Source organism: Cryobacterium sp. MP_3.1, from assembly GCF_035984795.1.
Lineage (GTDB): Bacteria > Actinomycetota > Actinomycetes > Actinomycetales > Microbacteriaceae > Cryobacterium > Cryobacterium zongtaii.
In genome coordinates, this window is sequence record NZ_JAXCHV010000028.1 from 1 (window position 1) to 44,916 (window position 44,916).

Here is a 44,916-nt window from a genome sequence, read left to right on the forward strand (position 1 = left end):
CACGCTCAACATGGCTACCCCAACCCAACGCCTCGCCGAACTGCTCACCGCAGCCTAGAAACCCGACCCGTTGCATCCACCACTTGACTTTGCCGCCTCTGTGGGGGCGTCAACTGGCAACTCAGCTCAGCGACGGCCGCATCGTGGCTCCCGATTTGCCGCAAAGTACCCCTTCAGCGCCCGCTAAGGGTGCATGCGGCGCAAGTCGGGGGGCGGGTTCTGCGCGATTTGCCGCAAAGCGCCCCTTCCGGGCCCGCTACGGGTGCTTGTGGCACAAGTCGGCGCACGGATGCGCGGGGCTGTCAGACTGGGGGGATGAGCAGGGGCGAGCACGAACATCCGACGATCACACTGAAACTGAGCGGGCACCAGGCCGTCATCGAGCCGGACCGGTTCACGCCGGGCAGCTACCAGCTGGTGGTGGACGGCACCCCGCAGTCGCACGTGAACATCGACAACCCCGACGAGTTGTTCTTCGAGTACATCCAGCGCATCGGGCACGTCATCGACCTGATCGGCGACCCTGGCGAGGCCATCACGGCCGTGCACCTCGGCGCCGGCGCGCTCACCCTGCCCCGCTATGTGGAGGCGACCCGGCCCGGCTCCCGCCAGCAGGTGGTGGAGATCGAGAGCGACCTCATCGACTTCGTACGCGCCGAACTGCCCTGGGACAAGCGCGCCAACCTGCGGGTGCGGCACGGTGACGCCCGCGAGGTGCTGGGCAAGTTGCCCGCTGGGCTGCACGGCTCGGTGGACCTCGTGGTCGTCGACATCTTCTCGGGCGCCCGCACCCCGGCGCACGTGACCAGCAGGGAGTTCTACGAGCTGGCCGCTCCGCTGCTGTCGCCGCGCGGTGTGCTCGCGGTGAACGTGGCGGATGGGCCGGGCCTCGCGTTCGCCCGCAGCCAGGCCGCCACGCTGTCGGCCGTGTTCGGGCACGTCATCGGCCTCGCCGAGACGCAGGTGCTCAAGGGGCGCCGGTTCGGCAACATCGTCTTCGTGGCCGCGCACACCCCGCTCGACCTGCACTGGGTGCCGCGGCTGCTGGCCGGCGGCCCGCATCCGGCCAAGGTCGTCGAGGGCGCCGAGCTGGCCCAGTTCATGTCGGCCGCGTCGGTGTCCACGGATGCTACCGCCACGCCGTCGCCGCTGCCCGGCCGCACCGTGTTCCAGATCGGCAACTGAGCGCCCTCGCTCACGGTTCTCAGGACCAGGCCAGCGCGCTAGCGGCTGAGCCGGATGGTGTCCCCCAGCGTTGCCGTGCCCTCCGCATCGGGCCGGTAGTACTGGAGCACGAACTCATCGGCCGTCGCCTCGATCACGCTCGCCCCGGTCCCCTCCAGGCAGAGCCGACTTCCCTCTCGCAGTTCGACGGGACACACCCGGGTGTTGGCCGTACCCCCGATGCCGGCTGTGAGGTAGTGCAGACCATCGACCACGACGTCCTCATAGATGTGCTGATGGCCCGCGATGACAATATCGGCCCCCCACCCGGCGTAGTCCCAGCCAGCGGTGGGCCGCATCTCCCGGTTGTCTTCGTGGACGCCGGAGGTGTAGGCGGGGCGGTGGAACAGCACCACGTTCCAGGCATCCGGTCGCTCGGCACGCTGGTCAGTGAGTGTTTCCTTCAACCAGCCCCGCTGGATCTCCAACTCCTCTGGGGTGGTCTCGCTGTCCAGCACGATCAGGGTGACGTCGCCGATATCCTGTGTGTACCAGCGCTGCTGCTCGTCGGCGGCCGTGCTGAGGTACGGGAAGGCCGCACGATAGGCGTCGAGGCCGGCACCCACATCGGAGTAGTCGTGGTTGCCGAGCGTGGGCCACAGAGGTGGCGCGCCCCGCCCGCCCTCGCCTTGCTCGAAGTAGCCCCAGACCGATTCGGCATACGGAGTGCAGTCGACTTCGTTCTGGGTGTTGTCTCCGGCGGTCACGATGGCGTCAACGCCCCAGGAGGCGACCTGATCCGCCGTCCATTGTTCTCCGGCGTCGCACGTCCCGAAGTCGGAGATCAGCGCCAACCGGGTCGGCGGTGGCGGAGACGGTTCGATGCTTTCGGAGGGTCTCGGGTCGGAATTGGCCGGGGGAACGAATACGCATCCGGCCAGGACGAGAACAGCAGCCGCGGAGGCGACCACGCCCGCCACTGTGCGGCGGGCGCTTCGGCCATCCACTGCTCTCGTCTTCCGAGTCCTCACGTGTGACAGACCCCAATTCGGCTCAACACTTCGTCGCTCCCTAGGGCAGCGCCGGAAGGGTGGGCGTTGCCTTGGCCAGCAGGCGCACCTGGATCGCCTCGATTTGCTTGGACTGACCGGTCGTGCCCGCAGAGGCACCATTGCTCACCCACGGCTGCCAGCCGATGTCCTGCACGTGGGTGCGGTACGAGATGTCGTACTGGGAGGCCAGCTCCCCGGTCAGGCGGAACTGGATTCCCTCCATCTGCAGGGCTCGCCCGGTCGTCCCGATGTTGGAGGTAGGACGCCAACCCATCCAGCCGATGTTCTGAACGTGGGCGTTGGCCTCGATGTTCGCGACCGCAGGGGATCCCGGCGTCTCGACGACGAGCGATTCCATCTGCCTGAACTGGCCAAGGGTGCCCCCTACCTGGCCGGTGTTCACTTTGCGCTGCCAGCCGACATCCTGCAGGTGGGCCTTGTACCGGAGCATCGGTGTGGCGCCCTGTTCCTTGATCAGCATCGTGGCGCGCGTGGCGAGCCAGTCGCGGAGGTAGCCGACCTCGCCGGCGTAGGTGCTGTGGTAGTTCTTGCCGAAACCGGCGATCAGTAGCGTCGGCGTGCCCAGAATGGGCCACACGGCGAAGTTCGCAGCGGCGGAGGCCGCGATTTCGCTCTCCCAGCGGGTGATCTTGGCAGGCATCAGACCGACCTCGTGGGAGATACCCGCTTGCCACAGCTCGTTGGCGCGCTGGACGAATTCCTTGGAACGGAACAGGTCGAAGTAGAAGCCGTTGCCCTGCTGCCGCAGAATCTGCGCATTCTTCGCGTAGTCGGCCTGCGGATCCGAGCCGAGATGCAGCGCGCGGTCGTAGTTGCCCAACGCGCTATCGAAGTCCCACACCGGTCCGGCGAACAGCTTGCTGGCAGGTCCGTTTTTGTAGAAGTAGACGCTTGACTGCGTGATCTCAGGATTGGCTGTCTGTTCGAACACGTAATAGAACTTGACGAACGAGTCAACGTCGATCAGGGCGCTCAGCGCCACCCAGTCGACCTGCGGCGCCGCCAGGATCGCGTCCACCCTGTTCAGGGTGTTCTGGATGTCGTTCCAGCCGGCCTGGGTCTCGGCTGGAAGCGGACCCCCGTCCGGAACGCCGGCCTTCGAGTCCTTCAGGACGAACAGTGACCTACTGGTCGCGGTTCGGAAGTTGTAGGGCTCGGCCAGGCCATAGTTGTTGTCCAACTCGACCATCACGCCCGTCGGGTCAGTGAGGTCCACGCGGTTCGTCTTGACCTCGGTCTTCTCGCTGATCAAATAGTTGCCGAGGTAGGCGCCGTTGACCCGGAGGTCGACCCATCTGGACTCGGGCGAGTAGGCCAGCCCGATTGACGTGGCCAGCTCGAAGGCGGCCTTGTTGCGCATCAGCGACGCATCGGCGGCGTTCGCGAGAAGAATCCACGTCTTCGACGGGGCCATGCCCAGAACAGCGGTGTTCTGCTCGAACTTGATCTGGTACGGCTTTGTGGCCAGGTTCCAGGTGTAGTTGCCACGGCCCTTGATCTCGCCGAGAGCCGGCACCGAGATGCTGTTCACCCCGGCAGGGTCCTCGACAGTCATCGTTGTCGCGACCTTATTGTCTTTGGATGCGTGCACGTAGCTCAGCGTGTTGCGCGAGGCGTCTGGGTCGCTGAGGGTGATGTTCAGGGTAGGCAGGTTCGGTGTCTGTGGTGCTGCGGTGGCGTGTGTCGGGTCACCGACATTGACGAGGGTGATGGTGAGGGCGGCGGTCATGATGACGACCAACGCTCGCAGGGCTAGGCCCTCGCGAGACTGTATCTGCATTGGAGAGGCCTTTCGTGTGGTCCCCTCAACACGGGGACATAAGCCGGATAGCGAGTCGGCGTCGGCGTTGACGACGATGCCCGTCTGGTGGCACACCATACGCCTAACCTGAGGATCTCTCATGCCTCTTGCGCAGATGAAAGCTCGGGACATACCCCCGATCGGGCGTCAGCGCCTCGCCACCGGGGTTACTCTGGAGGGGAACCCGACCTCCCCGCGGCACCCCACGGCCGCCCTGTCAAGGACATCATCCTGACCATCATCACTGGCTACGACGCCGTCACCCTCCGGGAAAAAGTCGACCTTCCTGCCGCCGCAGAACGTCTCGACGACCTCGGCCAACTCCGCAGCCTCTCGGCGCTGAACGAGAAGGTCACCCTGCTGCGCTTGCTCGATCGCCTCGACGAGGCGTTCGAGATCGCCAACCAGGCGTTGCGCCAGGCCCGGTTCACCGGTGACCGGCAGGACTTCGTGCTGTGCCGCATCCGCCGTGCCCAGGTGATGCAGTTTCAGGCCAAGCTCGAGGAGGCCGCGTCCGAACTGACCCAGTGCGTGCTCGAGTCGGAGACTCACGAGTGGAACCTCACCGCCGCGTTCGCCCGGGAGACTCGCGGCAAGGTGCACTTCGAACAGGACGACCTCGACGGCGCCCTGGCCGACTTCACCGCCGCCGTGTTCCTGCGCGACAAGTCCGGGGCCTCGCCCGATGAGCTGGAGAGCGCCCTGATCGCCGTGGCCGTCGTGGAGTCCTTCATCGGCGAGCGCCGCGCCCTGCGCTGACGTCCCACCGCGCATCGCTCCCGGTGCCCGGGCACGGATCTGACCAATTCCAAGAGTTTCGTGGCATTCTGCAGGAGATATGCATCACAGACGGGTTTGGGCCGGCGTGGTCGCCGCGGGCATGGCGACGTTGCTGTGCGCCTGCACGGCGAGCGCTCCCCGGCCCAGCGCCAGCACCAGCACGCCGGCGCGGCCCACTCCGGCGGCGACCGGCCCGGCGGCGGATGCGACGCCCGTGCCGGTGCGTCCGCTGGGTGAGCCCGTCGTGATCGCGGAGGGGTTGGACGCTCCGTGGTCGATCCTGCGCCTGCCCAACGGCGCCACCCTGATCAGCGAACGTGACACGGCCCTCGTGCGCGAGCTGCTGCCGGACGGTGGCCTGCGGGACGCCGGGACCGTCGCCCGGGTCGAACCGGTGGGCGAGGGCGGGCTGCTCGGGCTGGCGTTCCTGGCCGCGGGCGACGGCGCGGCCGACCCGGCCACCCCCGATGCCGGTTGGGTCTACGCGTACTTCACCGCCGCATCCGACAACCGCATCGTGCGGATGCCGCTGACCGGCACCGCGGGCGGCCTCGGTCTCGGCGAGCCGGAGACGGTGCTCAGCGGCATCCCCGCGGCAAGCAACCACAACGGCGGGCGCATCGGGTTCGGCCCGGACGGCCTGCTCTACGCCACCGTCGGCGACGCGGGCGAGTCCGGCAACGCGCAGGACCTCGGGTCGCTGGGCGGCAAGATCCTGCGCATGACCCCTACCGGGCAGGCCCCGGCCGACAACCCGTTCGGCAGCCTGGTCTACTCGTACGGCCACCGTAACCCGCAGGGCCTCGCCTGGGACTCGTCCGGGCAGCTCTGGGCCAGCGAATTCGGTCAGAACACCTGGGACGAGCTCAACCTGATCACCGCCGGCGGCAACTACGGTTGGCCCGAGGCGGAGGGTGCAGGCGGCGGCGCCGGCTTCATCGACCCCGTGCAGCAGTGGTCCACCGATGAGGCCAGCCCGAGCGGCCTAGCCGTGGTGAACGACACCCTGTTTCTGGCCGCGCTCCGCGGCGAACGGCTGTGGCGCGTCGATCCCTCCACAGGCACCGTCGACGGGTGGTTTGTCAACAGCTTCGGGCGCCTGCGCGATGTGGTGTCCGGGCCGGATGGCACACTGTGGTTCGTGAGCAACAATACGGATGGCCGCGGCGCCCCCTCCCCCGGCGACGACCGTCTTTACCAGGTGCAGGTGGGGCCCTGATGGCCGACCTGGTTCGGGTGCGCCACTGGGCGGACGCGCTGATAGCCCTGCACCTTGACCCCAGCTGGTCCTTCGACTTCGACAACGCCAAGAAGCGCGCCGGGCTGTGCAACTTCACCGCCAAGAAGATCACCGTGTCCCGATACCTGGCCGCCCGGTACGGCGACGACGAGATCCACCAAATCCTGCTGCACGAGGTGGCGCACGCCCTGGCCGGCGCCCGGGCCGGGCACGGCCCCGTCTGGCGGAGCGTGGCCTTCGGGTTCGGCTACGACGGCAAGCGCACCCACGACGGCGAGATCGCCGACGACCTGGCGCCGTGGGTGGGCACCTGCTCCGCCGGCCACACTCACTACCGGTACCGCCAACCCACCCGTCCGCTGGCCTGCGGGCTGTGCGGCCGCGGCTTCACCGCCGCGCACGTGATCACCTGGACCCGGCGCGAGATCACCCCGGCCACCCGACGCCGGGCCGCCGCCGCCGCCCGCTGACCCGCTGGTCGGGGCGCGGGCTCCGGGCGCCACGCGGTGGCATGTGGTGTTGGGCGCTGGCGTGCGGTGCACATTCACGCACCGCGGCATCCCGAACGCCCGGCGACCCAGTGCATCCGCCGTAACGGCGCGACGAAGCAACCGAACTGTTACCGAAGCGGACAAATGTTACCGGCACACCGGGCGCGATTGTCCGCACCGGTAACAGTTAGGAGCGGGACGTGGACAGCGCGCCACGGATACGCCGCGTGCTGCGGGCGGGCGCTACTCGACGACCTTGAGATCCTTCCAGAACGCGACGTAGCCGCTGTAGTCCTGGCCGACCCGGTCGAACGAGCTCGGGGTGGGGGTGGGGTAGCTGAAGGCCCCGTCGGTGACGCTGGACGTGCCGTCGCTCACGGTGAAGTACTGGCACTCGCCCTTCCACGAGCACGTGTACGCGGTGTCCGTTTCGGTGAGGAGGCCCGCGGTGATGCTCGACGGCGGGAAGTACCAGTTGCCCTCGATCTTGATCAGGTCTTCCTGCGCGGCCTCGGCCACGATCGTGCCGTTGAGTACTGCCTTCATTGCGGGCTCCTTAAGCGGGTGGTGCGGATGGGCGGGGCCGCGCAGTCAGATACGCGTGACCGGTGAAACGCCGGTCGGCGCATCCGCATTCCCGGCGGTCTTCGCCGGAATGCTCCGAACGGACCGGTCAGGCGGGGAAGATGAACTCGGTGACGACCGTAAGGCCCTCGGGTCCAGCCCCCGCGACCGGAGCCGGGCCATCCGGTGCGATGGGTACCTGGCCGGCGGCGGCGAGGGCCTGGCCGGTTTCGGAGGCCTTGACCAGGTGCTTCACGGCGCGCTTGAGGCCCACGAAGCTCGCGGCCGCTGCGGCGGCTTCGGGTGAGCAGTGGTCGATGCCCCGTTCGGCGAGGGCGTCGATCACGGCGCCGGCCACGAGCAGGTCTTCCATGGCGAAGCGGGTGGTGCCGTCGGCACGGCGCTCCCCCACCGCGACGACCGCCACCGAGAAGCGGTCACCCTTCTCGGTCTGGCGGGCGAGCGCCCAGTCGGCCACGAGGGTGCTGGTGCTGAGATCGGCGACGATCACGGTGTGGGCGGCGAGCCGGGTGGGGAAGCCGCGCGCGACATCCACCGTGGGCAGGGCATCGGCGAGCACTATGACGTCGGCATCGGCCGCGAGGGCCTGGAAGCCGGCGAGGCCCCAGTCGAATCGGACCTGGTACTTGATCTGGGGCTCGGCGTCGCTCACCGGTTCAGAATACCGGGCGGGGTGCACTCACCGGGCGACGCGTTCCGGCCGCTACCGCCCGAGTTGCCCCGGTGCGGACGAGGTGCCCCCGCGCACTGGGGCATCTCGACCGCAGGTGGGCAACTCGGCGAGCTAGCGGGCGTCGTAGTGCGCGAGGGCGTCGGCGTCGGTGGCGTGGGTCATGGCCCGGCGGGCGGCGTCGAGCGCGGCCACCGGGTCGGCCTCGGCCTCGGCGAGGGCGAGCTGGCGTTCGGCCTCGGCCAGACGGGTGCGGGCGCCGGCGCCGACCCGGGCGCGGTTGGCGGTGATGAAGTCGCGGGTGATGCCGATTTGACTGCGAGCGGCCAGCCGGGCGCCCACGTAGGCCTCGCGGGCGTTGTCGCGGCGCAGCTGCCGGTTGCGGGCCTCGGAGCGGGTGACGTCGAGGCCGTCGAGGGCCTCGCGCAGCCGGGCGAGGTCGGCGGACGGGTCGCTCACCCGGCCGGGACGGCGCAGCTCAGCCACGACCGCATCCGCGGCGGCGATCACCCGGTTGAGGTCGGCGCTGGCGTCGGACTCCTCGTGCCGGTCGCGCAGGGCGCGCGCCTCGGCGAGTTCGGTCTCGGCCACGGCAAGGGCCGTGCCCAGGCTGGCGAAACCCACGTGCAGCTCGTCCTCACCGGTTTCAATGGCGTCCAGCAGCGCCGAGGCGGTGAACAGGGCGTGCTCGGCGGCGCTGACCTGCTCGCCGACCGGTTCCGTGGCCCCGGCCGCCAGGCGCGCGTCGGCGGCATCCGCGGCCCTGAGGCCCACATCAATGGCGGTACGGGCGCGCTCGACGTTGCCGCTGATCGAGGCGAGCGCCGACGCGGAGTAGCTGGTGGCGAGCCGGTTGAGGGTGGCGGCGCCGCCGGCCAGCCGGTCGTTCGCGCGGTCGAGGCGGCGTCGCAGCCGCTCGAGTTGCAGCGGAGCGTTCTGCTCGACGACCCGTTTGGTATCAAAATTGCGCGTCTGCGCGTCGAGGCGGGCGGTGGCCTCGTCGGCGAGACGGGTGATCTTCTCGGTCCACTGGCGGACCTGCGCGTCGGTGTCCGGGTCGCTGTCATCGAGCTGGTGTTTCAGCGCGAAGGCCTCGCGCAGCTGGCGCCTGGACGCGGTGAGGGCGTCGGCGAAGTCGGCTGTGGCTCGTTCACCGAACTGGGCGATCGCGAAACCGAGCTCATCGGTGGCGGCCTCGATGAGGTCATCCGCCCGCACCAGGCTGATCGCCGCGGCGCGCTCTCGTTCGGCGATCTCGGCGATCTCGGCCGCACGGATGCCGCGGGCCTTGCGCCGGGACGCCGACACGAACAGCCAGATGACGCCCACGACCACGCCGAGGACGATGACGGACGGGAGCCACCACAAAGCATCAGTCATGCGGCCATCCTATTGAGCGAAGCTGGTGGAATGGCTGGTGGCAGGCCGGTCCCGGGCGCGTTTCGGACGGCGCCCGGAGGGCGCGGGACCGCCCCGAGACCACCCCGAGCTGCTCACTGCACCTCCTGCGGCCCAGCGCGCCCGCTATAGCGGGCGCGGCCAGCCATACGAGGTGCAACGAAGCCTCACGGGCGCGAGGCACGGGCGGGCGGCGAGGCCGCGCGGCTAGCGGCGGCGGTCGTCGGCGCTGGGCCGGCGCATCTGCGCCCGGATCAGCTCGAAGTCGTGCCGGCTGATCTCCAGCAGCCCTCGGCGCAACTGCCGGCCCCAGTCGGGGTCGTCGCGGGTGAGGTCGAGCACCTTCAGCAGCGGCCGGATCGACGCGGGCTCGGCGGCCGGGTCGTACTGCACCCGTCGCCGCCAGGGCCGGTACTCGCTGCCGGAGTCACCCACCTGCACCACCACGTTGTCGCTGACATAGCCGATCGCCGTGAACTGCCGCAGTCGCTCCCCCTCGAATTCGGTCTTGGGCGAGTAGTAGACCAGCCCATCGGATTCGTTCATGCTTTCGAGGATCTCGCGGGCGGCGAAGTTCATCTGGGCCAGGCCCATGGCGACGCTCCGCAGCACATACTCCTGCTGCACCACCCCGAGCCAGTACCGAATCGCCACGTACCAGTTGTACTGCATCGCTCTGACAGCACAGACTGAGAGCATGCGCGTACTGCTGAAAGAGATCCTCGACTGCACCCCGGATGCCGCCTGGCGGGCTCTGGCGAGCCCCACGGTGTTCCGCGAGGTCAGCGGCCCGCTGATGAGCATCGCCTCCCTCGAAACGGAAGGCTTCCCCACCCGCTGGACGCCGGGAGAGCACCCGGTGACCATGAGCGGTCTGGGCCTGGTGCCGCTGGGCGAGCAGATGATCCGGCTGGAGATGCGCACCACCCCGGACGGCGTGCGCATCGTGCACGACACCGGCAACGGCGTCTCCGGCGCGATGAAGACGCTCACGCACTGGGACCACCGCATGGCCATCTCCCCCGACCCGGCCGGCACCGGCAAGACCCTCTACCGCGACCAGCTGATCTTCTCCGCCGGTCCGGCCACTCTGGCGGTGTGGCCCGGCCTCTGGGCGTTCTGGCAGCTGCGGATGCGTCGACTCAAGGCCCTGGCGCCCACCTGGCAGTACGACCTGGGCGCCGACGATCCCGCATTCGTGGCCGCGGGCGCGGCCGAGGGCCCTGACGGGAACGACGGGTTAGCCTGACGGTATGAGCACAAGCATCGGAGCCCTGCAGATCGCCGACTGGCGCCGCCGCGTGTTCGGGCTTTACGGCGGGGTGCGGCAGCTGAGCGCGCGCAAGCCGGCCGCCGGCCACGAACTCTGGCGCTCCGGGCGCGATGAACTCTTCGCCGGGCATCCGGCGTCGCCGCTGCTGCCGGACGACAGGGCCGCGTTCACCGGGCTCACCGTCGCAGCTTACGACCCGGACTGGCGCTTCGAGGTGGAGGTGCACCGGGCAGCGGAGCCGCTGCGCATCACGGTGGAGACCGGCACCGACGGTGTCGTGCCGTTCGACCTGGTCGGCTCCGTGCGGCTGCCCTACATCGGCTCCCTCGACCTCTGGCGGCTCGCCAGCTACGGCGGCGGCCTGTTCCTGCCGCTCAAGGACGCCCTCGCGGGTAAGTCCGGCGGCACCTACGGCGGCGGCCGCTACCTGCTGGACACCATCAAGGGCGCCGACCTCGGCCCGGGCACCGGCGACGACAGCCTGATCCTGGACTTCAACTTCGCGTACAACCCGTCCTGCGCGTACGACCCGATGTGGGCCTGCCCGTTGCCGCAGGCCGGCAACATCGTCACCGCCGAGGTGCCGGTCGGCGAACTGTACCTGCCCAGAGACTAGAGTCGAAAGTCCCGGCCAGCCCCTGATACGGCTGGATTCTGGCTGCGCGCTTGACAGCATCCGCTAGAGTAGGGGTACTTGTGAGTGCGTAGTTGCGCTCACTGCGTCGTAGAACGCCCTCTTCTTATCGACGGCCGCCTCGCCCGAGTATGACTCGTTGCTGGCGGCCCTCTCGATTTCCGAATGAAACTTTCTTACGGCGAACGGATGTGCCCATCGGCACCTTCGCCATGTGAATCCTCCTGGCTCCGGCCGTCGCTCTGTGCGTCACCGGTTCGAGCGAGGAGACTGATGCCCCGAAAGGCACCACTTTGTCTGAAACTTCCTTTGGCGCGCTTGGCGTGCCCGCTCCCCTCGTTGCCGTGCTCACCTCGCAGGGCATCGACAGCCCGTTCCCGATCCAGGTCGACACCCTGCCCGACACCCTCAAGGGCCGCGACGTCCTCGGCCGCGGTAAGACCGGCTCCGGCAAGACCCTGGCCTTCTCCATCCCGATGGTGTCCCGCCTCGGCGGCAAGCTCGCCGGCGGCAAGCGCCGCCCGGGCCGCCCGCTCGGCCTGATCCTCGCGCCGACCCGCGAGCTGGCCACCCAGATCACCGCGGCGCTCACCCCCCTCGCCGAGGCCTACGGCCTGAACACCACCACCATCTTCGGCGGCGTCTCGCAGAACCGTCAGGTCGCCGCGCTCAAGGCCGGCGTCGACATCGTCGTGGCCTGCCCCGGCCGCCTCGAGGACCTCATGAAGCAGGGCTTCGTGAACCTCGACTCCGTTGAGATCACCGTGCTCGACGAGGCCGACCACATGGCCGACCTGGGCTTCCTGCCCGTCGTCACGCGCATCCTGGACAAGACCCCGTCCAGCGGCCAGCGCCTGCTGTTCTCGGCCACGCTCGACAACGGCGTGGACAAGATCGTGCGCCGGTTCCTGCACAACGAGGTTCTGCACTCCGTCGACGAGGCCACCAGCCACGTCTCCGCGATGACCCACCACGTGTTCGAGGTCGATGGCGCCGACAGCAAGAAGGAGCTCATCGAGAAGCTCGCTTCGGGCAGCGGTCGCCGCATCCTCTTCATGCGCACCAAGCACCACGCCAAGAAGCTGGCCAAGGCGCTGACGGATGCGGGCATCCCCTCCGTCGACCTGCACGGCAACCTGTCGCAGGTGGCCCGTGACCGCAACCTCGCCGCGTTCAGCGCCGGCGACGTGAAGGTTCTCGTCGCCACCGACGTGGCCGCCCGAGGCGTGCACGTTGACGACATCGAACTCGTCATCCACGTCGACCCGCCTGCAGAGCACAAGGCGTACCTGCACCGCTCGGGCCGTACCGCCCGCGCCGGCAGCGCCGGTGACGTCGTCACCATCGTGCTGCCCGCGCAGAAGCGCGACACCGACCAGCTGCTGCGCAAGGCCGCCATCACGGTGACCCCGCAGCGCGTGAACGCGTCGTCGCCCGCCGTTGTCGCCCTCACCGGTGACGTGGCCGCGTACGTCAAGCCGGTGCCGCGTGTCGAGCAGCCGCACGGCCAGTCGCAGGGCGGCCGCTCGCAGGGCGCCAACGCCCAGCGCAAGCGCGTCAACCGTGACGAGCGCGACAACGGCGGCCGCGGTTCACGCGACGCCGGTGGCCGTGGCGGCCGCAGCGGCGATGCCGTCGCCGCCGGTGGCGCCCGTCGCGACCGCACCGAGCGTCCGGCCTCCTCCGGCCGCAGCCACGCTCCCCGCACGGGTGGTTCAGGTTCGGGCACCGGCGGCTCCGGCCGCTCCGGTGGCCTTCAGGTCTGCGGACTGGTGCGCGGCTCCGGTTCCACCGGCGGCGGCGCCCGTCGCTCGGCTCCGCGCCGCGCGCAGGGCTAGTCAGCCCGTACTGCTTGTACGACCCGAACGGGCCGGCCCCTCACGGGGCCGGCCCGTTCGTCGTTCCCCGGCCCTGGCTGCATAACTCCTGCAGAGCTCTGCCCGGCCGGGGTTCCGCCGCGTGATTCTGGGGTGCCACCGGCGCATCCCTTGAAAGTGCAGGAGTAGCGCTCGGGCCGGGCCGGCGAGGGGCAGGGCGGGGCCGGCGGCTGGATGGTTCGGCGGGGTCGGTGGCCGGGGTTAGGGTCGAAGTATGAACACCACCGTTGTTGTTCGGCCCGTCACCGAGACGGATGCCGACAGCCTGGGCCGCGTCCACGCGGCTTGCTGGCACGAATCCTATGACCACATCCTCAGCCAGGCTGCACTGTCGCAGCTGCACCCGGAACGCCTTGCCCAAATGTGGCGCCGCTTCTCGGTGCAGGGCCCCGGATACCGCCACGTCGTGGCTGAACTCGACGGCGAGATCGTCGGTTTCGCCGGCAGCGGCCCTGGCCGCGACGCCGGCAAGCCCACCGAGCACGAGCTCTACTTCGTCTACCTGCTGCAGGCCCACCAGGGCACCGGCATCGGCCAGGCCCTCTTCGACGCCGTCGTCGATCCCGGCCCCACCTACCTCTGGGTCGCCGCGGACAACCCCCGCGCGCACCGCTTCTACGCCCGTAACGGCTACCTGCCCGACGGCCAGGAGCGCACCGAAGAGGTGCTGGGCGAACCATTCCGCGAGGTGCGCCTCGAGCGTTAGCAGCCGGCCACCCAGGCCCTGAGCCGAGCCCGATCCCGCCCAGCGGGGTCGGGCTTTCGCGCGCCCACCAGCCACGCCCGGCACCGTAAAATCAGGGGATGCCTACGATTCCTGTGATCCTCGACGTCGACACCGGCGTCGATGATGCCCTCGCCATCCTCTTCGCCGTCGCCCACCCCGACATCGAGGTGCTCGGCATCAGCTGTGTCGCCGGCAACGCCTCACTCGAGCGGGTCGTGGAGAACACCCTGCGGATCCTCGATGTCGCCGGAGCTCCCGACATCCCGGTCGCGGCCGGCGCCCGCCGTCCGTTGATCTCGCCGGCCCGCAGCGCGTCGCACGTGCACGGCGAGGGCGGTCTGGGCACCGTGCACCTGCCGCCGGGCGAGCGCACGCCGGCGCCGGTCAACGCCGTCGAGCTGATGCGCCGGCTCATCACCGACAGCCCCCGCCCGGTGACCGTGGTGGCACTGGCCCCGCAGACCAACCTCGCGCTGCTGCTGCGCCAGTACCCCGACCTGGCCGAGAACATCGAACGGATCGTGTTCATGGGCGGCTCGGCCAGCGTGGGCAACGCCACTGCCGTGGCCGAGTTCAACGTGTGGCACGACCCCGAGGCGGCGGCGATCGTACTCGACGCGGGCATCCCCACCTTCATGTACGGGCTGGACGTCTTCAACCAGGTGAGCGTTGACCGCGACCTGGCCACCGCGCTGGAGAGCGGCGACTCCGGCTACGGGCGGGTGGTCGGAGCGCTGCTGGCGAACCGGGTCGCCCGCAGCGAGAACAGCGCGGCCGAGTACACCGGGCTGATCGGTGACGCCGGGGCGCTTTGCGCGCTCGTCGACCCGGATGCGCTGACCACCCGACTGTTGCCCGTGCGGGTGGAGCTCACCGGGTACGGTCGCGGCCAGACCATCGTGGACCAGCGTCGCCGGGTGGGCGAAGACATCCTGCACGGCACCGCGGGCACCTGGGAGGTCGTGGAGGTCGCCCTGGACGTGGACGCCCCACGCTTTGCCCGCCTGTTCCTCGACACCCTGGGCCTCTCCCCCCTCGCGAACTGAGAGAAAAGCCCAAAAACTCGCCCGCGAAGGTGCTTAGGTCACAGTTCGCGGATGCGGGGGTCAGCGCAGGGCGCCGACCGAGGCCAGGGCCATGCGCAGGAGGCCACCGCGGCCGCCTTCCATCTCGGCCGAGACGGCGTCGGTGGCCGCCTCCTCCGGGGTCATCCAGGTGAGCTCGAGGGCATCCTGGCGGGGGTCGCAGGTGCCGGTGACGGGCACGACGTAGGCCAGCGACACGGCGTGCTGGCGGTCATCCGTGAACGCGGTGATGCCGGGCATCGGGAAGTACTCGGCAACCGAGTACGGCACCGGGCTCGGCGGCAGCTGCGGGAACGCCATCGGGCCGAGGTCCTTCTCGAGGTGCCGGAACAGGGCGTCGCGCAGGGTCTCGCCGTAGAGCACCCGGCCGGAGACCAGGGTGCGGGTCATTTTGCCCTCGGGGGTGGCGCGCAGCAGCACACCGACCTCGACGACCTGGCCCAGACCGTCGACGCGCACGGGCACGGCCTCGACGTACAGCAGCGGCAGCCGCTGGCGGATCTCGGCGAGCTCGACATCGCTCAGCCAACCCGGGTTCGAGTTGGGCGGCGGTGCGTCATCCCCGCCAGGCGTCCAGTCCGGATCGGGGTCAGGGGTGCGCACGCTCATAGTTCATTCTCACTCACGAGAGCCGCGGATGCACCACCGGGGTCCGCGAGTCCGCCCGCCCCGACCCCGCGAGCTGTGAGAAAAGGCACTTTCGTGGGCCTTAGGTCTTAGTTCGCGAGACCCCGCGGGTCTCGGGCGGGCGTGGAAGGATTGAGGGAGTCGGCGCTTTACCTGCGTCGACACCGACGTGAGGAACCGACACATGGCCACCAGCATCCGCCCCGAGCCGATCGATCCGGCCGCCGTGCTGTGGTCGGCCGCCGCACCCGACCGGGTGGGGCGCCCGCTGCTGCTGGTGCTGCACGGCTATGGGTCGACCGAGGGCGACCTGTTCGCGCTGGCCCCGCACCTGCCGCTGCAGCCGACGATCGCGGCGCTGCGGGCGCCACTGCCGGCCGGTCAGGGTTGGTCGTGGTTTCCCATCGGGGTGCCCGGCGATCCCGTCGGTGACGCTCTCGACGCGGCAGCGCTCGGCATCATCGAGTGGCTCGACGCCCTCCCCGAGCAGCCCACGTCCATCGGCCTGCTCGGCTTCTCGCAGGGCGGCGCCATGACGCTGCAGCTGATGCGGCACGCGCCGGAACGGTTCGCGTTCGCGGTGCAGTTGTCCGGGTTCATCGGCAGCGGCACGCATCCGGGCGACGCACGGCTCAAAGAGCTCGCGCCGCCGGTGTTCTGGGGCCGCGGCACTCTGGACCCGGTGATCCCCGAGGGCGCTGTCGCCCGCACCCAAGCCTGGCTGCCGGCGCACTCCACACTCACCGAGGGCATCTACGAGGGAATGGGCCATTCCATCTCGCAGGCCGAACTCGGCGAGATCGTCGCGTTCCTGCGCGAGCAGTACGCGGCTCCGGCGACGCCGGCGGTGCCGACCGCCTGACGGCGCACCCCAGCACGGATGCCCCGACGTGCCCCCGAACGGACGAATTGCCCCGTCCCAATGGAGCAACTCGTCCGGGGCGGGGCAACTCGGTGAAACCAGAGAGCTAGGAGTTCTTGCGGGCGGCCTTCTCGTTCTGTGCGGCGAAACGCTCGGCGTGCGCCTTCTTGCGGGCCTTCTCAGCATCGCGGTCCTTCACGCGGATCTGCTCCTCGCGCACCTCGAACTGGGTGGCGCGCTCTGTGACGAGCCAGGCCGGCGGCTGCTGCAGCAGTGCCTGGATCTCGGCGCTGGTCAGCGGCTCGGTGACCTCACCGCGCACCAGGCCTGAGATCGACACGCCGAGCTTGGCGGCGACGACCTGCTTGGGGTGCGGGCCGTTGGCGCGCAGCTGGGTGAGCCACTCCGGCGGGTTCGCCTCGAGGGCGGCCAGCTCGGTGCGGGACACCGGCGTGGACTGGAACTCCTCGGGTGCTGCTTCGAGCAGAATCCCGAGCTTCTGGGCAGCCGTGGCCGGCTTCATGGTCTGGGGCTTCTTCTCGCTCATGGTTCCAGCGTATAGCCTGAGAGCACTATGGTTTCGGTGTCCTGCGCCCGGACACCACCAAAACGGCCCGCCGCCGGCACGTCGCACGCGCCCGCGGAGCCACCACCCACACTGATTTTGCACACGAGAGGATGCCGGTGACCTTTTCCATTGCCTTCGTCGCCGGGGTCACCCCCACCAAATGGACCCGCATCTGGGCCGAGCGGCGCCCGGAGGTCGAGCTCTCGGTCTTCCGCACCAGCATCGCCGATCAGGAGCTCGTTCTGCGCGACGGCCGCGCCGACGTGAGCCTGGTGCGCCTGCCCATCGATGAAGACGGCCTGAGCCTGATCAACCTGTACAACGAGATCCCCGTGCTGGTGATGGCGAAGGATCACTTCCTGGCCGACGCCGACAGCGTGGTCGTGGCCGACCTGGTCGACGAGCACTTGCTGCAGGATCCCGACGACGTCCCCGAGTGGCGCGACGCGGCCGTTGAGGTGCGCGACGGCAGCCGCCGCCCGCTGCCGCCGATGCGCGACATGGACGAGACCATGGAACTGGTCGCCGCCGGCGTGGGCATCGTCATCCTGCCGCACTCGGTGGCCCGCCTGCACAGCCGCAAGGATGTCGTCTCCAAGCCGGTGGAGGACACCGCCGAGAGCCGCATCGCACTGGCCTGGCGCACGGTTGACACCACGCCCGACGTGGAGGAGTTCATCGGCATCGTGCGCGGCCGCACCCCGGACAGCTCACGCACCAACGCGGTCGCGGCCGGCGACGAGCCCGTGAAGAAGGAAAAGAAGACCGCCAAGGCCAAGGCCGCCGCCAAAGCAGTGCGCGCCGCGGCTGCGGCGGCCAAACCGGCCACCGCGCGCAAGACGCAGAGCGCCGGCCGCACCCGCAACTCCCCCAGCCCGCAGGCCGGCAAGCGCCGCGGCGGTCGCTGACCCGCCTCCCGCACGTCCCCGCGGGGAACACCACCCCCGAGATGCCCCGCTGCGGACGAGTTGCCCCGGCGCACCGGGGCAACTCGTCCGCAGGTGGGCAACTCGCGGAAGTGGGTCGCGCAATTACGCGAGCGACACCGGCTGCCGCACCACCGTGCGCAGCTTCTCCGGCGCGACGCGGCGCGGGTCGCCCAGGTAGACCTCGTGGTGCCGGCCGCGCTCGCGGAGGCCCGCCTGCGGGAGAACCTCGCCGTGCAGCCGGGCCAGCGCCGGCGCCTCGTCGTCGTAGGAGCCCACGTGCAGCAGCTGCGCGCAGAGTCCCTCGTCGAGCCGCTCTATGCGCACCCGGTCGAGGGCGGGCAGCGTCTTCTTCTTGCCGCGGGCCGCCGTGATGGCCTCCTCGATCGCCCCGTCGCTCACCCAGTCCGGTTGGCTGATCAGCATGGTCCAGCTCCACGCGGCCTTGTCGCGGGCACTGAACACGGATGCGTCGTCGGCGTACCAGAGCCCCTCCAGCGGGCCCACCACCAGGTCGCGGCCGCCACCGCGCTTGCTGGTGAACTTCACCGTGTACGACACCGCGTAGAGCGCCTCGACGGCCTCGACGTAGGCCGGCGCCGTGTTCGGATTCCCCGACCCGTCCACGGCGAGGAAGCTTTGCGGCGGCACCACCAGCGTCTCCCAGTCCCGGTTCTTCGGGGCGTACACTGCGCGCAGTTCTCGCTTCACGTCGTACGGCGCGGTCGCGACCTCGGTCACCAAAATCAGGCTTCCATCACTGCGATGACGTTGCCGGCCGGGTCGGCGAACCAGCCGCCGGTTGGCATCCCGCCGCCGCGTACGATTCCCCGCTCGTCCTGCTCGAAGCCGTCGTAGCGCAGCATTTCCACACCACGTTCCACCAGGGCATCCACCGACAGCTCGATGTCGGCCACTGCGAGGTTGAGGATGGTGAACACCGCGGGTTCGTGGTCCTCTTTGGGGTAGACGATCACCATCGCGCCGCCCGGCAGGGTGATTTCCAGCAGGCCCATCGGGTTGTCCACGACGTCGAGTCCGAGCACATCCCGGTAGAAGCCGCGGGCTGCCTCCAGGTCCGGCACGGCGAACCCGCTGAAGCCACGCAGGTAGGTCAGTTCTGATGTTGTCATGATCAGCTCCCTCTGGTTGAGTTTCCGAACCCGGTCAGCGGGAGCTGATCGAGGCGAACTTACGGATGCACAATGGCACAAACACCACGAGCAGCACAACAACCCCGATGAGCACGGTCAGCACTGGATTCTGCAGCGTCCAGACATCCGGCACCGGAGCACTGCCCTCGTTGCCGAAGAGTTCGCGGGCGGCCTGCACGAGCGCTGACACCGGGTTGAGTTCCGCGAAGACCCGCAACGGGTCGGGCAGGGTCTCGATCGGCACGAACGCGTTGGAGATGAAGGTGATCGGGAACAGGATGATGAACGAGGCGTTGTTGATCACCTCGGGTGAGCGCACGCTCATGCCCAGCAGCGCCATGACCCAGCTGAACGCATAGCTGAACAGCAGCAATAGCCCGAGTCCGGCGAAGAACTCGCCCATCGACGAGTTCACCCGCCAGCCGACCAGGAAGCCGGTTGCCATCATGATGATCATCGAGATGGTGTTGAGCACCAGGTCACCGTTGGTGCGGCCGACCAGCACCGCCGACGAGCTCATCGGCAGGCTGCGGAACCTGTCGATGATGCCGTCCTTGAGGTCCTGGGCCATGGCCGACCCGGAGAAGGTGGAGCCGAACACCACCGTCTGGGCGAAAATGCCGGCCATCAGGAACTGCACGTAGTCGGTACCCTGCACCGCGATGGCGCCGGCGTACACCTGGCTGAACAGCAGCACGAACATGATCGGCTGGATGACGGCGAACACCAGCATGTCCGGGGTGCGCTTGATCTTGATGAGGTTGCGCTTGGTGGTCGTCCAGCCGTCCGAGTACCACAGCGACAGCGGGTTCCAGGTGGGCGGCGCCGGGGCGGGCCGGGTGGCGGTGGCGGTCATTTCACCTTCTCCATCTTGTCGTCTTCGTTTTCGCCCGCCGCCATGTCGGCCTTGTGCCCGGTGAGCTTGAGGAACACGTCATCGAGAGTGGGCCGGCGCATGCCGGCGTCGTGCAGTTGGATGCCGGCGGTACGCAGGTCGGCGAGCACCTGTTGCAGCGCCGGCGGGCCGTCGGTCACGGCCACGTCGAGGCCGCGTCTGTCGCTGGAAACCTGCGGTTCACCCGCTCCGTACCGGGCGAGCACCTCGCGGGCGGCGGGGGCGTCGGCCGCGTCGACCAGGGCGATCACCACCCGGTGGCCGCCGATCTGCGCCTTGAGCTCGTCGGAGGTGCCCTCGGCGATGACCTTGCCATAGTCGATGACCGCGATACTGTCGGCCAGCTGGTCGGCCTCCTCGAGGTACTGGGTGGTGAGCAGCACCGTGGTGCCGTTGTCGACGAGCTTGTTGATCACGCCCCACAGCGCAATCCGGCTGCGCGGGTCGAGCCCGGTGGTCGGTTCGTCGAGGAAGAGGATCTTGGGGTTGAACACCAGGGCGCCGGCCAGGTCGATGCGTCGCCGCATGCCGCCGGAGAAGCCCTTCACCGGCCGGTTACCGGCCGCGGTGAGCTCGAACAGGTCGATCAGCTCCTGCGCCCGCCGCCGGGAGGCCGCGCCGCCGAGGTGGTAGAGCCGGCCCACCATTTCGAGGTTCTCGAAGCCGGTGAGGTTCTCGTCGACGGCCGCGTACTGGCCGGAAACCCCGATGATGCTGCGCACCGCCTTCGGGTCCTCGAGCACGTTGATGCCGTCCACGACAGCGGTGCCGGTGTCGGGCCGGATGAGGGTGGTCAGGATTTTGACCACCGTGGTCTTGCCGGCGCCGTTGGGACCGAGGATCGCCTTGACGGTGCCGCGCGGCACGGTCAGGTCGAGTCCGGCGAGCGCGTGCACCGGTCCGGACTTGGATTTGTAGGTCTTGGTAAGCCCGAAGGCTTCGATGATTGTCATGCCATACCCCTGCCGTCGGATGGCTACACTGATATGTGTACGTTGTGCACATGTGAGCTTTTATCGTAACGAAACGGATGCGCGTTGACAACGGGTCTCGGCAATTCTCCGGCGCGAACTTCATACCGGCATGGCGACCTGCGCCGCGCCCTCATCGAGGCCGGCGTCGACCTGGCCGGCGAGGGCGGGCCGTCCGCTGTGGTGCTGCGTGAGGCCACCCGGCGGGTCGGGGTCACCCCCAGCGCGGCGTACCGGCATTTCGCTGACCGGCAAGCGCTGTTGGATGCCGTGTGCTCGAGCTGCCAGGCGCTGGTGGCGGGGGCCATCGAGGCCGATCAGGCGCGCATCCCCGCGACGGACGCGACAGAGTCGGCCCGGCTGCGCTTTCGCGCCGTGGGCACCGGGTACCTGCGTTTCGCCCTTGAGGAGCCCGGCCGATTCAAGACCGCGTTCTCGGCGTCGTCGGACCTGGAGAGCGCCACCAGCTCCGCGCGCGCCGGCGAGCGCGGCCTCACCCCGTTCCAGCTGCTCACCGTCGCGCTCGATGATCTGATGACCGAGGGTCTACTGCCGGCCGAGCGCCGGCCGGCGGCGGAGTTCCTGGCCTGGTCTGCCGTGCACGGGCTGGCGGAACTGTTCATCGACGGGCCGCTGCGGGCCCTGCCGGACCCTGTGAAGCAGACCCTGATCACCCGGGTGATCGACATGGTGGAGCAGGGGCTGTAGCCGCCTCAGCCGACCGCTGCCTCTGAGCCCACCTCCACGCTCCCGTCGGGTCGCCAGGTGAGGTAGGTATTCAGCGGGCCCGTCAGGGAGCCGTCGACCGGCGACGAGAAGATCCCCTCCGCCCGCCAGTACAGCCGCAACCCCGTCGCCGGGAACTCCTGCTCCAGGGTGCACGTCGACAAATAGTCCAGGGTCTGGGGCACCACGATCAGGCAGACCATGTTCGAGGTCGTGCGGGCGACGTAGTAGACCAGCTGCGGCACGGATCCCGCCTCGACCGAGCCCATCGAACCCAGTTGCCGCAGGGTCGGCGGGTCAAACACCTCGGGGAGCGGGATCGCGGGCAGGTCCTCCGGCGTCTGCTCCCGCCGGAAGGCCGACAGCGCGAGGGGTGGTGAAGTGCTGGCATCCGTGGTCGAGGGCGCCGGCGCGGGCGCGCCGCCCGGCACGGTGCCGGCGGAAAACTGTCCGCCGACGATCACGCCCACCAGCACCGCGGCGGTGAGGCCGCCGATGAGCAACAACCGCCGTCGCGCCGGGGCGTGACGAGGCGCATCCGCCGCCGGCCAGTCATCCGCTTCGCCGACCGCGTCGGGTTCGGCGGTGTCTCCGGGGCCACCCAGGTTGTCGGCTCCGGCGAGCGCCGCGCCGACACCCGTCTGCGCAGCGATCACGGCCGCATCGATGGCGCCGGTCTCCCGAATGATCTCGGCCTCGAGCCTGCGCAGGTCCTCGTGCACCCGATGATCGCCCGCGGCGTCGGCGTCCGCCGCGAACACCCGGTGTTGCAGAGCACGCACTCGGGCCAGCGGCGCGAGCAAGCCGCCCGGCGACGTGTCGAGCGGATGCGACGCCCACCACAGCGCGTCGAGAACGTCCCAGCTCCCGGCGTGGTGAGAGCGCACCGCCTCGAGGAATTCGGGGTCGTTCAGCGCCAGGTCGTACAGGTCGTCGTAGTGCTGTGCCACTGGGTCCCCCTCATCGCTGGGCACAGCCTGACACACGGACCGGCGGTGCGCTCACCCCGGTGGGGGGCTACGGGCCGGTGGGCGAGCGGAGCGTCATTTCCGAGGTGACCTCACCCGTGCGGCCCCAGATCACGGTGACATCACCGATCATGTCGCCCATCTCGTCCTCCACGTAGAAGTCCGGCGGCAACTGCGCGAGGTAGTCAGCGCTCTCCCAGGACAGGCGCAACCCGATCGACGGATATTCGGACTCGAGGGCGCAGGTCGACAGGTAGCCGCTGCCCTCCGGAATCGCAACGAGGCAGATCAGGCTGCCGCTCGCCCGCACCGCGTAGAACGGTGACCGCCCCACCAGGTTCGGGTCCTCCGCCCACCCCGCCGAGCCCAGGTATCTGAAGGAGTCCGGCTCGAAGGTGGCGGACATCGCCTGCGCGGGGATGTCCTCCGGACGCTGCGCCTGCGCGAACAGCGCCGCCGGGTTGCCGGGTGTCTCGGCGGTGGCGCTCGCGGACGGCGCCGGCGACAAGGCCGCCTCGGTGAGCCGGCTGCCCAACACCGCGCCGATCACGGCTGCCGCGACCAGGGCCACGGCCACGATCGCGGAGGGCAGCAACCGTCGGCGCGCGGTGCGCCCGGTCGGGACCTCGGCGGGTGTCGCCGATGCGGGTGAGTCGCCGGTGCCCTCGGTCGGGTCGAGGTGCGGCGGGCCGTCGGCTGTCGGGGCGGTCGGCTCCGGGTCGGCCGTGCGGCGCCTGAGGTCAGCGTGGGCGGCGGTGATCGCGTCCGTCGCGGCCGAGCGTTCGGCCACGATCTCGGCCTCGAGCTCCCGCACGACCTGGGCCACAGCGTGGTCGCCGGCAGCGTCGCCATACGCCGCGAAGACCCGGCGTTGCAGCTCCCGCAGCCGGTGGATGGGCGACGGGCTCCCGCTCGGGGCGGGGTCTTCAGGGTGCCACTCCCACCAGAGCGCATCGAGCAGGTTCCACCGACCGGTATGGGCCGCGGTCGCCGCCGCCAGGAAGCGCTGATCAGCCAGCGCCTGGTCATACGGGTCGTCGTAGACGTTCTCAACCAATGAAACCCCCATCATTGTTGCACCCAGCCTGTCACACCCCGCGGCCGGCTTCAGGGGACCAGCGCCCGGCCGGTGCCCCGCGTCTCGATCGTCGAGTCCCGCATCCAAGTCACCGTGATGTCCATCACCATCGCTGTCCGGCCGTTCTCTTCCACCGGAAGAACGTCGCTGCTCTGCCAGGACAGGCGGAGGCCGCCCCGGGGAAAGTCCGCCTCGAGGGTACAGGTGGTGAGATAGCCGGCGCCCTCGGGCATCGCCACGAGGCAGATCGTGTTCGACGCACCGCGCGCGGCGTAGTAGGGCGAATCCGTCACGCCGTTGGCATCGACGTCCCGCCACCCCGACGAGCCGAGATATCTGAACGAGGCGGGGTCGTAGGCCCCCGGCAGCGGCACCCGCGGGATGTCTTGGCCGGTCTGGACCCGGGCGAAGACCTGGGCCGCCAGCACCGGCACGGTCGGGGTGCGGGTGCTGGTTGCGGTGGGGGTGGGTTCCGGGGCGCCGGACCGACTGGCGCTGGTCACCTGGCTGCCCACGAGGGCTCCGAGCAGCAACGCTCCGACCAGGCCGGCGCCCAGCAGCAGGCGGCGGCGCGGAGGCACCCACCGGGGCGTGCTGCCGACGATACTGCTGCCGACGACGACGTGAGGAGCGAACGGCGTCCCGGTGGCCGGCAACTCGGTGGCCGGCTGCTCGGTGCCGGACGACTCGGTGCCCGGCCGCTCGATGGCCGGCGACTCGGTGTCCGGCGGCTCGCGACCCGCGTGCGCTGCAGCGAGCGCCGCGCCGATGTTCGCCCGTTCTTCCCCGATCTCCGCTTCCAGCTCACGCACGGCATCGGCCACGGCACCGTCGCCGGCCGCGTCGCCATCCGCCGCGAACAACCGGCGTTGCAGGCTGCTCAGCCGGGCGACGGGTGAGGGGCTGCCGCTCGGGGCCGCCTCGGCGGGATGCCTGCACCACCAGAGCGCGTCGAGCACCGGCCAGTGGCCCCGGTGGGCCGCGGTCACGGCGCGCAGAAAGTCCGGATCGGTCAGGGCGCGCTCGTACGGGTCATCGTCACGCCGCGCCTGTGCCACGAGACTCCCGTCATTGATGCGCACATCCTGCCACCATCCGGCCGATCCGGCCCCGGGCATCCGCCGGCCTTGCCCGGTCAGCGCGAGAAGGACACGGTGCTGTTTCCGCTGAAACGCCCGGTGCCCTACGCGCTGGTCGAGCGGCTCGCCCGCGCCCTCATCGCCGCGCGGGCGACGTAGAACCGTCGGCGCGGCCCCGCCGCCATTGGCCGGGTCCCCGGCCGGTGGCAGGATGCCCGCATGATGGCGACCGGCATCCGTACCAACCCGTGGGGCGGGCAGCGCCAGACACGCTGGCAACAGGCGGTGGACTGGCCGCTCACGATCGCAGCCATCCTCTTCCTGGTCGCCTATTCGATCACGGTGATCGGCGATGTGGATGTCGCCACCGCCGACCTCCTGCGGCTGCTGATCCTGGTCAGCTGGGCGCTGTTCCCGGTGAGCTACCTCGTGGAGATCGCCCTCGCCGACCACCCCTGGCAGTGGGTGCTGCACCATCCGGTCAACCTGCTCTTCGTGTTGCTGCCGCTGCTGCGGCCACTGCGGCTGCTGCGGGTCGTCGCGCACAGCAACGTCTTCCAGCAGTCTGCGGGCACGGCCTTCCGCGCCAGGGTGCTGGTCTACCTCGCCGGCGCCGCGACCCTGGTCACCTACATCGCCGCCCTCGCCGTACTCGAGGCCGAACGGGCGACCCCGAACGCCAACATCACCTCGTTCGGTGACTCCTTCTGGTGGGCCGCCGTGACCATCACCACCGTCGGCTACGGCGATTTCACTCCGGTCACCCTGCGCGGGCGCACCATCGCCACCGCGCTGATGCTCGGCGGCGTGGCCGTGCTGGGTGTCCTCACGGCCACCCTCTCGTCCTGGATCGTGCAGCGGGTGTCCGAGCTCGAGGACCGCCACAAGTAGCCGAAAACCGGCCGCGGACACGAATAGGGCCAGCGAGGCGGGAATGATACACTCTCCGAATACCCTTAACGAACCGCTGTGCCATTTTCAGTCGCGTGTTGTATCCAGTGAGTTGCCCTGGGTGCGTCGAATCGGCTGTGGCAGCACCGCGGCGGAGCACGGCCGGCGCCCCGCGCCGCCGTCCGGGTGATACGTCAACCACGCTCAACGAATTATGAGGCTGCATCAGATGATTTTCGAAGTCGGCGAGACCGTCGTCTATCCCCACCACGGCGCGGCAACCATCACCGCGGTCGAGACCCGCACGATCAAGGGTGTCGAGAAGCGTTACATCACGCTCACCGTCCACCAGAGTGACCTGGCCATCAACCTGCCCATCGACAACGCCGAGCTCGTCGGCGTGCGCGACGTCATCGACGCCGCCGGTGTCGAGGCCGTCTTCGACGTGCTCCGCAGCGATGTCGAAGAAGAGCCCAGCAACTGGTCGCGTCGTTACAAGGCCAACACCGAGAAGATGGGCAGCGGCAGCGTCTATCGCGTCAGCGAGGTCGTTCGCGACCTGTGGCGCCGCGACCGCATCTCCGGCGTTTCCGCCGGCGAGAAGCGGATGCTCATCAAGGCTCGCCAGGTTCTCGTCTCCGAGCTCGCGCTCGCGCAGAAGTCCACCGAAGAAGAGGCCTTCGTCACCCTTGACGACGTGCTGAACGCCAGCGTCGCCGAAGTCGCCTAGTTCACCACCTCTGTAGTTCATCACCTTGACGCGTCGCCGGATGCGCAGCCTGTCTGCTGCCGCCCGGCGGCGCGTTTGTGTTGTCGGGGTGCTGGTGGGCCTGGCGCTGTCCGGCTGCGCGTCCGGCCCGTCGCCCGCATCCGGCCCGGTGCCGCCGCCGGTGGGCGGTGGCCTCGACTATCAGCTCGGCGGCGCCTACGACCCCCCAGCCGGAGTGGACATCGTCGTGCGTGACAGCACCGATGAGCCCGCGGCCGGCCTCTACTCGGTGTGTTACCTGAACGGTTTCCAGACCCAGCCGGCAGAGTCCCAGCGGATACTCGAGGATTCGCCCGAGCTGATCCTTACAGCCGGCGGCGGGCCGGTGCGCGACGAGAATTGGCCGGACGAGCTTCTGTTCGACACCGGCAGCGCCGGGAAGCGCACCGCACTCGCCGCGCTGCTGCTCCCCCTACTGACGAACTGTGCGACGTCCGGCTTCGACGCCGTGGAGATCGACAACCTCGACTCGTACACCCGGTCGGCCGGTCTGCTCACCGCCGAGGACAATGTCGCGTTCGCGCGCATCCTGGTCGCCGCCGCGCACGACGAGGGCCTGGCGATCGGCCAGAAGAACGCCGCCGACCTGGCGGAGCCCCTCGCCGAGCTGTTCGACTTCGCCGTCGCCGAGGAATGCGACCGTTGGCAGGAGTGCGGGCTCTACCGGGCGGCCTACGGCGATCGGGTGCTGGCCATCGAATACACCGACGACCTGCGCGTTGACTTCGCCGCAGTCTGCGCGGTGCCTGACCGGCCGCGGTCGATGATCCTGCGCGACCGCGATCTCGTCGTGACCGGTGCACCGGGGTACGTATACGAACGCTGCTGAGGCGGCTCCGCCGACCGGGTTCGGTGGGGCGACCAACCATCCGGCCGACGGCGGCGAATCAGTGTCGTGAGGCAACGGGCCTTGCGGTTCACACTTCAGGAGCTCCCCCATGCGATTCATTCCCACCAAGGTCCACGCGGTCCTCGACTACGTCGTTGCGATCGCCCTGATCCTCGCCCCCACCATCTTCATGTTCGAAGAGGTCGGCGGCGCCGCGGTCATCGTCCCCCGTGTCCTCGGCGTCGGCCTGATCCTCTACAGCCTGTTCACCCGCTACGAGCTGGGCCTGATCAAGGTCATCGGCATGCCGATCCACCTCGTCTTCGACGTGCTGGCATCGATCGTCCTGATCGCGTCGCCGTTCCTGTTCGGCTTCGCTGACGAGGCGCCGAACGCCTGGCTGCCGCACATCGTCGTCGGCGTCGCCGTGATCCTCGTGGTGCTGTGCTCGAAGAGCCAGCCCGGCGTCAGCGTCTCCGGCACCCGGGCGCACGCCAACAGCGTCGCCTGACCCGCACGGCCCTCGACTGCGGCAGGCGCCCCCGGCACTGGGAGCGCCTGCCGTTTTTTCGCGCCCGGTCACCGCCGAGTGGCAAGGAAGAGGGAGATTGCAAGGACGGAATTGGCCGAAGCGTCCAGATAAACGACCTTCGACCTCGGAATCGGCCGTCGCACGGGGGCGAGGTCAGGGGCGCGCGAGCGGCAGCCGGGCCACGACGGCGGCGCCGGTGGGGCCCGAAGACTCAACGGCGATGGTGCCGCCGTGACGACGGGTGATCTCCGCCACGATCGCCAGGCCGAGGCCGTAATGCCGGGTGACCCCCGAGGCGGCTGGGGCGGCCGCGCGGCCGCTGCTGAAGCGTTCGAAGGCGGTGTCGACGATCTCGGGGGCGAAGCCGGCGCCGTCGTCGGCGACACGCACGGTGGCGTACCGCCCGTCGACCCCGATGTGCACGACGACGGATGTCCGAGCGTGGTCGAGCGCATTCGTCACCAGGGCCACGATCAGTCGCAGCAGCGCCGACGGTGATCCGGGCACGGTCACCGGTTCGGTCGCACCGGCCCTCTGCAGCGCGATCCCCCGGCCGGCCGCCTCGCCCCCGAGCAGCGTAACCGCCTGGTCCGCGGTCTCGGTCAGATCCACCGGCTCGGGGTCGGCCACGCTGCGGGGGTCGGCCGCGATGAGGAGGTCCTCGAGGATCCCGGTGAGGGTGCGGGTATCCGTCACGATCTCGTCGACGGCTTCGGTGACATCCGGCGGCAGCCCGGTCTGGTCACGTCGCCTCAGCAGCTGCGCCCGGGTGCTTAGCAGGGTGAGCGGGGTGCGCAGTTCGTGGCTGGCGTCGGCGACGAAGCGCCGCTGCAGCGCGAGGGCGTCGGCGAGCGGGCGGATCGCGCGCCGGGCCATCCAGTAGGCCGCGATCCCGGACACGGCCAGGGCCACGAGCCCGGCGGCGAGCAGCGCCACCGTGAGGCGTTCGAGTTCTTCGGCGCTCTCGTGCTGATCGAGCGCGACCTGCACCACCCTGGTGCCCCCGCGGCCGCCCGCGACCGTCGTGGTCAGCAGCCGGTACCGGTGCCCGTCGATTTCGCGGGTGCCGGTCACGTCGCCGCCGCCAGCGGCAACCGTGGCGATCGCGGCGGTGTCGAGGAGTCCGGCGGGCAGATTCCTGGGTGACATCACGCGTTCGTCGTCGACAACCGACAGATAGGTGCCGTCGGGGGCGTCGTCCGGGGAATCGAGGCGCGTGGCCGCGGCGAGCGCCTGGCTGGCGGACTCGGCCACGCTCGCGCTGACGATCGCGAAGACGACGCCGCCCACGAGAACCAGCACCACGAGCATCAGGGCCGTGAATTGCAGGGTCAGCCGCAGGGAGGCGCCGCGCAAGTCCTCGCCGCGGCTCGCCAGCCCCGGCCGCCGTTTGGGCGCGGTCGTCACGAGACGGTTCCGAGCCGGTAGCCGATGCCGCGCACGGTGTGGATGGCGCCGCGGCCGAGTTTCTTGCGCAGGTAGTGCACGTAGGTGTCCACGACGCCGAGGTCGTCGGCGTCGGGGAACACGTTCGCGAGCAGGTCGGAGCGTTCAAAGACCTGGTGGGGCCTGCGGGCGAGGCGTTCGAGCAGGTGGGCTTCGCGGTCGGAGAGGGTCACGACGGTGCCGGCGGCGGTGGTCACCGTGCGGCTGTCGACATCCAGCGAGCCTCCCGGAACTCCGACGACCGGAACCGTGCTCGTGTGCCGGCGAAGCAGCGCACGAATGCGGGCGAGCAGTTCGTCGATGTCGAAGGGTTTGGCCAGGTAGTCCTCGGCACCACGGTCCAGTCCCTCCACCCGGTCGGCCGGGTTGCCCAGCGCCGAGAGCACCAGGGCCGGGGTGAGGATCCCGCGGCCGCGGAGCCGGGTGAGCACATCCAGGCCCTCCATCACCGGGAGCCCGCGATCGAGCACGATCACGTCGAACTGTTGGGTGAGACCCTCGTGCAGGGCCCGCTGGCCGTCGCGGGCGATGACGGTGTCGTACCCTTCGGCGGTGAGCAGTTGGTCGAGCATCCGCACCAGGCGGGAGTCGTCCTCGACGAGCAGCACCCTCGGACGATCGGCCATGTTCGAAGTATAGGGAGCCGCACGGGGTGCCCGGCCGGGAACGGTCATGCGGGAGCGAGCCCGCGGGCGTGTTGCAGCCGCGGGGTCGCCGTGATCGCGCCGGCGGCATCCACTGTCAGCACGTCGATCGCGTGGCGCGCGGTCACCTCGTCGAGCTGGTCGCGGCCGCCGGCGAGGATGGCCGTGGCCAGCACGTCGGCGGTGACGATATCGGCGGCGAGCACGGTCACCTGTCGGTAGGCGGCCCTGCTGGCGAGGTCGTGCGGGTGCTGCCGCCAGATGTGTTCGCCGCGCTCGGCGGTGCCGGAGGTCGCGACGGCGGGCCGGGCGGCGTCGAGGGTCACCGTGCAGAGCAGTCCGGCCCGGTCGCCGGGGTCGGTGATACCGATGGTCCAGGGTGCGCCGGCGAACCCGCCGCGGCCGAGGATGTCACCGCCCACGTTGAGGAGCCAGTCGGTTTCGCCGGCCGCGTCGAGCAGGGTGGCCATGGCCGTCATGGCGGCGGCCTTGACGATGCCGTTGAGGTCGATGATGCCGTCGGGCCGGTGCGGGGTGAAGGCACCGGCGGTGCGGCTACGCCAGTCCAGCGCGTCGGCGTAGCTCTCTCGCAGCAGGGCGGATGCCCGCGGCAGGGCGAGCTCGCCCCGGGCCACGCGGCTGAGTTCCGAATCGGGCCGGTACAGGCTGAAGCGTCGGTCGTAGGCGTCGAATCCGGCCTCGACGCGTCGCAGTACCTCGACGCCCGGTAGCGCGCCGGCGAATCGGAGGCTCACGGTGGTGCCCATGGTGTCGAAGACGTGCACGGCCATGTCAGAGTCCGGCCTGGTCGATGGCGGACTGCAGCGAGGTGAGGTAGGCGTCGCTGGTGTAGGTGGCACCGGAGACATTCTGCACATTCGCAGTTTGCGCGCTGAGCACCTCCTGCCGCAGCATCGGGGCGGCGCGGTTGCTGATCTGCACCGACTTGCGGTCGTGGTCGGTGAGCTGCAGAGCCGCGACGTCGGTGATGGTGCCGCCGGCGACGGTGATCTGCACCTGCACGTCGCCGAAGCGGGTCTGGGCGGCGGTGCCGGTGAAGGTGCCGGACGCCCCGGCGGCCGACGGCGCGGTCGTGCCGGCGGAGGGGGCCGGGGTCGACGCCGAGCCGCCGGGGGCCGTACTGCCGGCACCGGTGTCGGGTGCCTGCGCCGCGGCATCCGTCGGCCGGGTCAGGGGCTGGGGCTGGCCGGCCACCCCCAGCTGCCAGCCCACGGCCAGCACGGTTGAGCACGACAGGATGCTCAGGGCGATCGCCCGGCCCCTCACCAGTCGAACCTTTCCACGTGGATCCGGCTTTCCGGCAGCCCGGCCGCCCGGGCATCCCGGATCACCAGGTCGGCCCAGGACTGCGGGCCACAGACGTAGAGGTCGGAGTTGAGCAGGTCGGGGAAGGCAGAGGTGAGAGTGACGCCGCGGGAAAGCGCTTCGGCGGACATCCAGGTGGCCAGCCCGCGCGGTCGGGGCCCCATCATCGAGAAGATGGTGTTGCCGCGCATGCTCGGCAGGGCGCCGATCTCGTTCCAGAGGTAGCTCTGCGAGGGGTTGGTGGCGCGCAGCAGCACGGTTGCCTCGCCCGGCCGCAGGGCGGCGTGTTCCAGCAGCGACCGCACCGGGGTGATGCCGATGCCGGCGGCGACCACGCTGATCTTCGCGGTGCTGCGGTGGGCGTCGGTAAAGATCCCGTACGGGCCCTCGATCGACACGCGGGTGCCCGGCCGCACGCGGCCGAGGGCGTCGCTGCCGCGCCCGAGGGAGCGCACCGTGATGCGGGCCGAGCGGTCGGTGGGCACTGCGGAGAACGAGATCGGGTGGGCATGCCACCAGGTGGCGCCGGTCCAGAATCGCCAAATCGCGTACTGCCCGCCCTGGGTCTGCAGCCGGTCCAGCTGATGCCCGGTCAAGTGCAGCGACACCACACCGGGGGCGATCGGCTCGACCCCGGCCACCCGGATGTCGTGCCGGGCGCTGCGCACGATCGGCACGATGAAGCGGAACAGCGCGATCGAGCCGAACGCGAGGACGTAGAGGGCGATCCAGTAGACGCGCTGCACGGTTCCGTCGGCGAGCACCCCGCCCGCGCTCAACTGGTGCGGCAGCGCCGCGAGCACGGCCGCGTAGCTGAGCATGTGGATGGCGTGCCAGGCCTCGTAGGGGAACCGTCGGCGCACGGCCACCACCGAGGTGACCACCACGGTCACCAGCAGGCCGAGCCCCAGGTAGGCCAGCGCCAGGTCCGGTGTCTGGAAGAGCGCGACGGTCTCGGTCACGACCGTGGCGTCGTCGGCCATCGCGTAGCCGATGGTCAGCAGCAGACCGTGCGCGAGGATGAGGTACAGCGCGGGTTTGCCCAGCCGCCGGTGAAAGGCCATCGCCGTGTCCTGGCCGACGACCTTGTCGATCGCCGGGAGGCGGGCGGCGAGCACCAGCATCACGAGGATCAGGTCGGTGCCGACCAGCCCGGTCACGACGCCCGCGGCGGTGAGGCCGGAGGCGAGGTCGGTGACCTGCATGAGTCCGCCGTAGGCCAGGTAGAGCGCCACGGCCATCGCCACCGACGTCCAGCACAGCGCCACCATCAGGTCGGCGGCACGCAACCGTCGACGCGACCGGATGCGGCGGCCTGCGTCGACGACGACCGGGGCGACGGGTGATGGTGCCGTGCGAAGCGACATCGGGTGCTCGATTCTGATGGGGAGGCTCGTTCTGACCCTTCCCACAGTCCTCCCGATTTCTTCCAGGATTCTTAGACCATCCGCGACGTGCCGGTAAGCGCCCCCGCGGGTGCTCCTGGGGGGGGGCGGTTAGCGGCACGACGGCGGCGGGTTAGCGCGCCGGGCGCAGCATCCGCCACAGCAGCGCTCGCTCGGTGACGCCCCAGAGCGCGCTCACCGTGAGGTAGATCGCCGCGGCCAGCGGCACGAAGGCCGCGAAGACCACGCTGATCAGCGGCAGCCAGCTGAGCACACCGGTCATGGTCGCCTGGGCGGCGGGCGAGAGCGCACCAGGGGCGGGCGGCGACGCCGCACCAGGGGAGGGCGCGGCGGCGGATGCGGCGCCCTGGGCCAGCATCAGCCGGCGGCTGAGCAGCTGGGCCACCAGCAGCACGACGAGCAGCACGCCGCCGACCAGAAGCACCGTGGGGGTGGGCCCGGCACCCCAGCCGGTGAGGATGCTGGTGCCCAGCGGACTGCCGAACAGGCCACCGGCGAGAAGGGCGTTGTCGTGCCCGTTGATGGTGCCCAACACAAACAGGCCGTAGACGATCGAGAGGATCGGCGCCTGCACCAACAGGGGCAGGCACCCGGCCAGCGGCGAGGCGTTCTCGGCGGCGTAGAGGGCGGCCGTCTCGCGTTGCAGCCGCTCCGGGTTGGTGCCGTGCAGCCGCCGCAGCTCGGTCAGCCGCGGGGCGAGGCGTTGGCGCAGCTGCTGCGCGCGCGCTTGGGATACCCCCACCGGGATGAGCAGCAGGCGCAGGGCGAGGGTGAGCACGATGACGGCGAGGGCCGCCGCGTTCGCGGTGGCGAACGGGGTGAGGAACAGGGTGAGGTTGTGCAGAACGGCGTAGGCCGCGTCGAGCACGGCCGCGATGGGGCCGAAGGCATAGATGTCCATGGAAAACTCCCGGTCGGAATACGGAAAAAGAGGAACCGTATGGTCGCGACAGGGCGGCGGGGCACCCGGCGGGTGCGGCGCGAGAGAGCTCCCTAGGCGACCGGGAGGGCGCGGCCCGGGGCGCACGGCTGAGGCTTGCCTGGCGCATCCGGAACGCTTTGGCCGACCTGGGAGGCCAGCTCGGGGTAGGGCCGGGCGACGGGGGTGGGGGCGCCGGTGAGCACCATGACCAGCATCGCGAGCACCTGCTGGGCCGCGCCGGTGACGGCCACGGCCGAGGCGGCCAGGGTGAACAGCGCCGCGAGGGCGAGCAGCTCGCCGAAGCCGCGGCCGCCGAGGGAGAGCGCACCGAGGCCGAACCCGGAGCCCAGGCTCAGGCCGAGCAGCACCGACAAGCGGGCAGTCGGCGACGCCGGCGGCATCAACGTGCGTGCGCGCATCCGGGGCCCCTTTCTTGCGGTCGACCCGGCCAGCCTAGCCGGATGCAGCGCGGCTGCGCTCAGCGCGGCCGGACTCAGAGCGCCCGCATCGAATTGTTGCGCTTCTCGTGGGTGAGCTCGGCCAGGCCCAGGTGCTCGAGCAGCGGGGGCAGGTACATGCCGAAGCGACCGCGGTAGCCCTTGCGCAGGCCGTACCAGCCGCCGACCGGATTGTCCGGGGACCGGCCCCACGCTTCGACGCTGCCCTCCGGTGCGGTCTTCTGTTCGTCGCTGGCGCCGAGCGGCACCCAGTCACCCTGCTCGACCAGCCAGGCGTGCAGGTCGTCGATGGCCCTGGCCTGATACTTCAGGGTCGTGGCGCCCACCTGGCAGACAAGTTCGTCGCCCTCGCGGTACATCGAGTACGTCGAGGTGCCGGGCGCTGTCGTGAGCTGCCAGGGCTCGGCAGGCGTTCCGTCGGTCATCAGGGTCTCCATTCGTCAGCGAATGCGGGGAACCCACCGGCTCCCGTCGGCCCCAGCCTAGGCCGGGCGCCGCGAAACGCCACGGCGCCGTCACGCCACCGAGTACGCTGAGCGCACGTGAATCAGGGAGGACCCGCGCATGGCGAAGAAGGATGCATCCGCCACACCCCGCATGGACAAGAAGCTCTACGAGGGCGAGCTGCGTCGGCTGCAGTCCGACCTCGTGACCATGCAGGAGTGGGTCCGCGAGTCCGGCGCCCGGATCGTGGTGATCTTCGAGGGTCGTGATGCCGCCGGCAAGGGGTCGGCCATCAAGCGGGTCACCGAGTACCTCAATCCGCGCATTGCGCGCATCGTGGCGCTGCCCTTGCCCACCGACCGCCAGCGCGGCCAGTGGTATTTCCAGCGCTACATCGAGCACCTGCCCACCGCGGGCGAGATCGTCCTGATGGACCGGTCCTGGTACAACCGTGCGGGCGTCGAGAAGGTGATGGGCTACTGCACGCCAGACGAATACCGCCGGTTCCTGCACCAGGCTCCCCTGTTCGAACGGATGCTCGTCGAAGACGGCATCATCCTGCTCAAGTACTGGTTCTCGGTGTCCGACCGGGAGCAGGAACTGCGCTTCCGGTCGCGGCTGAACGACCCGATGCGGCGCTGGAAGCTCTCGGACACCGATGTGCTCTCGATCACCAAGTGGGTGGACTATTCGAAGGCCAAGGACGAGATGTTCGTGCACACCGACATCGCCGAGGCACCCTGGTGGGTGGTCGAAAGCGAAGACAAGCGCGCCGCCCGCCTGAACATGATCAGCCATTTCCTGTCGATGGTGCCCTACGAGCAGATGGAGCCGCCGCCCGTGCACATCCCGCACCGGCCGCCGTCGTCGGACTACGAGCGGCCACCGCGCGAGCTCACGCGCCCGGTGCCCGATCACGCGGCGCGCATCACCGAGCTGGCCGCGGAGGCCAAGGCCAAGAAAAAGAAGAAGAGCTGACCCGGGGTCAGCCGATGGTGCGGGGTCGGGCGGGTTCGCGCAAGCGTGCCTTGGCCCCGTGCTCGATCAGCACCGGGACGTAGTCGCGGATCGGCTTGCCGTCGAGCAGGTGGCGTTCCTCGGTGACGACGCCTTCGATGACCGACCGCGGCCGATCGGGAAACTTCTCGGCCAGCCTGTCGATGACTTGGGAGACGGCCTGGTCTTCGTGCTGCTGACGTTCTTGAGTGTCCACGGGATCAGTTTGCGCCGACGCCCGCACCCGGGTCAACTTCGGAGATACTGAACGCCCCACCCTGCACGGACGTGCGGGCCCGCGTCGCGACGATGGTCAGGCCGCGCGGGCCCCGTCGAGCAGGGCCTCGGCGGCGGCGCGGGCCGATCTGGCGGCATCCGGGGTGCCACAGATGGCCGCGGTGGTCTGAGCGCCCTCGGCCAGCAACACCAGCATGGGTGCCAGCTCGGCCGGGGCGCCGGCCGCCGCGACCAGCTTCCCGACGTAGCCCTGGAAACCGACCTTCTGGACCCGGGCGGCCTCGGCCACGGCCGGCACCGTCGCACCGAGTTCACCGAAGGCGTTCACGAATCCGCAGCCCCGGTAGTCGTCGCTGACGAAGCACTCGAGCAGATAGTCGTAAATCGACAGCACCCGCTCGCGCGGGGTCGTCGCGGTCGCGGCAGCGCGTTCCAGGCCGGCGGACCACTGCTCGTGCCTGCTGTGCAGCACGGCGAGCACGATCGCCTCCTTCGACGGGAAGAGGGCATAGAGCTTCTTCAGTGACAGCCCGGTCTCGGCGCGCAGTTCGTCCATCGACACGGCCTGGATGCCCCGGCTGTAATACAACCGGTCGGCGGCGGCGGTCGCGACTTCACGCGGGCTACTTACAGTGTTCACACAAACCTCACTTGCATTGAGAACGTTCGTTCTCTAGGCTAGCAAACAGATCGGAGAACGCACGTTCTCTGACAGACGAAGGAGACCATGACATGTCGTTCATCACGGTTGGCACAGAGAACAGCACCAACATCGACCTCTACTACGAAGATCACGGAACCGGCCAGCCGGTGGTGCTGATCCACGGCTTCCCGCTCGACGGGCACTCCTGGGAGAAGCAGTCTGCGGCCCTCCTCGACGCGGGCTACCGCGTGATCACCTACGACCGCCGCGGCTTCGGCCAGTCCAGCCAGCCCACGGTCGGGTTCGACTACGACACCTTCGCCGCCGACCTCAACGTCGTGCTCGAGACCCTCGACCTGCGGGACGTCGTCCTGGTCGGCTTCTCGATGGGCACCGGAGAGGTCGGTCGGTACCTGGGCAGCTACGGGTCCGACCGGGTGGCGAAGGCCGTCTTCCTCGCCTCCCTCGAGCCGTTCCTGCTCAAGACCGACGAGAACCCGGGCGGCGCCGCGCCGCTGGAGTTCTTCGAGGGCATCGTCGACGCCGTCAAGGCCGACCGCTACGCCTACTTCACCGAGTTCTACACGAACTTCTACAACACGGCCGAGAACCTCGGCAGCCGGCTGAGCGTCGAGGCCCTGCAGAACAGCTGGAATGTGGCCACCGGCTCCGGATCGTTCGCGGCGGCCGCGGCCCCGCTGACCTGGATCACCGACTTCCGTGCCGACGTGGCGAAGATCACGGTGCCCTCTCTGATCGTGCACGGCACGAGCGACAACATCCTGCCGATCGACTCCACCGGCCGGCTCTTCGCGAAGGCCCTGCCGGCGGCCGAGTACGTCGAGATCGACGGCGCCCCGCACGGGATGCTGTGGACCCACGCGGCCGAGGTCAACGAGGTTCTGCTGGCCTTCCTGGCCAAGTAGGCGGCACCCCTCGACCACCGCAACTGTTGCCCGTGCGGACAACTGTGCCCGGCGTACCGGGCGCACCTGTCCGCATGGGCAACGGTTGGGCCTAGGAGCATGCCTCAGGGGCGCTGGGCGGGCGGCGCCTCGGCCAGGAGGGTGCGGGCCGCGAGGCCGATGATGGCGCTGTAGGTGGGGTAGGCGAACCGCACGTGGGCGAGGGTCGCCACATCCACGCCGGCGGCGATGGCCGTGGTCACCGACTGCACCACCTCGATGGCGTTCTCGCCCACGGCGTGCGCACCGAGGATCAGCTCCCGGCGCCGGTCGGAGATCAGCATCAGGAACCCGCGTTCCCTGTCGTCGATCACCGCTCGGTCCAGGCTCGCATACGGCACCGTGGCCACCACGCAGAGCGGGTCACGGGCACGTGCCTGCTCCTCGGTGAGCCCCACCCCGGCATAGTCGGGATCGGTGAACCCGCCCGCGGGCAGCAGGTGGTGCGGGGTGCGACGGTTGGTGCCCAGCACCGCGTTCTCGGCCGCGGCCTCACCCTCGAACTGGGCGGCCTGCACGAGCATGTCGCGGCCGTTCGCGTCGCCGACGGCGAAGATGTGCGACAACTCGCTGCGGAAGTACTGGTCGACGGGAATCGCGGACCGCTCCGTGGCCACGCCCGCGTTCGCGAGGCCCAGGTCGTCGACATCCGCCGGCCAGCCGGTCGCCATGATCACGGCATCGAACTGCCCTGACACCGGTTCACCGGCCGCACGCCAGGTCAGGAGGATCGAGCCATCCGGCTGCTTCACCAGCGACTCGACGGTCTCGATGCCGGTCTCGACCCGAGTGCCCTGCTCGCGGAACGCCGTGGTCACCCCGGCGGAGACGGCGGCGTCGGAGGCCATCAGGATCCGCGGTGCCACGTCGAGCAGCGTCACCCTCGAGCCGAACGAACTGAAAATGGTCACCAGCTGGGCGCCGGTGTTGCCGCCGCCGATCACCGCGAGGCGTTCGGGCAGGGCGGGCAGGGTGAGTACGTGTTCGGGCACCGTCGCCAGGTCGGCGCCGGGGATCGGCAGCCGGCGTGAGTGACCGCCCACGCAGATCAGGATGTTGTCGGCGCTGATGCGGCGGCCGCTGTCGAGCTCCACGGTGTGCGGGTCGACGAACCGGGCCCGTCCCTCGAGGACGAGGTCGATGCCGGCGGCGCTGAACCGCTCGGCCTCGCGTTTGATCGACCGTACTCTGTCGACGGATTCGGTGACCCTGGCGGCCGTGGTGCGCCAGTCGAATCGCTGGATGACGGCCTCGATGCCGTAGGTCTCGGCGGTGCGCACCTCGCGCATCAGCCTGGCCGCCTTCGCGAGCGCCCGGGTGGGCACGCAGCCGGTGTTCACACAGGTGCCCCCGGTGCGATCGGCCTCGACGACCACGACCCCGGCCCCCAGCTCGGCCGCGCGGAGGGCAGCGGCCGTGCCGGCGGGGCCGGCGCCGATCACCAGCACGTCGTAGTGCGAGCGGGGTGCGGTGGCCGCGGCGGAGCCGGCCGGGGAGGAGACAGTGGGATCAGCGGGCATGGGAACCTCCTGGCAACAGAACGGAGCACCGACTCTGCCAGCGGGTCCTGAGAAAAGCCCCTGACCGGCAGCTAGGCGGGGCCCGGCACACCCTTGGTCGGCTTGCCCTGGTGGGACTTGGCCGCCCGGCCGGCCTTGCGCAGGGCGCGCTGGCGGGCATCCTCGACCTTCATCAGGGTGCGGGTTTCATCGAGGTCGCCGATCAGGGGACGCCACCAGGCGGCCGCGGGGTCGGCATCCACCAGGATGGTTCGGATCAGCAGGGTGAGCGGAATCGCCAGGATGGCGCCGATGGCACCGAGCACGATCGCCCAGAACAGCACCGAGGCGAAGGTGAGGGATTGGCTGAGGGCGACGGCGTTGCCGACCACCCGCGGCTGCACGATCGACTGCACCACCCCGTTGACGATCGCGTAGATCACGATCACGGGCAGCGCGAGCTCCCAGCCACCGGTGAGGAAAGCGAACACCGTGGGCGGGATGATGGCGATGAAGTAGCCCACATTGGGGATGAAGCTGCACAGGAACGACAGCAGGCCCCAGAGGAACGCGCCCGGCACCCCGAGCAGCACGAGCGCCACGGCGTTCAGAACCCCTTGGACGATGCCGAGGAGGGTGGTGGCCACCATGTAGCGGCGCACGCTGGAGGCGAAGTTCGTCAGGGCCTCCACCAGGGTGGGTCGGGTCGGCCGCAGTTGGGTGAGCAGGGTGGGCAGGTAGCCGGCGTCCGCCGCCATCAGGATCAACATGGTCAACACGATCACGAGGACGACCGTGATGTTGGTGATGCTGCCGAAGAGGCCGGAGACCACCGAGGCGAGATTGCTCGGGTCGAGGCTGTCCTCGACGGCCTGCACCTGCGCCGAGCCGAATCCGACGCTCGCGAGCCAGTCGGTGATGGTGGTGCCGATGTCGCTGATCTGGCTGGAGAACTGGGGCAGCAGGGTGGCGAACTGGCCCAGGGCCAGGCCCAGCGCCGCCACGAAGGCCGCCAGCACGATGAACACCGTCGCGACGACGGATCCCGTGGCCAGGCCCCGCGGCACGCCGCGCCGTTCCAGGCCCCGGCGCACCGGGTGGGCGCAGATGGTGAGCACCAGCGCCAGGAGGATCGGCGCCGCAATGCCGGCAATGGCGGCCAGGCCGAACACCGCCACGGTGGCACCGCCCAGACCGACGAGGATGGAGGTGCTGCGGTGCGGCGACACCGGCGGACCGGTGATCACCGGCTCGTCGCCGGCCACGCCTGGGGGGTGCGCCTCGTCCCTCTGGGGTCGGTTCCTGGATCGGCGTCGCCACATGGGGTCCCTTCCGCATCGGTTCGCGTCAGGCACAGTGTCCTCCCCCGCAGCCCGCCGCGGCGTCACCCTTTTCGGGTGAGCCGGGGGTCAGGCGGGTGTCAGAGCCCGGGTAGGTGCCGGATGTTGGACCGCGCCATCTGCACCGCCTCACCCACCCCACCGTTGAGCACGGTCTTCGACAGGGCCAGCGCGAAGCCCTTCACCTGCTTGGCGGTCACGTTCGGCGGCAGGGACAGCGCCAACGGGTCGGTGACGATGTCGACCAGGGCGGGCCCCTCGTGGGCGAAGGCGGCCGTGAGCGCGGACCGGAGCGCCGCCGGGTCTTCCACCCGCACGGCATGGAAGCCGAGCGCGGTCGCCACGGCGGCGTAGTCGACGGCGGGCACGTCGACACCGAAGTCGGGGTACCCGTCGACGAACATCTCCAGTTTCACCAGGCCCAGGGTGGAGTTGTTGAACACCACGACCTTCACCGGCAGCTGCTGCGCGGCGATCGTGATGAGCTCGCCGAGCAGCATCGCCAGTCCCCCGTCGCCGCTGATGGTGACCACTTGGCGGTCGGGGTAGGCGCTCTGGGCACCGATGGCCTGCGGCACCGCGTTGGCCATCGACCCGTGCAGGTACGAGCCGATCAGCCGACGACGCCCGTTGGGGGTGAGGTACCGGGCCTGCCAGACGTTGCCCATGCCGGTGTCGGCGGTGACGATGGCGTCGTCGGCGACGAGCTCATCGAGCATCGCGGCCGCGAACTCCGGATGGATGGGGCGGCCGTGGTCGACATCCGTGTAGGTGCCGACGACCGAGCTGAGCAGTTTCTCGTGCTTCTTGAGGGTGCGATCGAGGAAGGCCCGGTCGGTCTTCTTCGTCACCAGGCCGGTGAGGGCCGCGAGCGTGGCCGCCACGTCGCCGTGTACCGGATGGGTGACGCTGACCCGACGGCCCAGGTGGGACGGGTCGGTGTCGACCTGGGCGATGACCACCTTCTCGCCGTCGGGCAGGAACTGCTCATAGGGGAAGTCGGTGCCCAGAAGCAGAACCAGGTCGGCGTCGTGAATGCCGGCGTGTGCGGCCCCGTAACCGAGCAGACCGGTCATGCCCACGTCGAACGGGTTGTCGTACTGGATCCACTCCTTGCCCCGCAGGCTGTGCCCGACGGGCGCGCCGACGAGGTCGGCGAAGGCGATCACCGCGTCGTGAGCACCGGCGACACCGGCCCCGGCGAAGATCGCGACTGTCCTGGCCCGGTTGATCGCGTCGGCCAGGGCACGCACGTCCTCCGCTGCGGGCACCACGGTCGGTCGCCCCGGCAACACGAAGCGGGGCACGGCGCCTTCGGCATCGAGTTCGGCGACGTCACCGGGCAGGGTGACCACTGAAACCCCACCCAGGGCGACCGCGTGCCGCATGGCCGCGTTGACCACCTTGGGCGACTGTTCGGCGGAGGAGACCAGTTCCCGGTAGTGCGAGCACTCGGTGAAGAGCCGGTCCGGGTGGGTTTCTTGGAAGAAGCCGCTGCCGATCTGACCGGTCGGGATGTGGCTGGCAATGGCCAGCACCGGCGCTCCGCTGCGGTGTGCGTCGTAGAGTCCGTTGATCAGGTGCAGGTTTCCCGGGCCGCAGCTGCCGGCGCACACGGCGAGGCGCCCGGTGAGCTGGGCCTCGGCGCCGGCCGCGAAGGCCGCGGCCTCCTCATTGCGCACGTGCACCCAGTCGATGCCGCCCTTGGCGGCTCCGCCGGTGCGACGAACGGCGTCGACGACGGGGTTGAGGCTGTCCCCGACGATGCCGTAGATGCGGCGCACCCCGGCGTCCACGAGTTGGGCGATGATCTGGTCTGCGACGGTCTGAGCCATCGGTCCAGTAAACCGCGCGCGCCCGGCGCGGCGATATCCCTCGAGGGCACAGTCAGCGAACTCCCAGCGGCGCTGGACGTGGCTCACGGGGGAACGCCGGTGGCGTCAGCGTACCGAGGTCGGTCTAACCGCCCGCGGACACCGCGACCGGCGTGACGTCCCAGACCACGGGTGCGGGGTAGAACGGATTGACGGCGGGATCAGGCGCCGAGAAGGCCATGCCACCCAGGTTGTGCCAGCCCAACCCGACGACTGTGGAACCTATGGGTGCCGTGTACAGCACACAGGCGAGGTACTCGTCGGGTCCCCGGTCTTCGTCGAGGTCGAACCGCTCGAGCTCGAACGGGCAGATCGTGTTCGCCGTCAGGGAGCCCAGGTATTCGCGCTCCACGATGCCGCCTTCGGTGCCGTCGTCGAGCACCGGACGCAGGAGCGGGGTCGTGTAGGCGGTCACGCTGCCGGTGACCCAGCGGTACTGAATCACGGCGAAGAACGGGGTCTCCCCCGCGAACCCCGCACCGTTGTCGAAGACGTCCCAATAGGAGGGTTCTCCCTCGACGACACCCAACACGGTTGTCTCGATCGCGTCCCCCGGCACCCCCTCGTAGTTGGACTGCGGAAGCAGGACGATCTCGCCGACCCCGAGGTGCTGTCCGGGCGTGGCCGTTGGCGCCCGGTCGAGCGGCATGGCGACGGTGTCGAACGGCATCGCGGGTAACTGGTCGTCGTCGGCATTCCCTGAGCAGCCGGCCAGCAGAACACCGACGGTGAGTGCGCCGACGAGCGGCAGCGCGGCCCCTCGACCCATCAGTTCACGAAGTCTCATGTGTATCCCCCTGTGGCAAACATCGCAGCGCGGCGGGGCAATAGCAATTCCGGGCAGGGGCGTCGTCGTGGGAGGCTTACCGCGTGAACGGAAAACTGGCCGGCGGATGTGACGGCGGTGCCCATCTGGTCGACGGCACGATTCGTCGGATTCCCGGCCCGTGGACACCGGCCGTGAACGCCCTGCTGCAGCATCTGGCATCCACCGGTTTCGTCGGAGCGCCGCGCCCGCTCGGCTCTGACGCGCAGGGCCGCGACGTGCTCAGCTACCTCGACGGTTCGACGGTCGGCAACCTCCGCCCGTGGCCGCGGTGGACCCACAGCGACGAAGCGCTCCTGGATGTGGGCGACTGGCTCAGGCGCTATCACTCCGCGGTCGCCAACTTCGTCCCGCCCGCAGGGTCGCGGTGGCGCGAGGGCCAGGTGTGGAACCCGGGCTCGATCATCGGCCACAACGATGCGGCGCCCTACAACGCGGTCTGGAATGCACACGGGCTCGTGGGTTTCGTGGACTGGGACATGGCCGGCCCGACCACGTGCGCCGAAGACCTCGCCTGGGTCGTCTTCTCCTGGGTGCCGCTTCACGCGCGTCGGCTCGTTCTGGACGAAGGATTCACCGCGTTCGGGGAGCGCCGGGCTCGTTTGGAGTCGATTCTCCGGGTCTATGGCTGGGGCGGAACGACAGACGATGTGCTGGAGCTCGTCCGTCGCCGCGTGCAGACACAACGGGACATCATCCGCTCAGTGGCCGACAGCGGCGACGAGACCTATCGACGGATGCTGGCTCACGGGGTCGATCTCACCCTTCAGTCCGCGCTGGGTGAACTCGATACGGTCTGACTCGGCGTCAGCCGCGGGTGCGGGGTGCCGCGGTGCTGTCGCGCACGATCAGCTCCGGGGCGATCGCGGGAATCGTCTCCGCGGCCTCGCCGCCCATCAGCTGCAGCAGACGGTCAACCGCGAGGCGGCCGACCTCGTCGAAGTCGAGCCTGATCGTGGTGAGTCCGGGCTGGAAATACCTGGCCTCGCTCATGTCGTCGAAGCCCACGACGCTCACGTCGCCGGGCACCGACAGGCCACGTTCGGTCAGGGCCTTCATGATGCCCAGGGCCATGGAGTCATTCGCGGCGAGCACCGCCGTGATGGCCGGGTTGTCGGCGATCAACGATCCGGCGCGGTAACCGGATTCAACGGTCCAGTCTGCCGTGGAGAACTCGGGGTTCACCGGGCGGTGGGCGACGGCCAGCTCGGCCAGCCAGCCGGCGCGGCGAGCGTCCGACGCCATCCAGCCCCGCGGTCCGGCCACATGCCACACGGTGTCATGCCCGAGGTCGAGCAGATGCCGGGTCGCCAGTCGCGCCCCGAACCCGTCGTCCATGGTCACGGCGTGAGAGCTTGCCGGCGCGCCCTGTTCGAAGCGGACGATGGGCACGTCCAGGTCCAACCCGTTGAGCACCGGGGCCGCGGCGGACATCGGTGCCAGCACGACAATCCCGTCCACGGAGTCACCGAGCAGGGTGTCCACGGCCGCCCGGATGTCATTCGAATCGACATCGGAGATGCTCACGAGGCTGGTGGCGTAGCCGTTGCGGCGCGCCTCCTCTGCGACGCCGAAGAGCACCATTGTCGAGCCGTGCACCGGCAGGGAATAGCTGAGCACCCCGAGATTCATCGACCGATTGGTCGCCAACGCGCGCGCAGCCGAATTCCGGTTGTACCGCAGCTGGGTGATCGCCCGTTCGACTCGTTCCCGCACCTCGGGCCCCACGTTGCTGTGGCCGTTCACGACCCGCGACACGGTTTGTTGGGACACTCCGGCGAGCCTGGCCACGTCGATCATGCGCACACTGCGGTTCGCCGGGCGCTGGCTCTCGCCCACCGGGCCCACGGGAGAAGTCGACATCGGTCAAGAATACTCTCCTGAGGGTGCGGGAGCGCACTATCACGAGGTGTCTCTGGTGCTTCGCCGAGAGACGGATGCCGGGCGGAATTCATGTGTTCATCAAGTGGCGTGTCCTTCCACTGCGCGCTGGACGCCAGAAACCGTCCTGATAGTGCGCTAACACTCGGCGCTGATAGTGCGCTAACATTCAAGCGCGTGATCGTTATCTCACAGCGCAACACAACGAAGGTGGAATGCTCAATGAGTTCCTACGAACCCGAGATCGAGGTTGCGATCGCGCGTGTGCGGGCGGATATCGCTCGGCTGCACGGTGAGCTGACGGCTAATGGTCTGGTGGTGTGGACCGGCGGTAAC

At 69.6% G+C, this 44,916-nt stretch carries 49 protein-coding genes; 19 read left to right on the plus strand and 30 right to left on the minus strand.

The window, feature by feature from the left end:
* The first annotated feature begins 315 nt into the window (after nt 1-315).
* Complete coding sequence (locus RCH12_RS14785) at nt 316-1,185, plus strand: spermidine synthase (RefSeq protein ID WP_088457228.1); 870 nt, start codon at nt 316-318, stop codon at nt 1,183-1,185.
* Nucleotides 1,186-1,223: 38 nt separating this feature from the next.
* Here RCH12_RS14785 and RCH12_RS14790 read toward each other — a convergent pair whose 3' ends face one another.
* Together RCH12_RS14790 and RCH12_RS14795 are read right to left on the minus strand one after the other, a co-directional pair.
* The gene (locus RCH12_RS14790) at nt 1,224-2,135 is read right to left on the minus strand and encodes a metallophosphoesterase family protein (RefSeq protein ID WP_166788786.1); all 912 of its coding nucleotides are present in this window, start codon (nt 2,133-2,135) and stop codon (nt 1,224-1,226) included.
* A gap of 100 nt (nt 2,136-2,235) precedes the next feature.
* Complete coding sequence (locus RCH12_RS14795) at nt 2,236-4,017, minus strand: CotH kinase family protein (RefSeq protein WP_327017369.1); 1,782 nt, start codon at nt 4,015-4,017, stop codon at nt 2,236-2,238.
* Between the two features lie 387 nt (nt 4,018-4,404).
* Between RCH12_RS14795 and RCH12_RS14800 the strand changes: the two genes are divergently transcribed.
* From RCH12_RS14800 to RCH12_RS14810, 3 genes are all read left to right on the plus strand, one after another.
* On the plus strand, nt 4,405-4,797 hold the full coding sequence (locus RCH12_RS14800) for a hypothetical protein (protein ID WP_241983633.1): 393 nt from the start codon (nt 4,405-4,407) through the stop codon (nt 4,795-4,797).
* Nucleotides 4,798-4,876: 79 nt separating this feature from the next.
* Complete coding sequence (locus RCH12_RS14805; RefSeq protein ID WP_327017370.1) at nt 4,877-6,037, plus strand: PQQ-dependent sugar dehydrogenase; 1,161 nt, start codon at nt 4,877-4,879, stop codon at nt 6,035-6,037.
* Nucleotides 6,037-6,528: a SprT-like domain-containing protein gene (locus tag RCH12_RS14810; protein ID WP_327017371.1), complete on the plus strand. Its 492-nt coding sequence runs from the start codon at nt 6,037-6,039 to the stop codon at nt 6,526-6,528. Before RCH12_RS14805 ends, RCH12_RS14810 begins: the two co-directional genes overlap by 1 nt.
* Before the next feature lie 264 nt (nt 6,529-6,792).
* Here the strand turns inward: RCH12_RS14810 and RCH12_RS14815 are convergent, their stop codons facing one another.
* From RCH12_RS14815 to RCH12_RS14830, 4 genes are all read right to left on the minus strand, one after another.
* Nucleotides 6,793-7,095, minus strand: coding sequence for a DUF427 domain-containing protein (locus RCH12_RS14815; protein ID WP_327017372.1), 303 nt, complete (start codon nt 7,093-7,095; stop codon nt 6,793-6,795).
* Between the two features lie 127 nt (nt 7,096-7,222).
* The gene (locus tag RCH12_RS14820; protein WP_327017373.1) at nt 7,223-7,786 is read right to left on the minus strand and encodes a hypothetical protein; all 564 of its coding nucleotides are present in this window, start codon (nt 7,784-7,786) and stop codon (nt 7,223-7,225) included.
* A 132-nt stretch (nt 7,787-7,918) separates the two neighbouring features.
* Nucleotides 7,919-9,184 (minus strand): hypothetical protein, encoded by a 1,266-nt coding sequence (locus RCH12_RS14825; protein ID WP_327017374.1) that lies wholly within the window; start codon nt 9,182-9,184, stop codon nt 7,919-7,921.
* A 225-nt stretch (nt 9,185-9,409) separates the two neighbouring features.
* A complete protein-coding gene (locus RCH12_RS14830) occupies nt 9,410-9,856 on the minus strand; it encodes an EVE domain-containing protein (protein ID WP_241979989.1) in 447 nt (148 codons plus the stop codon).
* Between the two features lie 43 nt (nt 9,857-9,899).
* Here RCH12_RS14830 and RCH12_RS14835 point away from each other — a divergent pair, with 43 nt between their 5' ends.
* The 5 genes from RCH12_RS14835 (at nt 9,900) to RCH12_RS14855 (ending at nt 14,759) form a co-directional block, all read left to right on the plus strand.
* Nucleotides 9,900-10,451, plus strand: coding sequence for a hypothetical protein (locus RCH12_RS14835; protein ID WP_088457237.1), 552 nt, complete (start codon nt 9,900-9,902; stop codon nt 10,449-10,451).
* A gap of 4 nt (nt 10,452-10,455) precedes the next feature.
* Nucleotides 10,456-11,091, plus strand: a complete 636-nt coding sequence (locus RCH12_RS14840; RefSeq protein WP_088457238.1) for a DUF1684 domain-containing protein — start codon at nt 10,456-10,458, stop codon at nt 11,089-11,091.
* 311 nt (nt 11,092-11,402) lie between these two features.
* Complete coding sequence (locus RCH12_RS14845) at nt 11,403-12,947, plus strand: DEAD/DEAH box helicase (protein ID WP_327017375.1); 1,545 nt, start codon at nt 11,403-11,405, stop codon at nt 12,945-12,947.
* A 253-nt stretch (nt 12,948-13,200) separates the two neighbouring features.
* Entirely contained in the window at nt 13,201-13,692 is a 492-nt protein-coding gene (locus RCH12_RS14850; protein WP_088457240.1) for a GNAT family N-acetyltransferase, read from the plus strand.
* A gap of 98 nt (nt 13,693-13,790) precedes the next feature.
* On the plus strand, nt 13,791-14,759 hold the full coding sequence (locus tag RCH12_RS14855) for a nucleoside hydrolase (protein WP_134408149.1): 969 nt from the start codon (nt 13,791-13,793) through the stop codon (nt 14,757-14,759).
* Nucleotides 14,760-14,819: 60 nt separating this feature from the next.
* Here RCH12_RS14855 and RCH12_RS14860 read toward each other — a convergent pair whose 3' ends face one another.
* Nucleotides 14,820-15,407 carry an NUDIX hydrolase family protein gene (locus tag RCH12_RS14860; RefSeq protein ID WP_088457242.1) on the minus strand — a complete coding sequence of 196 codons (588 nt, stop codon included), beginning with the start codon at nt 15,405-15,407 and terminating at the stop codon, nt 14,820-14,822.
* Between the two features lie 202 nt (nt 15,408-15,609).
* On the opposite strand from RCH12_RS14860, the gene RCH12_RS14865 reads away from it, so the two are divergent.
* Nucleotides 15,610-16,287 (plus strand): alpha/beta hydrolase, encoded by a 678-nt coding sequence (locus tag RCH12_RS14865; protein ID WP_103459125.1) that lies wholly within the window; start codon nt 15,610-15,612, stop codon nt 16,285-16,287.
* Between the two features lie 106 nt (nt 16,288-16,393).
* Here the strand turns inward: RCH12_RS14865 and RCH12_RS14870 are convergent, their stop codons facing one another.
* Nucleotides 16,394-16,834, minus strand: coding sequence for a DUF5997 family protein (locus tag RCH12_RS14870; protein WP_088457244.1), 441 nt, complete (start codon nt 16,832-16,834; stop codon nt 16,394-16,396).
* A gap of 131 nt (nt 16,835-16,965) precedes the next feature.
* Here RCH12_RS14870 and RCH12_RS14875 point away from each other — a divergent pair, with 131 nt between their 5' ends.
* Nucleotides 16,966-17,763, plus strand: coding sequence for a LysR family substrate-binding domain-containing protein (locus RCH12_RS14875; protein ID WP_103430495.1), 798 nt, complete (start codon nt 16,966-16,968; stop codon nt 17,761-17,763).
* 123 nt (nt 17,764-17,886) lie between these two features.
* Here RCH12_RS14875 and RCH12_RS14880 read toward each other — a convergent pair whose 3' ends face one another.
* From RCH12_RS14880 to RCH12_RS14895, 4 genes are read right to left on the minus strand one after another with little or no spacing between them, the layout of a single operon-like run.
* Nucleotides 17,887-18,522, minus strand: coding sequence for a GyrI-like domain-containing protein (locus RCH12_RS14880; RefSeq protein WP_327017376.1), 636 nt, complete (start codon nt 18,520-18,522; stop codon nt 17,887-17,889).
* A gap of 5 nt (nt 18,523-18,527) precedes the next feature.
* Nucleotides 18,528-18,914 carry a VOC family protein gene (locus RCH12_RS14885; protein ID WP_088457246.1) on the minus strand — a complete coding sequence of 129 codons (387 nt, stop codon included), beginning with the start codon at nt 18,912-18,914 and terminating at the stop codon, nt 18,528-18,530.
* A gap of 34 nt (nt 18,915-18,948) precedes the next feature.
* Nucleotides 18,949-19,791, minus strand: a complete 843-nt coding sequence (locus RCH12_RS14890; protein ID WP_088457247.1) for an ABC transporter permease — start codon at nt 19,789-19,791, stop codon at nt 18,949-18,951.
* On the minus strand, nt 19,788-20,783 hold the full coding sequence (locus RCH12_RS14895; RefSeq protein ID WP_088457248.1) for an ATP-binding cassette domain-containing protein: 996 nt from the start codon (nt 20,781-20,783) through the stop codon (nt 19,788-19,790). The genes RCH12_RS14890 and RCH12_RS14895 overlap by 4 nt, the downstream gene beginning before the upstream one ends.
* An 84-nt stretch (nt 20,784-20,867) precedes the next feature.
* On the opposite strand from RCH12_RS14895, the gene RCH12_RS14900 reads away from it, so the two are divergent.
* Nucleotides 20,868-21,509, plus strand: coding sequence for a TetR/AcrR family transcriptional regulator (locus tag RCH12_RS14900; RefSeq protein ID WP_327017377.1), 642 nt, complete (start codon nt 20,868-20,870; stop codon nt 21,507-21,509).
* 5 nt (nt 21,510-21,514) lie between these two features.
* Here RCH12_RS14900 and RCH12_RS14905 read toward each other — a convergent pair whose 3' ends face one another.
* The 3 genes from RCH12_RS14905 to RCH12_RS14915 form a co-directional block, all read right to left on the minus strand.
* Complete coding sequence (locus RCH12_RS14905) at nt 21,515-22,477, minus strand: hypothetical protein (RefSeq protein ID WP_327017378.1); 963 nt, start codon at nt 22,475-22,477, stop codon at nt 21,515-21,517.
* 67 nt (nt 22,478-22,544) lie between these two features.
* Nucleotides 22,545-23,564, minus strand: a complete 1,020-nt coding sequence (locus tag RCH12_RS14910) for a hypothetical protein (RefSeq protein ID WP_327017379.1) — start codon at nt 23,562-23,564, stop codon at nt 22,545-22,547.
* Nucleotides 23,565-23,602: 38 nt separating this feature from the next.
* A complete protein-coding gene (locus RCH12_RS14915; protein ID WP_134480994.1) occupies nt 23,603-24,691 on the minus strand; it encodes a hypothetical protein in 1,089 nt (362 codons plus the stop codon).
* 180 nt (nt 24,692-24,871) lie between these two features.
* Here RCH12_RS14915 and RCH12_RS14920 point away from each other — a divergent pair, with 180 nt between their 5' ends.
* The 4 genes from RCH12_RS14920 (at nt 24,872) to RCH12_RS14935 (ending at nt 27,652) form a co-directional block, all read left to right on the plus strand.
* On the plus strand, nt 24,872-25,543 hold the full coding sequence (locus RCH12_RS14920) for a potassium channel family protein (RefSeq protein ID WP_327017380.1): 672 nt from the start codon (nt 24,872-24,874) through the stop codon (nt 25,541-25,543).
* Nucleotides 25,544-25,772: 229 nt separating this feature from the next.
* Nucleotides 25,773-26,273, plus strand: coding sequence for a CarD family transcriptional regulator (locus tag RCH12_RS14925; protein WP_066597804.1), 501 nt, complete (start codon nt 25,773-25,775; stop codon nt 26,271-26,273).
* Nucleotides 26,274-26,313: 40 nt separating this feature from the next.
* Nucleotides 26,314-27,141, plus strand: a complete 828-nt coding sequence (locus tag RCH12_RS14930) for an endo alpha-1,4 polygalactosaminidase (protein ID WP_088457254.1) — start codon at nt 26,314-26,316, stop codon at nt 27,139-27,141.
* A gap of 109 nt (nt 27,142-27,250) precedes the next feature.
* Entirely contained in the window at nt 27,251-27,652 is a 402-nt protein-coding gene (locus tag RCH12_RS14935; protein WP_088457255.1) for an SPW repeat domain-containing protein, read from the plus strand.
* Nucleotides 27,653-27,826: 174 nt separating this feature from the next.
* On the opposite strand, the gene RCH12_RS14940 is transcribed toward RCH12_RS14935, so the two are convergent.
* The 8 genes from RCH12_RS14940 to RCH12_RS14975 form a co-directional block, all read right to left on the minus strand.
* The gene (locus RCH12_RS14940) at nt 27,827-29,080 is read right to left on the minus strand and encodes a sensor histidine kinase (protein WP_327017381.1); all 1,254 of its coding nucleotides are present in this window, start codon (nt 29,078-29,080) and stop codon (nt 27,827-27,829) included.
* Nucleotides 29,077-29,745, minus strand: coding sequence for a response regulator transcription factor (locus RCH12_RS14945; RefSeq protein WP_327017382.1), 669 nt, complete (start codon nt 29,743-29,745; stop codon nt 29,077-29,079). Before RCH12_RS14945 ends, RCH12_RS14940 begins: the two co-directional genes overlap by 4 nt.
* A 44-nt stretch (nt 29,746-29,789) precedes the next feature.
* Complete coding sequence (locus tag RCH12_RS14950) at nt 29,790-30,554, minus strand: FAD:protein FMN transferase (RefSeq protein WP_327017383.1); 765 nt, start codon at nt 30,552-30,554, stop codon at nt 29,790-29,792.
* Nucleotide 30,555: 1 nt separating this feature from the next.
* A complete protein-coding gene (locus RCH12_RS14955) occupies nt 30,556-31,050 on the minus strand; it encodes an FMN-binding protein (RefSeq protein WP_327017384.1) in 495 nt (164 codons plus the stop codon).
* Nucleotides 31,047-32,456: a ferredoxin reductase family protein gene (locus RCH12_RS14960; protein WP_327017385.1), complete on the minus strand. Its 1,410-nt coding sequence runs from the start codon at nt 32,454-32,456 to the stop codon at nt 31,047-31,049. Before RCH12_RS14960 ends, RCH12_RS14955 begins: the two co-directional genes overlap by 4 nt.
* Before the next feature lie 151 nt (nt 32,457-32,607).
* Nucleotides 32,608-33,396: a YidC/Oxa1 family membrane protein insertase gene (locus tag RCH12_RS14965; RefSeq protein WP_327017386.1), complete on the minus strand. Its 789-nt coding sequence runs from the start codon at nt 33,394-33,396 to the stop codon at nt 32,608-32,610.
* 92 nt (nt 33,397-33,488) lie between these two features.
* Nucleotides 33,489-33,836, minus strand: a complete 348-nt coding sequence (locus tag RCH12_RS14970; RefSeq protein WP_327017387.1) for a hypothetical protein — start codon at nt 33,834-33,836, stop codon at nt 33,489-33,491.
* 74 nt (nt 33,837-33,910) lie between these two features.
* Nucleotides 33,911-34,300: a DUF6855 family protein gene (locus RCH12_RS14975; protein ID WP_088457258.1), complete on the minus strand. Its 390-nt coding sequence runs from the start codon at nt 34,298-34,300 to the stop codon at nt 33,911-33,913.
* Between the two features lie 139 nt (nt 34,301-34,439).
* Here RCH12_RS14975 and ppk2 point away from each other — a divergent pair, with 139 nt between their 5' ends.
* The gene (ppk2, locus tag RCH12_RS14980) at nt 34,440-35,297 is read left to right on the plus strand and encodes a polyphosphate kinase 2 (protein WP_327017388.1); all 858 of its coding nucleotides are present in this window, start codon (nt 34,440-34,442) and stop codon (nt 35,295-35,297) included.
* Nucleotides 35,298-35,304: 7 nt separating this feature from the next.
* Here the strand turns inward: ppk2 and RCH12_RS14985 are convergent, their stop codons facing one another.
* The gene (locus RCH12_RS14985) at nt 35,305-35,532 is read right to left on the minus strand and encodes a three-helix bundle dimerization domain-containing protein (RefSeq protein WP_088457260.1); all 228 of its coding nucleotides are present in this window, start codon (nt 35,530-35,532) and stop codon (nt 35,305-35,307) included.
* Nucleotides 35,533-35,628: 96 nt separating this feature from the next.
* Nucleotides 35,629-36,192 carry a TetR/AcrR family transcriptional regulator gene (locus tag RCH12_RS14990; protein WP_327017389.1) on the minus strand — a complete coding sequence of 188 codons (564 nt, stop codon included), beginning with the start codon at nt 36,190-36,192 and terminating at the stop codon, nt 35,629-35,631.
* A 92-nt stretch (nt 36,193-36,284) separates the two neighbouring features.
* On the opposite strand from RCH12_RS14990, the gene RCH12_RS14995 reads away from it, so the two are divergent.
* Complete coding sequence (locus RCH12_RS14995) at nt 36,285-37,121, plus strand: alpha/beta fold hydrolase (protein ID WP_327017390.1); 837 nt, start codon at nt 36,285-36,287, stop codon at nt 37,119-37,121.
* 104 nt (nt 37,122-37,225) lie between these two features.
* Here the strand turns inward: RCH12_RS14995 and RCH12_RS15000 are convergent, their stop codons facing one another.
* The 4 genes from RCH12_RS15000 to RCH12_RS15015 all read right to left on the minus strand — a co-directional run bounded on the left by RCH12_RS15000 (nt 37,226) and on the right by RCH12_RS15015 (nt 42,660).
* The gene (locus RCH12_RS15000; RefSeq protein WP_327017391.1) at nt 37,226-38,680 is read right to left on the minus strand and encodes a dihydrolipoyl dehydrogenase family protein; all 1,455 of its coding nucleotides are present in this window, start codon (nt 38,678-38,680) and stop codon (nt 37,226-37,228) included.
* A gap of 71 nt (nt 38,681-38,751) precedes the next feature.
* The gene (locus RCH12_RS15005) at nt 38,752-39,924 is read right to left on the minus strand and encodes an AI-2E family transporter (RefSeq protein ID WP_243399074.1); all 1,173 of its coding nucleotides are present in this window, start codon (nt 39,922-39,924) and stop codon (nt 38,752-38,754) included.
* A gap of 155 nt (nt 39,925-40,079) precedes the next feature.
* Complete coding sequence (locus RCH12_RS15010) at nt 40,080-41,834, minus strand: pyruvate dehydrogenase (RefSeq protein WP_327017392.1); 1,755 nt, start codon at nt 41,832-41,834, stop codon at nt 40,080-40,082.
* Nucleotides 41,835-41,958: 124 nt separating this feature from the next.
* The gene (locus RCH12_RS15015; RefSeq protein ID WP_327017393.1) at nt 41,959-42,660 is read right to left on the minus strand and encodes a hypothetical protein; all 702 of its coding nucleotides are present in this window, start codon (nt 42,658-42,660) and stop codon (nt 41,959-41,961) included.
* A gap of 83 nt (nt 42,661-42,743) precedes the next feature.
* Here RCH12_RS15015 and RCH12_RS15020 point away from each other — a divergent pair, with 83 nt between their 5' ends.
* Nucleotides 42,744-43,499: a phosphotransferase gene (locus RCH12_RS15020; protein WP_327017394.1), complete on the plus strand. Its 756-nt coding sequence runs from the start codon at nt 42,744-42,746 to the stop codon at nt 43,497-43,499.
* A gap of 7 nt (nt 43,500-43,506) precedes the next feature.
* On the opposite strand, the gene RCH12_RS15025 is transcribed toward RCH12_RS15020, so the two are convergent.
* Nucleotides 43,507-44,562 (minus strand): LacI family DNA-binding transcriptional regulator, encoded by a 1,056-nt coding sequence (locus RCH12_RS15025; RefSeq protein WP_327017395.1) that lies wholly within the window; start codon nt 44,560-44,562, stop codon nt 43,507-43,509.
* Nucleotides 44,563-44,916: the final 354 nt, after the last annotated feature.

Coding starts and splice junctions, on each gene's coding strand:
- RCH12_RS14850 (WP_088457240.1), top strand. CDS start 13,201: ATGAACACCACCGTTGTTGTTCGGCCCGTCACCGAGACGGATGCCGAC.
- RCH12_RS14785 (WP_088457228.1), top strand. CDS start 316: ATGAGCAGGGGCGAGCACGAACATCCGACGATCACACTGAAACTGAGC.
- RCH12_RS14855 (WP_134408149.1), top strand. CDS start 13,791: ATGCCTACGATTCCTGTGATCCTCGACGTCGACACCGGCGTCGATGAT.
- RCH12_RS14860 (WP_088457242.1), bottom strand. CDS start 15,407: ATGAGCGTGCGCACCCCTGACCCCGATCCGGACTGGACGCCTGGCGGG.
- RCH12_RS14890 (WP_088457247.1), bottom strand. CDS start 19,791: ATGACCGCCACCGCCACCCGGCCCGCCCCGGCGCCGCCCACCTGGAAC.
- RCH12_RS14935 (WP_088457255.1), top strand. CDS start 27,251: ATGCGATTCATTCCCACCAAGGTCCACGCGGTCCTCGACTACGTCGTT.
- RCH12_RS14965 (WP_327017386.1), bottom strand. CDS start 33,396: ATGGACATCTATGCCTTCGGCCCCATCGCGGCCGTGCTCGACGCGGCC.
- RCH12_RS14920 (WP_327017380.1), top strand. CDS start 24,872: ATGATGGCGACCGGCATCCGTACCAACCCGTGGGGCGGGCAGCGCCAG.
- RCH12_RS15000 (WP_327017391.1), bottom strand. CDS start 38,680: ATGCCCGCTGATCCCACTGTCTCCTCCCCGGCCGGCTCCGCCGCGGCC.
- RCH12_RS14910 (WP_327017379.1), bottom strand. CDS start 23,564: ATGGGGGTTTCATTGGTTGAGAACGTCTACGACGACCCGTATGACCAG.
- RCH12_RS14915 (WP_134480994.1), bottom strand. CDS start 24,691: ATGCCCGGGGCCGGATCGGCCGGATGGTGGCAGGATGTGCGCATCAAT.
- RCH12_RS14945 (WP_327017382.1), bottom strand. CDS start 29,745: ATGGCCGATCGTCCGAGGGTGCTGCTCGTCGAGGACGACTCCCGCCTG.
- ppk2 (WP_327017388.1), top strand. CDS start 34,440: ATGGCGAAGAAGGATGCATCCGCCACACCCCGCATGGACAAGAAGCTC.
- RCH12_RS14870 (WP_088457244.1), bottom strand. CDS start 16,834: ATGAGCGAGAAGAAGCCCCAGACCATGAAGCCGGCCACGGCTGCCCAG.
- RCH12_RS14975 (WP_088457258.1), bottom strand. CDS start 34,300: ATGACCGACGGAACGCCTGCCGAGCCCTGGCAGCTCACGACAGCGCCC.
- RCH12_RS14835 (WP_088457237.1), top strand. CDS start 9,900: ATGCGCGTACTGCTGAAAGAGATCCTCGACTGCACCCCGGATGCCGCC.
- RCH12_RS14885 (WP_088457246.1), bottom strand. CDS start 18,914: ATGACAACATCAGAACTGACCTACCTGCGTGGCTTCAGCGGGTTCGCC.
- RCH12_RS15025 (WP_327017395.1), bottom strand. CDS start 44,562: ATGTCGACTTCTCCCGTGGGCCCGGTGGGCGAGAGCCAGCGCCCGGCG.
- RCH12_RS14875 (WP_103430495.1), top strand. CDS start 16,966: ATGCCGGTGACCTTTTCCATTGCCTTCGTCGCCGGGGTCACCCCCACC.
- RCH12_RS14815 (WP_327017372.1), bottom strand. CDS start 7,095: ATGAAGGCAGTACTCAACGGCACGATCGTGGCCGAGGCCGCGCAGGAA.
- RCH12_RS14810 (WP_327017371.1), top strand. CDS start 6,037: ATGGCCGACCTGGTTCGGGTGCGCCACTGGGCGGACGCGCTGATAGCC.
- RCH12_RS14950 (WP_327017383.1), bottom strand. CDS start 30,554: ATGGCCGTGCACGTCTTCGACACCATGGGCACCACCGTGAGCCTCCGA.
- RCH12_RS14960 (WP_327017385.1), bottom strand. CDS start 32,456: ATGTCGCTTCGCACGGCACCATCACCCGTCGCCCCGGTCGTCGTCGAC.
- RCH12_RS14970 (WP_327017387.1), bottom strand. CDS start 33,836: ATGCGCGCACGCACGTTGATGCCGCCGGCGTCGCCGACTGCCCGCTTG.
- RCH12_RS14930 (WP_088457254.1), top strand. CDS start 26,314: ATGCGCAGCCTGTCTGCTGCCGCCCGGCGGCGCGTTTGTGTTGTCGGG.
- RCH12_RS14805 (WP_327017370.1), top strand. CDS start 4,877: ATGCATCACAGACGGGTTTGGGCCGGCGTGGTCGCCGCGGGCATGGCG.
- RCH12_RS14840 (WP_088457238.1), top strand. CDS start 10,456: ATGAGCACAAGCATCGGAGCCCTGCAGATCGCCGACTGGCGCCGCCGC.
- RCH12_RS15015 (WP_327017393.1), bottom strand. CDS start 42,660: ATGAGACTTCGTGAACTGATGGGTCGAGGGGCCGCGCTGCCGCTCGTC.
- RCH12_RS14825 (WP_327017374.1), bottom strand. CDS start 9,184: ATGACTGATGCTTTGTGGTGGCTCCCGTCCGTCATCGTCCTCGGCGTG.
- RCH12_RS14865 (WP_103459125.1), top strand. CDS start 15,610: ATGGCCACCAGCATCCGCCCCGAGCCGATCGATCCGGCCGCCGTGCTG.
- RCH12_RS14895 (WP_088457248.1), bottom strand. CDS start 20,783: ATGACAATCATCGAAGCCTTCGGGCTTACCAAGACCTACAAATCCAAG.
- RCH12_RS15010 (WP_327017392.1), bottom strand. CDS start 41,834: ATGGCTCAGACCGTCGCAGACCAGATCATCGCCCAACTCGTGGACGCC.
- RCH12_RS14995 (WP_327017390.1), top strand. CDS start 36,285: ATGTCGTTCATCACGGTTGGCACAGAGAACAGCACCAACATCGACCTC.
- RCH12_RS14795 (WP_327017369.1), bottom strand. CDS start 4,017: ATGCAGATACAGTCTCGCGAGGGCCTAGCCCTGCGAGCGTTGGTCGTC.
- RCH12_RS14925 (WP_066597804.1), top strand. CDS start 25,773: ATGATTTTCGAAGTCGGCGAGACCGTCGTCTATCCCCACCACGGCGCG.